Source organism: Peptoanaerobacter stomatis, from assembly GCF_000238115.1.
Classification (GTDB): Bacteria; Bacillota; Clostridia; order Peptostreptococcales; family Filifactoraceae; genus Peptoanaerobacter; species Peptoanaerobacter stomatis.
The window spans coordinates 57,672-115,342 of the sequence record NZ_JH414551.1; the positions used below are offsets into that span (position 1 = coordinate 57,672).

Consider the following 57,671-nt stretch of genomic DNA (forward strand, 5'->3'; position numbering starts at 1 on the left):
CGCTATTGTTCCATGCTTCAGTTCTCCTGCGGCAAATGATTCAGTATATATATATGATATTTCTTTAAGTTTTAAAGCGCCTTCCTTGCCTACGCTGTCATCTAAACCTCTGCCTATATAAAAAGCCGATTTTGAATTTTTTATCTTTTCAGCTATCTCGATACATTTTTTCTCTACGAACAGAGTTTCTTTCACTTTTTGAGGTAATTTTTTCAGCTTTTCCACTATATTATGATATTCGTCTATATTTATTTCTTGTTTCAATTTAGCTAATTCAACACCTATCATATAAAATGCGACGAGCATTGTAGTATAGGCTTTTGTAGATGCTACTGCTATTTCAGGTCCTGCAAGCGTATAAAAAACATCATCCGAATTTCTTGCTACTGATGAACCGACTACATTTGTTATGGATAATATTCTGCAACCTTTTGTTTTTGCCAATTTTTGTGCGGCAAGTGTATCCGCTGTTTCTCCTGATTGGCTTACAAGTATAACAAGTGTGTTTTCATTTATAAATTGCTTATTATATCTGAATTCTGACGCAATATCCACTCTAACTCTTAAATTAGCAAGGTTTTCAATTATATATTTGCCTATAAGTCCGGCGTTATAGGCTGTCCCGCAAGCAACTACATATATATCTTTTATTTTTTGTATTTCATCCTCATCAAGTCTTATATCATCCAATATTAAATTATTATTTTTATCTATTCTTCTTAATAAAGTGTCTGACACTGCTTGAGGTTGCTCATTTATCTCTTTAAGCATAAAATGCGGATAACCGGCTTTTGTTGCAGACTCCATATCCCAAGTGATTACAGATTTTTCTTTTTCTATTTTTTCACCTTTAGAATTATATATAGTTATATTGTCTTTTGTAAGTACAACCATCTCTCCGTTATCTATATAATACACTTCTTTTGTATAACTTAATATTGCAGGTATATCAGATGCAAAAAAAATTCTCTCCTTTTCCTATACCTACTACGAGAGGTGATTCATTTCTTACAGCTATTATCTTATCAGGCTCGTTTTTATATATTATTCCGAGTGCATATGCTCCTCTTAATCTTTTTACTGTTAAATTCACAGCTTTCATTATGTCTTTTGAATCTTTCAAATAATGATCTATTAAATGCACTATTACTTCTGTATCTGTTTGAGACTTAAATTTATATCCTTCTTTTATAAGTTCAGCTTTCAAAGATCTGTAATTTTCTATTATTCCATTGTGTATTACAGCTACCGATTCACTTTCATTGATATGAGGATGCGAATTTACATCAGACGGCTCTCCGTGAGTTGCCCATCTTGTATGACCTATGCCTATAAATCCGGTATGGGGTTGTTTTTTCAGGTGTTCTTTAAGCACCGATAATCTTCCCTTAAATTTTGAAAGTTCCAATTTTCCATTTGATATTGTAGCTATACCTGATGAATCATATCCCCTATATTCCAATTTTTCAAGACCGTTTACAACTATGTCTTGAGCATTTTGATTTCCTATATATCCTACTATTCCACACATATTTTCTCCCTGTAATAATTTTTCAAATTTTTACTATATTCGGAGAAGTGACTCAATACATTTTTTGTTAAAATTTATAAAGATAAATTTCTTTTTGTTGTGTATTTTTAGACTGTCACAAGCCTTTGGAATACCCGCCGAATCTTTCGATAATTCCAATCCTCGTCAATAATCAACTCTACATTAAAAAAAGTAAAATTTTTTATATTTTTAATAATATACAGAGTTTAATTATCCTGGCGCTTGACTTAATACAAACTCTATTTTTACAGTAAATTAACTTATTATAATAAACTGACAGGTTTCATATCAGAATTTTACGTTCATAAAACTCATTTGAGGTTTAGTATATATTATTTCTCCAAATATTAAAACAGTTAAAAAGCCTATCAAATATATAATTTCATCAAAAAATTGAGATAGTATATATCGATAGACTTTATATAGCTGACTATTCAGCTGTAACAACTTCTCTTCCATTATAATATCCACATTCCGGACAAACTCTATGTGACAATTTTAATGAATGGCATTGAGGACATTCAACTAAATTTTTAGCTGTCATATTCATATTCGCTGAGCGTCTTGAACGAGTAGCTGATTTTCCGGTTTTTCTTTTTGGTACTGCCATATTCTCTCCTCCTTCCATATTTTTTCGCAAATATATTTATTATATCTACAAAAAGTTTTTCAGTTCTGCCAATCTCGGATCGATATTTGGATTTTCCTCTTCACAATTGCAAGTAACATTATTTAAATTAGCTCCACATATATGACAAAGTCCTTTACAATCTTCTTTGCAATAAAGATTATTATTAAGATGTTCAAAAACAGCATCATAAAATATCTTATCAAAATCCAAATAATCATCATCTATTATAATTATATCGTAATCGACATCTTTATCTTCTTTTGATAATATTCCTGAGATTTTAACATCTTCAACTGCTCTCATATAATCCAAACATCTTACACAGTTAAGCGTAGTATCAAGGTGTATATTTATATCGGCATATAAGTCATCATTGTTCTTTCTTGTAATTTCACATAAAATTTCAGACCTATCGTTAAACTTAACATCTCTGCCTTCCATATTACAGCAATCAATATCCGGCTCATAATTATAATTGAATTTACTCTTTTGAGATAAGAGCATATCTTTTATAAATATCTTCATAAAAAACACCCCGATTTTTAAATAACAATTGATATTATACTAAAAATCAGGTATATGTGTCAAGTAATTTTACTTTATTTTACATATAATTTTTAATTTTATAGTAATATTTACTTTATTTTATCAATGCTAATGTATCTCTTGCTATAACCAACTCTTCATTAGTAGGTATAACCATTATTTTTATTTTTGAAGATTCTTTTGACACTATTTTTTCTTTTCCTCTTACTTTGTTTTCCTCAGTATCAAGCTCTATTCCTAAAGCTTCCATTCCCTTACATATTTCTTCTCTTGATTCTACTGAATTTTCTCCAAGACCTGCTGTAAATACTATTGCATCTACATGTCCCAATTCAGCCATGTAGGCACCTATATATTTTTTAACTCTGTTATGGAAACAATCAAGTGCTATTTGTGCTCTTTCATTTCCTTTTTCAGCTTCTTGTTCTATATCTCTGAAATCTGAGCTTACTCCCGATAAACCTAATACACCTGATTTTTTATTCATTATACTGTCAACATCTTTTGCAGAAAGTTTTTCTTTCTCCATCAAAAATGTAACTATTGCAGGATCCATATCCCCTGTTCTTGTTCCCATTATAAGACCTTCAAGCGGAGTAAAACCCATAGATGTATCTATCGATTTGCCTTTTTCTACAGCTGTTATACTTGCACCATTTCCTAAATGGCAAGTTATAATATTTACATCTTCAGGTTTTTTACCAAGCATATCAGCTGCTCTTCTGCTCACATAAAGATGTGATGTTCCATGGAATCCGTATCTTCTTATTTTATGTTTTGTATAATATTCATAAGGTAATGCGTATAAATATGATGATGAAGGCATAGTTTGATGGAATGCCGTATCAAAGACTGCAACCATAGGTACATTTGGAAGTATTTTTTCACACGCATTTATTCCAACAAGATTAGGCGGATTATGTAGTGGTGCCAAATCTATACAATCTTCCAAACTCTTTTTAACTTTTTCGTCAATTACAACAGAGCATGCAAATGCCTCTCCACCGTGAACCACTCTATGTCCTACAGCATTTATTTCACTGAGATCTTTTATCGCTCCATATTTCTCATTCATAAGAGCATCTATTACTAATCTTAGGGCAACATTATGATCAGGTATGCTTTGTTTTATAGTTTCTTTATCCATACCTGTTCTTTCGTGTTTAAGTACAGAGCCTTCTATACCTATTCTTTCAACCAAACCTTTTGCCAATACGCTTTCATCTCTCATATCTATAAATTGATATTTTAAAGATGAACTTCCACAATTGATAACTAAAATATTCACTTTAACACTCTCCTTAATACAATATTTTGTCAAATAACAAAAATAAAAAACTTAACGGTTAATTGCCATATTATTTATATTTTAACTCAATTTTAAAGTTTTTTCAACCAGTTGTTTTATTAAAGTTAAAGTAGTTATTACTCCTACACCCTTCGGCACAGGAGTTATCTTTATATTGTCATAATCTATATTATCAAAATCTACATCTCCACATATCTTACCATTGTCAAAATTTATTCCTATATCTATTACAACCTGATTATCTTTCAAATGTTCTTTAGTTATGAGTTTTGCCTGACCTGTTGCACATATAACTATGTCTGCATTTCTCGTTTCCGATTTTAAATCAAGTGTTTTAGAATTACATACCGTAACAGTCGCTTTTTCTTTTATAAGCATTATTGCAAGGGCTTTTCCTACAACTTGAGATGCTCCCACAACAGCACATTTTTTAGAAACTAAATCTACTCCATAAAATTTCAGAGTTTCCATTACTGCTCTCGGTGTACAGGGATATAATAAATTACTCTTCTTCTCAAATAATTTGCCCTGATTATATGATGTGGCACAATCTATGTCTTTCCTCCAATCTATAGTTTCATTTATTTCAAACTGCTCTATCTGTGGATGTATAGGTCTAAATATCATTATTCCGTCTATCTCATCATCTCTATTCAATTTTTCTATTTGTTTTTTCAAAACCTCAGCGTCTTCATCTTGTGCATAAACATATGAATCATATGGTATTGAAAACATTTCTAAATTTCTTTTTAATGAATGCTCATATGTTATATCATCCATATTTTCCCCTATTCTTATCAGGGCAATTTTAGGAGTTTTATTTTTTCCCTTCAATTCAAACAACATTTCCTGTATCTCTTTTTTTATATTTTCAGCCACAGGTCTACCATACAATATCTGCATTATCTTTCTCCTCTTGAGCAGGATGTTAATTAAACTATATATCACAACTTTTATTCTTCTATATTAACAAAAAATTTTTATTTTACAAATTTCTCTTTTATATTTTTCAATACGAGTTTTGCTATTTCACATTTTGAAGATTTCGCAATATGTGTCTTTGTACCGTCGGAAAAATATATATCTACTATGTTTGTATCGGATAAAAAACCTGCTCCTTCCATAGATACGTTATTTGCTACTATCATATCAAGATTCTTCTTTTGTATCTTAGTTTTAGCATAGTTTTCAACATCTGTTGTTTCTGCCGCAAAGCCTACCAATATCTGATGTTTTTTATTTTCTCCCAATATTTTTAATATGTCTTTAGTTCTTGTAAGCGCTATACTCATATCCGTATCTGATTTTTTTATTTTATTATCTTCCTTTTTTTGTGGCATATAATCAGCTACAGCTGCCGCTTTTATTACTATATCCGCATCATTATATCTGTTTATAACTTCATTATACATATCTTTTGCACTTCTTATTTTTACAAACTCTTTTATACCGTACGGCACGCTCAAGTTTGTATGTCCTGATATTAATGTTACATTTGCTCCCATAAGTGCAGATTCTTTTGCTATGGCATATCCCATTTTTCCACTTGAATTATTAGTTATATATCTTACAGGATCTATATCTTCTATGGTTGCTCCGGCTGTTACGAGTATATTTTTCCCTTCAAGCTCTTGTGTTTTATTGAGTTCAAAATCTACAACATCTATTATTGTTTCGACATCTGCAAGTTTTCCTTTGCCTATGTCCTTGCAAGCTAAAACTCCGCTACAAGGTTCTATAAACAGTACACCTCTTTTTTTCAATTTTTCTATATTTTCAGTAGTTGCAGGATTATCATACATATTGGTGTTCATTGCCGGTGCAATTATTATTTTACTCTTTGTCGCAAGTGCAACACTTGAGAGCATATCATCAGCTATTCCGTTTGCAATTTTTGCTATTATATTTGCTGTTGCCGGCGCTATCAACAATATATCAGCTTTTTTTGCAAGCTCAATATGATTTACTTCCCAATATTTGATGTCTTGAAACATATCTACATTGACAACATTGCTGCTCAATGTTTGAAATGTTAACGGATTTACAAATTTTACAGCATTGTTTGTCATAATAACGTCTATATTTATATCTTTTTTTACAAGTTTTGATGTTATGTCGCAAGCTTTATATGCTGCAATACTTCCTGTCACCCCTAAAACTATATTTTTCATATCTCGTCCTCTTTTATTTTATAAAAAATTTATATCAATTATAAAATCAGCTTATACTAAAATCTATATAAATTATTTGTTTTTTTTCAAGTGATATGAGTTATATCCTATATTTTTACTCTGTATGGATATATTAATTTTCACTAAATATGCATAATTATATTAGACTTTAAGCATTATACTATCATATAATTAAATAAACGATACAACAAAATATTATATCATCATAAATGCAAAAAGGAAACCCATATTATTAGAGGTTCCCTTTTGTAATTCTATTTATTTCTTTTGTGTATCTTGAGTTTTATTTTCTTCTGTTTGTGCCTGTTGTTCGCCTTTGTTGGCGTTATTATCTTCACCTGTTTGCTCTGTAGTTTCTTCTTTTTTATTTAATTCTGCGGATTTTATATCTTTTTCTGCATTTGCTATGGCATCTTCGTGTTTTTCTATCTTAGAGTCTTTTTTCAAATTTTCTATATATTTCGAGAATTTTTGTTCTTGCAACATGCTTTTTATATATTCTTTAGCCTTTGCTTTTTCTTCTTCAGTTTCACTCTTTTTATCTGTTACTTTTACTATATGATAACCGAATTGTGTCTTGAAAGGTTTTGATATTTCTCCAATATTCATATTAAAAGCTACATCCGAAAATTCTTTAACCATTTCGCCTTTTGAAAAATAACCGAGATCTCCTCCTGAATTTTTTGAACCGTCTTGTGAATATTGTTTAGCTAACTCTTCAAAGCTTTCACCTGCTTGTATTTTTTCATAGATTTCATCTATTTTTTTCTTAGCTTCTTCTTGTTTTTCTGCTGACATATCCTTACCGTTTTCTGTTGTAAGGATTATTATATGAGAGGCTTTTACCTTTTCACTGCTATATTCCGATTTATGTTCTTCATAATATTTATCAACTTCTTCTTGTGTAACTCCGTTTTCTTTGGCATATTTATCTTGTAACGCCATTTTTATAACATCTTCTCGTATCATTGAATTTATAAAATTATCGTCTATTTTATTGTCTTCATAATATTTCTTTAATATTTCATTTTCATCTATGCTTTTCTTTGATTGCTCAAAATATTCTTTTACTTTACTCTCATCTGCCGTTATTCCCTGTTTCTTTGCTTCTTGTGATATAATTTTATCTTCTATAACCTTATTCAATATCTCGCCTTTAAAATGTTGTAATATGGTTTGATCTGTATTTGGAGCTTTTTCTTTCCAGATATTTTCTCCATACATATTATCCAATTGAAATTTAAACACTTCCAATTTTTTTAGATATTCTTCGTAAGGTATATCTTCTCCGTTAACTGTTGCCACAGACTTACCTACATTTGCAGATTTACAAGCTGTGAACAGCATCACGGATGCTATTACAGCACTGAGCAGTTTAAAATATTTTTTCATTTTCACACTCCTGATTTTGTTACGCTAATTATAAAATAAAAACCAATTTACAATAAATATATAATAAATTATTTCTTGTTATAACGCATTTTAGCTTTAATAATAAAATATTGATATGTTTCTTTATATTATATTCTATTTTTCTTTAAAAAAGTTTAAATTAACAATACAAAAAGTTTACAAAAGTGCTTTCATAAATTCTATAATTTCTTTTAACATTTGATCTTCTTTTACAGTCTTTAAATTTTGCATAAGTTTGTCATTTGCACTTTCATATACTATTGTTCTATTTTTTTGGCTTATCTTTTCAATTCCTATTTTTTCTCCAAGTGAGCGTATACTTGATATTTTAAGTAAATTTTCAACTTCTTGCGGTATATTTGAAAATCTATCTTCTATTTCTGCTTGAATATCGAAGTAATCTTCTTTACTATTTATTGATGCAATTTTCTTATATATTTCAATTTTTTGTATCTCATCTTCTATATAGTTATCGGGAATATAGGCATTCACATTTAAATATACTTCTGTTGAAACTTTTTCTTCTACTGTTTTTCCTTTCAGTCTGTTAAAACTGTCATTCAACATCTTTATATATAAATCATATCCTACTTCTTCTATATGTCCATGTTGTACTTCACCAAGTATATTCCCTGAACCTCTTATCTCCAAATCCATCATGGCAACTCTGAATCCGCTTCCGAATTCTGTAAATTCTCTTATCGCCTTTAATCTTTTTTGTGCTATTTCAGTAAGCACTTTATCTTTTTCATACATAAGATACGCATAGGCTTGCCTTGATGAACGGCCTACTCTGCCTCTTAATTGATATAATTGTGATAATCCCATCTTATCGGCATTGTATACTATTATTGTATTGGCATTTGATATATCCATGCCTGTTTCAATTATCGTTGTACACAGTAATACATCATATTTTTTTTCAAGATAGTCCATCATTATATCTTCTAATGCTATGGCGCTCATTTGACCGTGTGCTATTGCTATTCTTGCTGAAGGCACTAATTTTTGTATAAAATTATACATTTTATCAATATTTTCTACAGAATTATATACAAAAAACACCTGACCGTTTCTTGCTATTTCTCGCTCTATTGCATCTAATATTATGCCCTCTCTCGCCTCTGTAACATATGTTATAATCGGATATCTGTCATTTGGTGGTTCTTCAAGTACTGACATATCTCTTATTCCTGAAAGTGACATATTCAATGTTCTCGGTATAGGAGTTGCTGTAAGCGTAAGCACATCTATATTTGATTTAATTTGTTTTATTTTTTCTTTGTGCTTTACTCCGAATCTCTGCTCTTCATCTATCACAAGCATTCCTATATCTTTAAATTCAACATCTTTTGAAAGAAGCCTATGAGTTCCGATTATTACATCTACTTCTCCGTTTTTTACCTTTTCTATCGTTATTTCCTGCTCTTTTTTAGTCTTAAATCTGCTTAACACATCTACATTTATAGGATAATTTTCGAACCTGTCGCTCAAAGTCTTGTAATGCTGTTGTGCTAAAATAGTAGTCGGAACTAAAAACGCAACTTGTTTTTGATCCATACAGGCTTTAAATATGCCTCTTAATGCCACTTCCGTTTTTCCATATCCAACATCTCCACAGATTAATCTGTCCATAGGTTTTATATTTTCCATATCTTTTTTTATGTCTTTTATAGACTTTAGCTGATCCTGTGTTTCTTCGAAAGGAAAAAGTGCCTCAAATTCTCTTTGCCACACCGTATCTTTTGAAAAAGCATAACCTTTTTGGTTTTCTCTTTGTGCATAGAGCTCTATAAGGTATTTTGCTATCTCGTCAACCGCTTTTTTTGCTTTTTGCTTTTGCTTTTTCCACTGACTTGAGCCTAATTGTGTAAGACTTATTCTGTCGCTTGCATTTCCTATATATCTTTGAACTCTGTCCATTTGGGATATAGGTACATATATAAAATCTCCGCCTTTATATGAAACTTTTATATAATCTTTTTTTACACCGTCATTTTCTTTTTGTTCTATACCTACAAACTTGCCTATCCCATAAACTTCATGCACTACTATATCGCCTTTTTTTAAATCTGCAAAACTCTTCAATCTTTCAGATTTTATATTTTTTCTTTTTCTTGATGCACTTAGTTTTGACAATCTGAAAAATATATCATTGTTGGTTATAAATGCAAATTTAGATTTTTTTAATATAAGTCCTTGCGTTTTATTATCTTTTAAAATGAATACATCTGAAGATTCTATATCAAATTTATCGTTTTTTATATATTTTGCAGATATATTGCTTGCTTTCAACTCTGAAATTATATTTTTTATAATATTCTCTTGTGGCAAAAGTATAGCTATCTTGTATTTTCTATCTTTATAAGTGTTTATATCAGATATAAGCTGATTTATATCTCCTCTGTATTTTGATGCACTTTGTACATCAAAGTTAAATATCGCTTTTGTCTTTATATTTTTAATATTTCCTGTTATTTCAGATAACACAATCAGTTTATAGTCATAAACTTTTTGCATTATGCTGTCTTTGTCTATAAAAATATTGTCTTGACCTTTTAATGCAAATCCTTTTTCCAAAGAGCTTTTATAGTTTTCAAAAAATTCATAATATATATTGTCAACTTTTTCAAAAATCCTATTGGGTTCGCTGAATACTATATTGCAATTTTTATCTATAAACTGTAATATACTCAAATCCTTTTCTTCATACAAAAAACCTATATATTTTTCTAAACCTTTAAAATATGTCTTGGATTGCATTTTTTCTATATCAACTCTTATGTCTTCGTTTGTGTCCTCTTTTACAAGGCTTTCTATTTTTTTTAAAGACTTGTCTATATTATCAGGATATATATATTCCCTTGCAGGTATTATTCTAACCTTATCCACTTTTTCAATGGATACTTGTGAATATAGGTCAAATATTCTTATAGAGTCAACCTCATCATCAAAAAATTCCATTCTTATCGGATTGCTGAAATCAGGCGGAAATATGTCTATTATAGAACCTCTGAGAGAAAACTGTCCTTTCGACTCTATCTTTCTTACCCTGTCATATCCGGAAACTATAAGCTTTTTTGTCAATTCATATATATCTATATTGGAAGAAAGTTTTATATCTATTATATTTTTTTCATAATATTTTTTAGGCATATATTTTCTAAGAAGCGACGCTATACTTATTATCAATATATCATAGTCGTTGTCATATATCCTCTTCAAGCAATTTATCCTTTGAAACTCATTGTCTCTGTTTATCGCGTCTATTTGGTAAAATTTCAGTTCATCACTTTGAAGTATAATTATCTTAGATTTATTATATCTAAGTAATTCTCTATATATGTCTTGTGCCGCTATATCGCTTTGAGTTATGAATATTACTTTTTTTTTATGAGCACTATATATATAATCCAAAAAAACGGTATGCTTTCAGTTGATATTCCATTTAATAGAATCGGAGTGTTTCTTTCGGATATGGCTCTATCCATCTGCATAAATTCATCTGTTTCAGATAGATAATTCAAAAATTTATCCAAAATATAACCTCCTTACTTTATATTGTATTTATTCATAGACTTATCCAAACCCTTCTCTATGGCATAAAGACAAGCCTCACTGCAATTATCAAGTACATTTAAGAGAATATCTATCTCTTCTTTTGTAAAATTTGACAGCACATATGATGCTAAATCCATATATTGAGGAGGTCTCGATACACCTATTCTAAATCTCGGAAAATCATCATATCCAAGCAAATATATTATATTTTTCATTCCGTTATGAGTTCCTGAGCTACCTTTTTGCCTTATTCTCAACTTTCCTATATCAATGTCTATATCATCATAAAGCACAAACAAATTTTGATGCTCCGCTTTATAAAAGCTCATTATTTGTTGCACTGATTCGCCACTTAAGTTCATAAATGTCTGCGGTTTTACAAGTATTATTTTTTCACCTTTATACTGTCCTTCTCCTATCAATGCCTTGAATTTTATTTTGTCTACTTTTATATTTAACTTTTTAGACAATATATCTATTGCCATAAAACCTACATTATGCTTTGTATTTTGATATTTCAAACCCGGATTTCCAAGCCCTACAATAATATACATACTTCCTCTTTCTTATAAAAAAATTGCACTTATAGGCTGATTGTTAAATATTCTTGATATTGCTTGTGAAAATATAGGTGCAACTGATTCTATTTTTACTTTATCTATTTTTTTATTTTCCTGTAATTCTATAGTATCAAGTACCAATACTTCCTTTATAGGAGAATTTTGTATTCTTGTTATTGCTTCTCCCGATAGTACAGGATGTGTACAGCACGCATAAATATCCTTTGCTCCGAAACCTTCAAGTGCATTAGCACCATTTACAAGCGTACCTGCCGTATCTATCATATCATCCACTATTATTACATTTTTATCTTTAACATCACCTATTATATTAAGCACTTCGCATACATTTGCTCTCGGTCTTCTTTTATCTATTATAGCTATGCCTACTCCCAAACTGTCCGCAAATTTTCTTGCTCTTGTTACGCTTCCAAGATCCGGTGAAACTATAACCACATCATCTCTGCCGTAAAATCTGTTTTTATAAGCATTTGCAAGTATAGGTTCTCCCAATAAATGATCTACAGGTATATCAAAATATCCTTGTATCTGCGCCGCATGTAAATCCATTGTTACAACCCTGTCAGCTCCTGCAGCGGTTATCAGATTTGCTACAAGTTTGGCTGTAATAGGATCTCTTGATTTTGCTTTTCTATCTTGTCTTGCATATCCATAGTACGGAATAACGGCATTTATTCTTCCTGCCGATGCTCTTTTAAACGCATCTATCATTATCAAAAGCTCCATCAAATTAGTATCTACAGGCTCTGAAGTTGATTGAATTATATAAATATCCTTACCTCTTACAGATTCTAATATATTTACAGCTATTTCTCCGTCACTGAATTTCTTGACTTCAATTTGCCCCAACTCTACACCTACACCTTTAGCAATTTTAGATGCAAGGCTTATATTAGAATTACCTGCAAAAATTTTAATTTCACTACCACTCGTGTTCATCTAATTTTCCTCCAAGAAATAAATAAAAAAAGTCTATAAACAACAAATTTACAACACAAAGAGAATATACTCATAAAAAATATAAGTATATTCTTCTTTTATCAGTCTATAAAAATTTGTTTATAATTTTTTCATATTAAAATTATAAAGATAATTATAACAGATTTTATAAATTAAATCATTAAAATATTTAAAAATAATTTTTTTATAACTTAGTTTTTAATCCAAAAGTTTTTTCTTAGCAGTCCATCCTGCTTTTATAACTTGTCTTGCCCTTGCTATACATAAACTATTTGCCGGCACATTATCCGTAACAGTCGAACCTGTAGCTACATATCCCTTTTCTTCTATTGTAACAGGTGCTACAAGATTTGAATTCGAGCCTATAAAAGCATTGTCTTTTACTATAGAGCGATTTTTATGTTTTCCGTCATAATTGACAAATACAACTCCACAACCTATATTTACATTATCTCCTATATCTCCGTCACCCACATAAGCTAAATGTGACGCCTTACTGTTATTGCCCATAATAGAATTTTTAACTTCGACAAAGTTACCTATTTTAACCTTCTTACCTAATTTTGATTTCGGTCTTAGATGTGCATATGGTCCTATAGTTGTTTTTTCATCGACATAGCTTTCCTCTAAGAATGATGTTCTTATAGTAACATTGTCTTTTATAACTGTATCAACTATTTCATTACCTGCATACAATATACAGTTATTCCCTATGTCAGTTTTACCCCTCAATATATTGTTAGGATAAATTATAGTATCTCTTCCAATTACTACATCTTTTTCTATATATATACTCTCCGGAGATATGAGAGTAACTCCATTGTCCATATGGAAACTGTTTATTCTTTTGCTCATAACTTTTCTTGCATCTTCTAATTGAGTTCTTGAATTTACTCCCATTATTTCATCTTGCTCTATGAAAAAAGTCGATATTTTGTTTCCGTTGTTTTTTAATATCTCAAATAAATCTGTAAGATAGTATTCTTTTTGATTGTTGTTGTTAGTTATCTTATTTATATTTTCTTTTATAAGTTTGCCTGAGATATAAGACATTCCTGAGTTTATTTCTCTTATCAATTTTTCTTCATCGTTGGCGTCTTTTTGCTCTACTATTTTAACAAAATCTCCATTTATATCTTTAACTATTCTACCATAACCAAACGGATTATCCACCATACTTGTAAGTATTGTTACAGGTGTATCATCTTTTTTATCTTCTATAAGTTTTTTTATTGTAGACGCTTGTATAAGTGGAGTATCTCCATATAAAATAAGTACATCATCATTTTCATTTATCTTTTTCTCTACTAAAATTACAGCATGACCTGTACCTAACTGCTCATCTTGATGAACATATTCAACTTTATCTTTAAAATATGACTCTATTTGTTCTTTAGCATGACCTACTATAAAGATAGGTTTTTTATCGGAAACCTCTTTAGCTATCTCATATACATACTCTATCATAGGTTTACCCATAATTTCATGCATAACTTTTGACTTTTCGGATTTCATCCTTGTGCCTTTTCCTGCACAAAGCACTACTACTTGTAAACTCATTTTTATCTCCTAAAATTATGTTTATTTTTTATAAATTAAATTCTTTCAAAATATAATCTATTCCAACAATAGACTTTGCATCTATTATTCCTAACTCGTCAAATCTTTCTTTTATAAGATCAAGAGATACTTCCATGGTAGAAAACGTACTGCAAACATTGACATCTTTCACCTTTCTTACATCAGTCACATACATATACACTTTTTCATCCGAATAAGCTATACTTGGATAAAAACTGTATACATTTTTGATATTGTCTACTTCATAACCGAGTTCTTCCAACATTTCATTTTTTATAACATCCAGATGGTTTTCGTTTGAATCTATTCTTTTTGATGGTAATTCAGTTGAATATTCATCTATTGATTTTCTATATATTTTATTCAATACAAGCTTTCTATCTTCTGTTAATGCTATTAACAATATAGTTCCGGGGTGCTCAATAAGTTCTCTTTGTGAATATCCCTTCGCTTTTTCTACTGTAAGCACTTTCAATGAAATATACTTTCCTGTATATATCTCTTTTTGAGATACAATATTTTCTGCTTTTTCTATCTTGTTACTATCGCTCAACATATTCACCTTGAATTTTTGCTAAGAAGTTCTTTGGCATGCTCCAAAGATTTTATGGAATCTGTACTTGCGTCCATCATCTTAGCTATTTCAACTATCCTTTCTTTTTCTGACAAAATTTTTGCCTTTGTTAGTGTGTTATCATCTTCTTCTGTCTTAAATACTTCTATATGATTTTGTGCATACGATGCAATCTGCCCTTGATGTGTTATACAAAGCACTTGTCTCACTCTTGAAATATCTTTAAGTTTTTTTCCAACCTTTTCACTTGCAAGCCCACTTATTCCTGTATCTATCTCGTCAAATACCATAGTCTTCTCAAATTCTGAAGATATTACATTTTTAAGTGCAAGCATAAATCTTGAGATTTCTCCACCTGATGCAATTTTTGAAAAAGGTTTTGTATCTTCCCCCTTATTAAATGAAATCAAAAATATTACATTATCATTGCCCTTATTGTTATATGTGTCTAAAGGACTTATATTAATATCAAACGCTACATTTTTCATACCTAATGTAGCAAGTTCATCTACTATAAGTTTTTCAAGCTCTGTTTTTTTCTCAGTTCTTATAGATGTTATATTTGCAGAAATATTTTTTAATTTTTCATCTAACTGTGACATTTGTCTTTTTATATCTTTTATCTTATCCTCATATTTTTCATAAAATTCTACTTCATCATAAGCATTTTGTAAATATTCCTTCAGTTTGTCATAGCCTTGTGCATATTTTGAATATATTCTGTTTATTTCATCATATCTGTCTTCTAATATAGTCTTTCTGTCTTCGTCAAAGTCATATCTGCCGAGATTATCCCTAACTTCATAAGATAGTTCTTCTATATTATAATATTCGTCATTTAGCTTTTCACTTATAGATTTGAGATTATCGTCCAAATCCGAAAAATTTTCAAACTCTTGCATATAAATTCTAAGTACTTTGAGAATATTATTAGTTTTCCTGTAAAGCTCCTCATAAAGTCCATTCATACATTTTGATATTTTAACAGATTTATCCATTATTTCAAGTCTATCTTCTATATTTTTATCTTCACCTTTTTTCAGTTTCAACTCTTCTATTTCATTTATTTGATATTTAAGCAGCTCAAGCTCTCTTTTGTTTTTTTCTTTGTCATAGTTTGAATACATATCCTCATATTCTTTGCTCAGCTTTATGTATGAAGAATATAGGCTGATATATTCCTTGAACTGTTTCATTTTTCTAAGACCTATATATGAATCGAGTATATTTATATGATTAGTCTCTTCAAGCTCGTTAAACTCATTTTGTCCATGTATATTTATCAAATATGAAGATATTTTTTTCAAAAAAGAAGTATTGACATTTTTGGAGTTTATCTTGCAAAGACTTCGTCCATCTGAGTATATCTCTCGTTTCAAAATTATAATATTGTCTTCTATATCAATGTTTTCTTCTTTCAACATATTTTCAAGAAGTTTTTTCATATTGTCTTTTATGAAAAATATAAGCTCTATTATCGATTTATTTGTACCTTTTCTTACAAATGTCTTATCCGCCCGTTTACCTATAGCAAATGATATAGCATCTATCATTATGGACTTTCCTGAGCCTGTTTCTCCTGTGAAAACTGTAAAGCCGTTTTCCATTTCCAACTCCAGTTTATCAATAAGTGCAAAGTTTTCTATATACAACTGTTTTAACATTATTCTCCTCCAAAAAACAGTTCATAGTCAATTTTCTTCATTAAACATAAGCTTTTTCATTTCAAAAGTGAAATTTATAAAAATTATCAAATCTATCACAATAAGTATACATTTGGGCATTATATCTTTTACAAATACTAATGAAACCCACAATATAGCAACTATTATAAGTGCATATATTATTACTGAAATAAATATCAACAATTTTTTTACAGCTTTTTTGTCAGAAACTTTATTTAAAAAAATTTCTATTATAATATCTACAATAATTTCTAAAATCTCCATAACAAACTCCATACCATTAATACAGTAAAAAGTGATTATAATATGTTAATTCAAACAAATACAATATACTGTAAATTATAAATTAATTTAAAAACTCTCAAAAATCTTTAGACTTACAGCATTTGCATATTGATAATTTAACAATTATTAATAATTATCTTAAATCTACTTATAACTTAATCAAGTTCATTATGAGAAGCATCCACTGTCAAATCTATAAAGCCACTATCAAAACTCACGTTTTCATCTGTAAAATATGCCAAATACTCTATATTACCTTTTTGACCTTTTATAGGAGAAAATGTGAGATTTTTTATATACATTTCATTTTCTATTCCGGCATCAATTATTTCTCTTATCACTCTTTTATGCACATTTATATCTCTTACTATTCCGTTTTTACCCACTTCTTCTCTCTTGCTCTCAAACTGCGGTTTTATCAGAGATATTACACAAAATCTGTCTTTTAAAAATTCTTTCAGTTTAGGAAATATTATTCTTAGCGATATAAAAGATACATCTATTACTGCAAAATCTATATCATCAGAAACCTTATTTCTCTCCAAATATCTGAAATTTGTCCTTTCCATACAGACTACTTTTTCGTTTATGCGAAGTTTATAATCTAATTGACCATATCCTACATCAATACTATAAACTTTTTTTGCACCATTTTGCAACATACAGTCTGTAAATCCACCTGTAGATGCCCCTATGTCCATACAAATTTTATCTTTTAAATCTATATCAAAAATTTTTATAGCTTTTTCCAATTTCAATCCGCCTCTACCTACATACGGAATAGCCTCATCTTTCAGTTTTATTTTGCTGTTTTCATCTACAAGCATACCGGCTTTATCAGACAGTATATTATCAACAAAAACATTGCCTGCCATTATGTTCGCTTTTGCTTTTTCTCTCGACGGATATAGACCTTTTTCTACAAGAATTACGTCCAATCTTTTTTTCATAATAATTCATTACTCGCTTAATATTTATATATTTTTAAAATTTTTAATTTAATAGCAATCACCATTAAAAATAAATATAATAGCAATTTTTATTTTACTTATTTTTTAATCAGTTAAAAAGTATAAAAGTATTACAACATTAGTTATTATAACATAAATTCTTCATTTTTTCTATTACTTGTATAAAATTAAAAGTTATATGCAATATCAGTATTATACAAAAAAACAGCAAGCCTTTGCGATTTACTGTTTTCTAAAATTATTTTGATTAATATATGCAATGTTGATAAAATATGATTAATAATTAATAGAGTTGTTCAACAGCTCAATTTTAAAAACTGCTAAAAGTAATTGTAAAAATTAATATTGGAAAAGTTATTTTTTAAATCTGAAATTTGATATATTTACAGTCACTGACGGCAGGTAATCAAACAAGTCCGTTTAAGTTTTATACTATTATTAAAATCACTATTCTATTATTTTATTATCTCATATATTTTTTTACTTATAATTTCCGGTGTAAAGCCGTATTTCTCATATATTTTATCAACATTCCCATTGGCAATAGGCTCATCCGGGAATGAGAAAAATTTGAGTTTCGGATTTTGAGTTTTTTCTGCTACATAATCTGATATTATTGCTGAAAAACCTCCTGTTTTTATTCCATCTTCCATTGTAAATATATATTTGTCATCTAATATACTGTCCATAATTTCATTATCTACAGGGCGTATTCTCCTCGCATTTATAACTTTTATACTAATATTATAATCTTTTTTAAGTAGTTCTTGTGCCTGCAAAGCTATATTAAGCATTTTTCCTGTCGCTAATATAGTAGAATCGCCTTTATATGACAACTGCTCCCACGCTGTAACGTCTTGCTCGTTTTTATCGAAGCCCAAATTATATATTATTCCTCTTGGAAATCTTATCGCAACAGGACAGTTTTTTCCATATAATGCATCTATCATTTTTTCCATTTCAATTGCGTCTTTTGGAGAATATATTTCTATATTAGGCATACTTGATAAATAGCTTATATCATATAAACCGTTGTGCGTCTCTCCGTCTTCACCTACTATTCCGGCTCTGTCTATCAGAAAAGTAACAGGAAGATTCTGCATACAGACATCATGCAATATCTGATCATATGCTCTTTGCAAAAATGTAGAGTATATCGCTACATAAGGTCTTATTCCGGATATTGCCATACCTGCCGCCATTGTAACTGCATTTTCTTCTTCCATTCCTACATCTACAACTCTTTTGGAAAATTTTTTTTCAAGACAGTCAAGTCCTGTACCTTTTATCATTGCAGCCGCTATTGCAACAGTATCATCATATTTATTAAATATCTTTAGCAATGATTTACCTGCTATATCTGAAAATGTTTCCTTATTTGATACTTCTATCTTCTTTGTAAAATCAAACTTTCCTACTCCATGATATGTTGTTGGGTCATTTTCCGCAAATTCATATCCCTTCCCTTTTTTCGTTATTACATGAAGTATTTTAGGTCCTTTTATTTTTTTCATCTCTTTGAGTGCATTTACAACTTCAAAATAATTATGTCCATCGACAGGCCCATAGTAATTTATCCCGAATTCATTAAATAACGCTCCCGGCACTGTTATATTTTTTATATTGTCTTTTACATTTTTTATTACATTTACTGCATTTTCACCTATAAAAGGCAAAGATGATATAGTTCCTCTTACATTTTTTGACAGACGTCTATATTTTTCATTTACTCTCAACTTACTTAAATGTTTTGCTATTCCGCCTACGCTCTTATCAATAGACATTTCATTGTCATTCAAAATTATGAGCATATCAAGCTTAGAATGCCCCAAAAAATTTATTCCTTCCAATGCAAGACCACTGCATATTGAACTGTCTCCTATAAGAGATATGACATTATAGTCCTTATTCTGCAAATCTCTTGTCATAGCCATACCTATTCCGGCCGATATAGATGTAGAGCTGTGTCCTGTATTAAAAGGATCGTGTATGCTCTCAGAAGTTTTCGGAAAACCGCTCATACCGTCAAGCTGTCTTAATGTATCAAACTTTTCTTTTCGTCCTGTCAATATTTTATGAACATAACTTTGATGCCCTACATCAAATATCACCCTGTCAACAGAGGTATCATATACACTATGTATTGCCATAGTAAGTTCCACTACGCCCAAATTAGATGACAGATGCCCTCCTGTCTTTGATACTTTATTTACCAAAAACTTTCTTATATCCCTGGCAAGAAATACCATTTCATCTTCTCTTATATTTTTTATGTCCTGTGCATCTTTTATTCTATCCAGATATTTATACATTTTTCTACCTTTTCATTTTTATAGTTTATTTATTATATTATAAATCTCATAGATAATTTATATAAAAATATTTGTGATTCTGTATTTTTATTATAAGTAGTCTAAACTTAATTTCAAATTTTGATTTAATTTATTTTAAACTGATAAAACTAATGTTTTATATTTACAATTTAATATTCAGTATATAAAAAATTTATTTTTTCTGGCTTAATACCAATACATCTTTTTCCAATATAATTGTATCTCCCTTAGGTATTACCGGCTTATCATCTCTCATTATCAATATTATAAGCTGTTCTTCCAGTGATATTTCCTGTATTTTTTTACCCAAATAATCACTTTCTTTTGTTATTGTCATTTCACTCAAGTCAAATTCTATATTATTGTTAAATCTTACGGCAGTCAATGCTATACAATCATCTTTTCTAAATACCACATCGCCTTTAGGAAGTATAGAACCGTCTTTCCCCTGTATTGACACAATGAGCAAATCCGGTGGCAAGTTTATATCTTTTACGGTTTTTCCAATCCAAGGATGATTTTCTGTAATTTTTACTCTTATATAATCAACCGGTATATCTTCAGTATAATCACTGAATGTTTTTAGTATATTTTCATTTTCATCAATCATATTCAGCTTTTTTGTAACATAAGGTATCAAACTTCCCTGTAATATAATCGATAATAAAACTACTCCGAAAACTATGTGAAATATATCAAAACTTACATTAAGTCCACTGCCAAGCACCATTATTGCAAAAACTATTGATGCTGCACCTCTAAGCCCACAAAAACTTACCAAAATTTTCTTTTGCAAAGACACTTTCTCAAACGAATACAACAAAAACACCGCAACCGGTCTGGCAACAAATGTAAGTGCCAGAAATACAAAGAAAAACTCCTCTTTCACACTCCATATTGCAGACGGTAATGACAGCAAACCGAGCAAGAAAAATACAATAAGTTGCATAAGACCTGTTATTCCGTCAAAAAAATGTATCAATGAACTCTTATTTTTTATCTTCTGATTACCAAGTATTATACCTACAAAATAACTGCTCAAAAATCCGTTTCCTCCAAAAAAAGTAGGAAAAGCATAGCTAAACAGTGCCACAGATACAAAAAATATTTGGTCGAATCCTTCTGTGTCAAATTTATATCTTTTCAAAAACTCTATTGTAAACTTTGCTATTAAAAAACCACAGCATATACCTATAACAATTTGCATAACAAAAGTTTTTGCTATCTCAAACGAAGATACTCCACCTTTTAATATCATAACACATATGATCATGCACATATATGCAAACGGGTCATTACTACCGCTTTCCAATTCCAATACAGGAGCAGTATTCTCTTTTATTCCGAGTTTCTTTGAACGAAGTATGGAGAAAACTGATGCCGCATCAGTCGAACCTATTACAGAACCAAGTAATAAACTCTCCCAAAATGAAAACTTTAATACAAAATGACATATCACTCCCGTAATCAAGGCAGAACCCACAACACCTAAAGTAGATAAATGCAAAGATTCCTTCACAACTTTTTTAGCTGTATTCCAGTTTGTTCCGAAACCTCCATAAAACATTATGAATATAAGTGCAATTACACATATATTTTCCGACATTGAATAATTGTCAAAATATATTTTTCCAATACCGTCACTGCCGAACATCATACCCAAAAAAATAAAAAATACAAGCGTAGGTATACCTACCTTAGACGAAAACTTATTTATAAGTACACACAAAAAAATAATTAAAGAACCTATCAGCAAAGATGTGACCATTATAACTCCATTTTCAGCATTTTTATTTATATTAAAACTTTATTGAAATACTAATTCTTTTTTAATTTTAAAATTTTAAACCCATTTATTATTTTTCAATTTGATTATTCCTATATTAATACTAAAGGTTAATAAAATAATAGATATTTCTGCTTTTAAAAATCTATTAACTGAGTAAAATTAAGTGTATTTTAAACAAATAACTCATATAAATGTATCATTAATAAACACATATTAGAGTTAATTATCAAAAATAAAACTTGATTTAAAAATTTCTGTTGCATCAATTAGAGATTTTATAATCTATAATTACGTTTATTATAATCTACAGAAATTGTGTATTTAAAATATTATATCTTATTAACCTTAAAATAGGCATATATATTTTAGCAAAATTTATAAAAAATTGCAAAAAAATAAAACCTAAAAAGTTTAGGTTTTATTTTTTAACTTTATTTTGGACTACATAATTCCCGGCATTCCGCCACCCATTGGCATTTGAGGTTCGTCTTTTTTAATTTCTACTACTGCTGATTCTGTTGTAAGAAGTATTGCTGCTATTGATGCCGCATTTTGTAATGCTGAACGTGTAACCTTAGTAGGATCTATTATTCCTGCTGCTATCATATCTACATATTTTTCATTCAACGCATCAAAACCTTCATTAGTTGATGATTTCTTAACATTTTCTACAATTACTGCACCTTCCAAACCTGCATTTGTAGCTATTTGTTTCAACGGTTCTTGAAGTGCTTTTGCAACTATTTGCATTCCTGTTTTTTCTTCTGCTGTTTCTTTTTCTACTTCTTTTTCTACAGCTTTCATAGCTTCTATTAGAGCCGTACCTCCACCTGCAACTATTCCTTCTTCTACTGCTGCTCTTGTTGCATTAAGTGCATCTTCCATTCTTAATTTTTTCTCTTTAAGTTCTGTTTCTGTTGCTGCTCCTACTTCTATTACTGCAACACCACCTGATAATTTTGCTAATCTTTCTTGTAATTTTTCCTTATCGAATTCTGAAGTTGTATCTTCTATTTGTCTTTTTATTTGTTCAACTCTTTCAACTATTTTATCTTGAGCTCCTGCTCCATCAACTATTGTAGTATTTTCTTTTGTAACCTTTACAGTAGCAGCTTTTCCTAATTGTTCAAGCGAAGTTTCTTTTATGTCAAATCCTAACTCGTCTGATATTACTTGTCCACCTGTAAGTATTGCTATATCTTGTAGCATTTCTTTTCTTCTGTCGCCAAATCCCGGTGCTTTAACCGCTACTACATCAAATGTTCCTCTCAACTTATTTACTACAAGTGTTGATAGTGCTTCTCCTTCAACATCTTCAGCTATTATTACAAGTTTTCTGCCTTGTTGTACTATTTGCTCAAGTATAGGCAGTATATCTTGTATTGAGCTTATTTTTCTATCTGTTATTAGTATATACGGATCTTGTAAAACTGCTTCCATTTTTTCAACATCTGTTGCCATATATGCTGATACATATCCTCTATCAAATTGCATACCTTCAACTACATTAAGGTTTGTACCCATAGATTTTGATTCTTCTACTGTTATTACTCCGTCTTTTCCTACTTTTTCCATAGCATCTGCTATAAGTTGGCCTATTTGTTCATCACCTGCTGATATTGCTGCTACTTGTGCTATTGATTCTTTATTTTCTACTGTTTTTGAATTTTTCTTTAAAGTTTCCACTGCAATATCTACAGCCTTATTTATACCTTTTCTAAGTAGTATAGGGTTAGAACCGGCAGCTACGTTTTTTAATCCTTCTCTTACTATTGCTTGAGCAAGAACAGTTGCAGTAGTAGTTCCGTCTCCTGCTATATCGTTAGTTTTTGTAGCAACTTCTTTTACAAGCTCGCTACCCATATTTTCGTAAGCATCTTCCAATTCTATTTCTTTGGCTATTGTAACACCGTCATTAGTTATAAGCGGTGCTCCGAAACTTTTTTGTAGTATTACATTTCTTCCTTTAGGCCCAAGTGTAACTTTTACTGTGTCAGCTAATTTATTGACACCTCTTTCCAATGATTTTCTTGCCTCTTCTGAAAATTTAATTTCTTTTGCCATTTATATTACCTCCGAATTATTCTTGTAAATTAATCTGTAAAACTTTATTATCTACATTTGAAATATATTTTTCTTTTTTATATATTTTTTTACATAAGTTTCAAAACTCATCAATCAATACTTCTGTATCTGTAATACTTTTATAAAATAAACAAACCATTGCAATAAATTATATTATTCAACTACTGCAAGTATGTCATTTTGTCTTAATATTGTATATTCTTGTCCGTCTATCTTTACTTCTGTACCTGCATATTTAGAAAATAATACTTTGTCACCTTTTTTAACTTCCATTTTTATTTCTTTTCCATCAATCACTCCGCCTGGTCCTACTTCTACTACCTCAGCCTCTTGTGGTTGCTCTTTAGCGCTTCCTGTTAATATTATTCCTCCCTTAGTCTTTTCCTCAGCCTCTAATCTTTTTATTACTACTCTGTCAGCCAATGGTCTTATTTTCATTATTAATTGCCTCCTATATAAATATAAATAATTAACCTTTTTATGTTAGCACTCAATTAATACGAGTGCTAACCACATATATTATTATATAACAAAAAAATTTTTTTGCAATAGTTTTTTATAATAAATATTAAATTTTTTATATACCTAAATTGCATTAACAAATACACAATTTTTTCTATAAGATATTCTAATTTATAATTTTTAAAATATTCTTAATAATTTTAATTATATAATCATTTTAAATATTTATACTTTTATTCTCTTTATAAATTTTGATATTTTAAATTATCATTAAACAAATAGCGGTATATGTTGTATTTACAAAATATAATTAACAGAAAAAATAAAATTATCTTTTGTAAAAATTTTATATATTTTTTGTAAAAAATATACTTAACTTTTTTAGTAAAAAATACTTGATTGTGCTTAATAAATTTAATATAATAGTAACTATAGCAATTTTTATTTTATAAAATTGTAATTTTAATGATTTTATGGAAGGTAAATAATTATATGTATGAAAATATTAAAAAAACTGAATTCAGTAATATTTCTGAAAATAACGATGATTCTCTGAATAGTTTTTTTCTTAAATACCCTGACTTTTCTTTCATTCATAATATGCTTCCTTGTGGAATATTCCGCTGCAAAAATGATAAAGATCTCACTCTTACATATATGAATGACGGTTTTTTGAGATTGACTGAATATACACGCGAAGAATTAATTAGATTATACAACAACAGTTTTGCAAGTATAATATATTCCGAAGATTTACAAAACGTTGTAACAGAATCTATGAATATTAAACCTTCAAGCATAGATATAGATATGGAATTTAGAATTATAACTAAATCAGGCAAACTTGTATGGGTACTAAGCAAAGGTATGATATGTCAATGTTCCAGTAATGAATATGAATATTGCAGTGCGCTTGTAGATATAACTTATCAAAAAAAAGCTATGCGTTTGCTTACGAAAAAAGCCGAACATGACGGACTTACAAATCTATACAACAGAGTTACTACTCAAATTCTTATATATAATTATTTAAAATATGAAGTAGATAACTCAAAAGCGGTATTTTTTATCCTTGATATTGATAATTTTAAAACAATAAATGACACATATGGTCATCCTTATGCTGATACCATATTAGTAGATATAGCCAAATCTCTACGCTCCTTATACAGAAGTACTGACATATTGTGTAGAGTCGGCGGAGATGAAATGATTGTATTTCTTAAAGATATTCAATCTAAAGATATAGCTATGGATAAAGCCAATGATTTAATAAAATCAATCGCTGAAATTTCAAAAAGGCGTTCTACAGGCTTACCGATAACTTGCAGTATAGGTGTATCACTATATCCAAATGACGGAAAAACTTTTGATGACCTATATAAAAAAGCTGACACAGCTTTATATTATGCCAAAGAAGAAGGAAAAGGACAAATATTTTTTTACGATGCTCTACCAAAAACATATCACTATTTGAATGCTGAAACTAAACATACACATATAGATTCAAAGAATATGGAGCCTGAAACTGAGGGAGATTGGCTACTTTGGTATTCGTTCAATCTTTTAAACGATTCTGATGATATACCCGGTGCCATAAATTTGATATTATCATTACTCGGTCAAAAAACCGGAGTAGACAGAGTATATATATTTGAATATGCAGAAAATCACACGAGGTTTAGAAACACGTTTGAATGGTGTAATGAAGGTATAGACTCTGAAATGGAAAATCTTCAAGCTCTTACTATTGATAGTGTAAAAGCTATATTCGATAAGTTTGATGAAACAAACGGCCTATTATATTGTAAAGATATTGAAGAATTTTATCCTGATCCTATATACTATGTATTAAAACCTCAAAATATAACCTCCGTACTCCAATGTGAGCTTAAAAACGGCGGTCAAAGATTCGGTATGCTCGGCTTCGATGAATGTCACGGCAAAAAATATTGGAGTTTAAAATTAGTGGACTTGCTGATAAAATTTTCCCATCTTATAAGTGTATATCTTTCAAATTACAGACTAAAACAATATATACAAATGGAAGGCAATTCAAGATTCCCTTCATTATAATGATAAAAGACTGCTGTCAATATTTATTGATAACAGTCTTTTATTTTGCAAAATCTTATTATCAAATTTTAAATTTACCATATTTCAATATCTTAAAAAATTTTCTCATATCATCAATTATATTATTATTTTTATGCTTGTTCATAAATTCCTCAAGTAAATATTAATCTATCTAAAAAATTTTAAAAATTTCCTAAATAATTCCTGTAATCATCATACTCATATATAATCTGCACGCTTTGTACAACTGCTCTATTTTTATACATTCATTTTCTCTATGGACTACGCTCAAATCTCCCGGTCCTATTATTACTGGTATAAGCGAGTTTTTTATAAGCACACTTGCATCTGTTGAGCCTGCAAATATGTCAAGTTCGCATTTTTCGTTTATACTATCTAATCCTTTTTTTACCAATCTTATCAAATTATTCTCTTCACTTGTATGCCAAGAATGACGCTCGTCTATTATCTCATAGCTTGCGTCAAAATCCGGCACTTCACTTTTCACCTCTTGTATGAGTTCTTCCAATTTTTGCCATACTTCACTTGTTTCGTGTCCTACAGAAAGTCTTGCGTCTACTGTAAATGTACATTTATCCGGTACTACTTGAGGCTCTACTCCTGCATTTATTGCAAGTGTTCTCCAAAATGAGCTTCCGTTTTCATCTGATGAATACTCGTCAAAATTAGTATTTTTTATTTTTTCTATAAGTCTTATAGCAAGATATATAGCATTTTCTCCAACACCTGCTTGTGAACCGTGAGCAGTTTTGCCTTTTACATATACATCTGCCCAAGTTCTCCCCTTTCCTTTGTTACATATTTTCAAATCAGTAGGCTCACAAACTACAAGATATTTCGCATCTGATATGAGCTTTGAATTTAATAGTGCTTTTGAGCCTTTCATATAGTTTTCTTCGTCTATTGTAGCTACTAAGATAATATCGTTTGGAGGAATAATATTATTTCTTTTAAGTACAATCATAGCGTATATCGCTGAAATAAGCCCGCTTTTCATATCACTGCTACCTCTTCCGTACAAAAAACCCTCTTTTATAGTAGCTGAAAAAGGCTCGTAATTCCATCTTTTCATCTCTTCATCAGATACCGGCACAACATCTATATGCCCTGTAAAAATTATGCTGTTTTCATTTGATTTGCCTCTTATTCTTGCAACTATGTCATATCTGTCCTCTTCCACAATTATTTTCTCATATTCTATATCATTTATTTTGAGTAAATTCTCCACATATTCGCACATCTTTTTCTCTTTTCCTGGTGGATTTATGCTCGGTATCTTCACAGCATTCGCAAATATATCAAGCAGTTCTTTATCATTTATTAAATCAAAATATTTTTTCATCTTCCTACTTCCTTTTATGTATTATTAATTTACGATAATAAAAAATAATTATCAGCTGAATCACAACTCTAAAATTATAAAAATCTCAATATATTTTACAGCAGAGTTAATTCCTTATAATTATTTTTTGATAACTTACTACAGTTATTATAGTTCATAAATTTTTAAAAATAAAGCAAAATGTTATAAAATGTAATTTTCATCAAAAATATTATAAATTTATGATATAATATTATAGATTTATTTTACAAAAATTTTATTAGAATTTTAAAACACTATATTTTATAAATATTTTAACAATATACTTTATTATATATTTATGAAATTTTCATATACACTGACTCGAAAGGAAATAAAATGTACGAAAAATATATAAAAACACTCGAATTTGACAATATTAAATCCATACTGCACAGCTATGCCGTATCTGATGGAGCTAAAAAAATGATTGACTCTCTTATGCCGTCAGCTAAAAAAGAAATCATAAGCTTGTATCAAAAACAGACCAGCGAGGCACAAAGTATAATCCTCACAAGAGGCTCCATACCATTTGGTGCAATATACGATATAAGATTGCTGTCAAGAAAAGCGCAAATAGGCTCTGTTTTAGACGCAAAATCATTACTTAAAATAGGCGATACTCTAAGAACCGCAAGAATTTCCAAAGCATATGTAGAACAGTTCAATGATATACCTGTCATACGTTCACTATCAGAAGAAATAAACATATTTAAACATATAGAAGATGAAATAGAAAGATCAATCTTATCCGAAACGGAAATATCGGATGATGCAAGTGCAGATTTAAGGAGAATAAGAAGACAGATAAACAGCGAAAAACAAAACATAAAAAACAAATTAAATGAGTTTGTAAGCTCATCAAAATATTCAAAAATACTACAAGACTCTGTAGTTACAATGCGTAACGAAAGATTTGTAGTGCCTGTAAAATCTGAAAACCGAGCTGATTTTCCGGGAATAGTTCACGATACCTCATCATCAGGGGCAACAATGTTTATAGAGCCTATGGCTATAGTGAATATGAACAATCGCCTATCTACTCTCAAACAGGAAGAACACAAAGAAATAGAAAGAATACTCGCATATCTTACTTCATTGGTAGGAGAATATTGTGAAGATATATCACATAACTGTGATATACTCGAACAGCTTGACTTTATTATGGCAAAAGGCAAATTATCCGTAGAGATGAATGCTATAGAACCTAAAATAAACGACAGAAAATATATCAAGCTAATAAATGCAAGACACCCACTCATAGAAAAAGACAAAGTTGTAAGCTCCACAATAATACTTGGAGGAGAATACTCCACGCTAATAATAACAGGGCCTAATACAGGTGGTAAGACTGTTACACTCAAAACTCTCGGACTTTGCTCACTTATGTTTCAAGCAGGGCTACACATACCTTGTGATTTGGAAAGTACAATTTGCATATTTGACAATGTGTTTGCAGATATAGGAGATGAACAAAGTATACAACAGAGCCTTTCAACATTTTCTGCACATATGACAAATATCGTCTATATAATGGATAATGTTGGCAACAATTCATTGGTGTTATTTGATGAACTCGGTGCAGGAACAGATCCTATAGAAGGAGCAGGACTTGCAGTATCCATACTTGAAAAACTTAAAAGCAAAAATATTTTGACTGTAGCAACCACACATTACAGTGAGCTTAAAAATTATGCACTTACACAAGAAAATGTTACAAATGCGTCAGTAGAATTTGACATAAACACATTATCACCAACATACAAACTCTTAATCGGTGTGCCCGGAAAATCAAACGCATTTGAAATATCAAAAAAATTAGGCTTATCTGAAGAAATAATAAATAGTGCAAAAGAACATATAAAAACAGACTCCATACAAATGGAAGATGTAATTTCAAAACTGGAAAAAATAAGAACGGATTATGAAAAAAAACAAGAAGAACTCCAAAAAGAATTGGAAGATGTAAAATATATACGCTTAAAACTGGAAAATAAAGAACAAAGACAAAAAGAACAAAATAAAAAATTAATTGAAGATGCAAAAGAAAAAGCGAGAAAACTAATCGAAGATGCAAAATCGGAAGCCGATATAATATCCAAAAATTTAAACAAAATAAAAAACTCCTCCGACTACAAAAATATTGACAGACAGATGAACGAGCTAAAGACAAATATCAACAAATACAAAGAAAAATACGCAAAATCAAAAGAAGAATTGATTGCAAAAAGCTCAAAACCGCTTGAAAATATAAATGTAGGTGATATAGTCTATGTAAACAGCTTTGCAAAAAATGCAAAAGTATTGTCAGTGGATGATGCAAAAGACGAGGTACTTATAGAACTTGGCGCTATAAAAATGACCGTAAAAAAAGAAAACTTATCAACTCAAGAAAAAATTAAAGAGAAAAAATCTACAAAAGCCGGAAAAATATTGACAAATAAGACAAAAACAGCACAAACCTCAGTAGATTTGAGAGGTATGGATTTGGAAACAGCCATACTTGAAGTAGATAAATACATCGACAACTCATATCTTGCCGGTCTGTCAGAAGTGACAATAATACATGGTGTAGGTACACTGGTATTAAAGAAAGGAATTCAGTCATACCTAAAAAAACATAAACATATAAAATCATTCCGTGACGGACAGTATGGAGAGGGGGGAATGGGTGTAACCGTAGCAACTTTAAAATAATTTTGCTCTACACCTAAAAGATGAACATATATGCTATAGCAGACCTTCACCTGTCATCCGACGGTTCGAAATCTATGGAAAAATTCGGTTGGACAGATCACGAAAACAAGATATGGCAAGATTGGAATAATAAAGTACAAGATGATGATATAGTCATCATAGCAGGCGATATATCTTGGGCTTTGAAGTTAGACGACGGCTTAAAAGATCTCGAAAAAATTGCAAATCAAAAAGGCAAAAAAATACTAATTAAAGGTAATCACGATTTTTGGTGGACATCAATCAAAAAATTGGAAAACTTTAACAATAATATGTTTTTTATTCAAAACAACATCTATGAAACAAATGACTATGTATTTTGCGGTACAAGAGGTTGGACTTGTCCAAATAGCGAACATTTCAGTGAACAAGACAAAAAACTCTACGAAAGAGAAGCTATAAGACTTCAAACAGCAATATCCCTTGCTAAATCCACTCAAAAAGAAATAATATTGATACTTCATTACCCGCCTACAAATGAAAAAAAAGAACGCTCAAAATTTGTAGACTTGATTGAAGAAAATAATATAAAAACTGTAATCTATGGTCATCTGCATGGAAGTCAAAGCTTTGATTTAAGTTATAAAGAAATTGTAAATAACGTACACTACCATTTGGTATCTTGCGATTATTTGAATTTCAAATTGAAAAAAATATTCTAAAATAACAGGAGATATAATGGGAAAATTAATTTTTAGATACGGTACTATGAACTCCGGAAAATCGCTCAATCTACTTGGTGTAAACTATAATTACACACAAAACAATAAAAATGTTTTTATACTAAAACCGGCAATCGACACAAGAGACATAGGAATAATAAAAACGAGATTGTCCGACGATTTGTCAGTTTTAGCCACTTTAATCCATAAAGATGATAATATTGCCGATATGGTGCTGAAAAAAGAAAAAGACGATGATAAAAAAATAGATGTTATATTGGTAGATGAATCACAGTTTTTGACAAAACATCACGCAAAACAACTGTCAATATTAGCTTATAAACACGATAAATTAGTTATGTGCTACGGTCTTAAAATAGACTTTCTCGGCAATCCGTTTGAAGGCTCTGCACATCTTATAGCACATTCAAGCAACTTGGAAGAAATAAAGACAATATGCGAAATGTGTGGAGATAGAAAAGCCATATTTCATTTACTGTACATAGACGGTAAACTCCTCACAAATGCTGAAAGCGGTACAGTTATAGAAACAGACGACACAAAATATATGCAAGTATGCGGAAAGTGCTACAACAAAGCTCTTAAAGATGCAGAAAATCAATAAATAATATTCATCATTTATTTTATATCATTATAAAAGACTGCCACTAATATATTATACTAAAATCCAATTAAACTAAGATATTCTCAAATATATCGAAAAATTTCTATTTTTAATGGATAGTAGTATTATTATATATTAATGACAGCCTTTTTTATTTTTATGCTATCGGTGTATATTCTTGCGGTATTTTTCTACTTATAGTAGGAAAAAATTTGCTTGATGCCTTTATCTTTTCTTCATTAAGCCTTATCGCTACAAATGATATTATCAAAAATACAAATGCTGAAATTACACTTGCAAGTACGTTTTCTTTAAACAATACATAATATCCGAGCATTACTCCAAAAAGCATAGAAATAAGCGGTATTCCATAAATTATAAATGCTGCAAGAAGTATATTAGGAGTTTCCATATCAAGCTCTACTATATCTTTTTCACTTGCATTTACAGTGTTCGATACAGTAAGCTCTATAAATTTTTTATTCTCCATACCCATACTGCAAGCTGTACAAGTACCACAAGCACTTGAACGATTTACTCTCACTATTGCATTTTTTCCTTCTATTCTTATGACTTCTCCGAGCTCTTTCATGGTCTTTTCCTTTCTAAGCACTATACTCTTTATGAAAAATATATTGTAATGAGCTTTGAAACAATGGTTTTTATTACATTATACTAAACATCGTTACAAATTATAAAATCTCTAAAATTTATCTCAATTTTATTCCGAGTTCTTCCAATGCTTTCTCATCTGCCATAGCAGGCGCTGATGTTAATGGACAAATTGCATTTTGATTTTTAGGAAATGCTATTACATCTCTTATTGATTCTTCTTTTGCAAGCAACATTATAAATCTGTCAAGCCCCAATGCTATACCACCATGAGGAGGTGTACCGTATTTGAATGCCTCTAATAAAAATCCGAACTTATCCCAAGCAGATTCTGTCGAAAATCCTAAGCACTCAAACATTTTTTCCTGAACTTTGCTGTCGTGTATTCTTATACTTCCCCCACCTAATTCTATGCCGTTAAGCACTATATCATAGGCTTTTGCTCTCACATTTTCCCTGTCTGTGTCAAGCAACTGCAAATCTTCGTCCATAGGCATTGTAAACGGATGGTGCATTGCTACATATCTTTGTTCTTCTTCATCGTATTCAAATTGAGGAAACTCAGTTACAAACAACAATTTGTAATCATCAGATTTCAACATATCAAGTTGCTTTGCAACCTCTATTCTTAAATGTCCCAAAGCATCGAAAACAACTTTGTTTTTATCTGCAACAAACAATATCAAATCGCCCTCTTTAGCTTCCATTCTTGTAAGAATTTCGCCCATTTTTTCTTCACTCATGAATTTTGCAATAGGAGAATTAATACCGTCTTTTGTAAATTTTATATAAGCAAGCCCTTTAGCTCCATATGTCTTTGCTACATCTTCCAATTTTGTTATGGCTTTTCTTGAAAACTTGTCCTCAAAACCATTTACATTTATTGCTCTTACTGATGATTTTTCAGTATTTGCTGCATTTTCAAATACTGAAAATCCACAATTTTTAACTATATCTGATAAATCTTTAATCTCAAAACCAAATCTTATATCAGGCTTATCTGAACCGAATCTTTCCATAGCTTCTTTATATGTCATTCTTTGAAGTGGCAATTTCACATCTACATCAAGCACTTCTTTGAATATTTTTTGAACCATTTCTTCAGTAACGCTCATAACATCTTCCGGTTCAACAAAAGACATCTCACAGTCTATTTGTGTAAATTCAGGCTGTCTGTCCGCTCTCAAATCTTCATCTCTGAAACATCTTGCAACTTGGAAATATCTGTCGAATCCTGATACCATCAACAATTGTTTGAATAATTGAGGTGATTGAGGAAGTGCATAAAACTTTCCATTGTTAACTCTACTTGGTACCAAATAATCTCTTGCACCCTCTGGAGTCGGCTTGTTCAATATAGGTGTTTCTATCTCTATAAATCCCTTTTCTGTTAAAAAGTTTCTTATTAATTGTGTAACTTTATGTCTTAAAAATAAATTGCCTTGCATCTTAGCCTTTCTAAGATCCAAATATCTGTATTTCAATCTCAAACTTTCAGATGCGTCATCATCATCTTTGATATATATAGGTGGAGTTTGCGAAATATTTAATATCAATAAATTAGTAGCAAACACCTCAATATCTCCCGTAGGCAATTCTTTATTTTTAGAGCTTCTCTCTCTTACTGTTCCTTCAACAGCTATTACATATTCGCTTCCTAAAGTTTCAGCTTTTTTGTATATCTCTTCACTTGTGTTTTCATCAAACACTACTTGGCATAGACCGCTTCTGTCTCTTACATCTGTAAATATTAATGCTCCCAAATTTCTTGATCTTTGCACCCATCCCATAAGTACAACTTTTTCGCCGACATCGGACATTCTGAGTGTTCCACAGTATGACGTTCTTTTCAATCCGTTTAATTTATCCATTATTTTCTCCTTTATGTTATAAAAATATTTTTTGTCCTATATAAATTTTCAATTACACTTATAATTATTCCAAATAATATCAAATAATTATAAAATATAATTTTATTTGCGAATACTTTATATATATTATCAATTTTTTAAACGAAATTAGTCTTATGTTCTATATCAATACCATTATTTAATTAAAACATACTTACATTTTATATTTTTAGCTTATAAATTGCAATAGTAAATGACATTTTTCAAAAAAATAAATTTTTTCTTGACATTTTATTTTATAAATAATAAAATATGTAGCATACAACATAATTTATGTAGCAACCTACATAAATTATTGCTTATAAAACTTAGCATTATACACGGTTTCTACTTAAAGGAGATGAGGAGTTGCATAAAAAAAATGATATAGTACGACTGATAAAAATATTGAACATAAGTATAGAAAAAAGGGTAAACAATGATTTCAAAAAAATGAATCTAACCATGCAGCAGATAAAAATACTATTATATTTAAAAGAAAGAGAAAAAGATACTACTGAAATTACAACCCAAAAAGATATACAAAACTTACTTGGAGTAACTCATCCAACAACAATTTCTATAATAAAATCTTTAGAGCAGAAAAAATTTATAACAAGCAAACACTCTGAAATTGACAGGCGTCTTAAAACACTTCACCTTACAGAAAATGCATATGAAATGACCCAGTCAATAGTAAAAGGAAAAATAAATTTTGATAATGATTTATTGCGAGGAATAGAAAAAAATGAGCTGAATGCTTGTATAAAATGTATGAAAATATAAATAAATAATAATTTATAAAATTTAAAATAATATAAAAAGGAGTTAATAAGATGTTGTCATTGTTAAAATCTTTAAGAGAGTACAAAAAAGAGGCAATACTTGCACCTTTTTTTGTATCGCTCGAAGTTTTTCTTGAAATCTTCATACCATATCTTATGGCTAACATAATTGATATAGGCATAAAAAATTCCAACCTTCCTTATGTAATAAAATTAGGCATTGTATTGCTTGTTATGGCAGGATTTTCACTATTTTTCGGTATACTTGCCGGAAGATATGCTGCAATATCCGGAGCCGGACTTAGCAAAAATATAAGACACGACATATTCTATAATGTGCAAAATTTTTCTTTCAAAAACATAGATAAATTTTCCTCATCAAGTCTTGTTACAAGACTGACTACCGACATATCTAATGTGCAAATGGCTTATATGATGGGAGTTCGTACAGTTGCAAGAAGCCCTATAATGATAATAATGGCTCTTATAATGTCAATGAGAATAAACCTTAAAATATCTTTGATTTTCTTGATAAGCGTACCAATATTAGGAATCGTACTGATTTCTATTGCAAAATTGGCTCACCCGTACTTTATAAAAGTTTTTAAAAATTATGACGTTTTAAATAATACAGTTTCAGAAAATATTAATGCTCAAAGAGTTGTAAAATCATTTGTACGAGAAGATTATGAAAACCAAAAATTCAAAAATCTATCAAAAAATATATATGATTTATTCATAAAAGCCGAATTACTTGTAGCATCAGTATTACCTGCTACACAAGTTGTAATATATACTGTAATAATATTAATTTTGTTAAACGGAGGAACAAGTATCATAGTAGGAGATATGACAACAGGTCAACTGACAAGCATAATAGTCTATGCCTTACAAATACTAACATCTGTTATAACATTGTCAATAGTTTTTATATTGATGATAATAGCCGAAAGTTCAATAGAAAGAATAAATGAAGTATTGAATGAAAAAACTACCATGGAAAATCCTAAAAATGGAGAAAAATTTGTAAAAGACGGAAGTATAGAGTTTAAAGATGTATCATTCAGTTATAGCGACAATATGCAACATCTTTCACTCAAGAATATAAATTTAAAAATAGAAAGTGGACAAACAATCGGTATAATAGGTGCAACAGGCAGTTCCAAATCCACACTTGTTCATTTAATACCAAGACTATATGATGTAACACAAGGTGAAATACTTGTAGGTGGCGTAAATGTAAAAAACTATGATTTGGAAAAACTCAGAGATAGCGTATCTATGGTATTGCAAAAAAATACACTTTTCACAGGAACTATTGCCGAAAATATAAAATGGGGTAATGAAAACGCAAGTATGCAGGAAGTGGAAAATGTATGTAAAATGGCATGTGCAGATGAATTTATAAACGAATTTCCCAATAAATATGATGAGCAGATATACGAAGGCGGAAACAACGTATCAGGAGGGCAAAAGCAAAGACTGTGCATAGCAAGAGCTCTCCTTAAAAACCCTAAGATACTAATATTAGACGATTCTACAAGTGCAGTTGACACAAAAACTGATGCAAGAATAAGACAAGCCTTCACAGAGGATTTAAAAGACACTACAAAGATAATAATAGCTCAAAGAATATCATCTGTAGAAAATTCAGATAAAATAATAGTGCTTGATGACGGAAAAGTTGTAGGATATGATACACCTGAAAATTTGTTAAAAAATAATACAATATATAAAGAAACATATGAAGCACAAAAAAAAGGAGGTGTTATAGATGAAAACTAAAGACAATTCACAAAACACACTAAAAAGATTAATAAACTATATATTAAAAGATCATAAAGCAGGTTTTATAGTAGTATTCATCTGTATACTCATAAGTGCAATAGGTTCAACGGCAGTAGCCTTTTCTTTCAAAATATTGCTTGATGGCTATATAGTTCCCCTATCACAACAAATCACACCTGACTATACAAATTTTTATAAAGCATTGATGATACTTGGCACAGTTTTTTTGACAGGTATCACTGCAAGTTTCATATACAACAGACTTATGGCAAAAATAGGTCAAAATATATTAAAAAAACTTAGAGATGATATGTTCTCACATATGCAAAATTTGCCTATAAGTTATTTTGACAAAAATACAAACGGCTCTATAATGAGTTTATATACAAATGACACAGACACGCTAAGACAGATGATAAATCAAGCAATACCTCAAATATTACAATCCATATTTACAATAATAGTAACTGTGATATCAATGATTATATTAAGCCCTATTTTGACAGTTGCAGCAGGTATTATGGTGATAATAATGTTTTTTGTTGTTAGAAAAATGACAGGTATAAGCGGTAAATTTTTTGGATATCAACAAAAAAATATAGCAAGCATAACCGGATTTATAGAAGAAAGAATTACAGGTCAAAGAGTTGTAAAAATATTCAATCATGAAGAAAAATCAAAGCAAGAATTTGACGAATTAAATGAAAAGTTATTTGAAAGCGCAAAAACTGCAAATATCTATGTAAACAATATACCACCTGTTATCTCCAATATAGGCAACATAACTTTCGTTATAACGGCTGTATTCGGTGCAATATTATCTATAAACAACATAGGCAACATAACAATAGGCGTACTTGTATCATATCTCCAATTCTCTAAAAGTTTTACACAACCATTTATGCAAATAGCACAACAATTAAATTCAGTAGTGTTGGCATTAGCCGGTACACAAAGAATATTTGAACTGTTGGATGAACAAGTAGAACAGGATGAAGGTTATGTTACACTTGTAGATATAGAAAAAGACGAAAAAAACGGAATAATACCCGTTCCATACAAAACAGGTATGTGGGGCTGGAAACACCCTCACAGCGACGGACGTGTAACATATGAAGAATTAAAAGGCGATATAAAAATATTTGATATGGATTTCAGCTATGTAGAAGGCAAAAAAGTATTACAAAATATATCATTATATGCAAAACCCGGTCAAAAAATAGCCTTTGTAGGTGCAACAGGTGCAGGCAAAACTACTATAACAAACCTTATAAACAGATTTTATGACATAGATGACGGCAAAATAAGATATGATGATATAAATATCAACAAGATAAAAAAAGAAAGTCTTAGACGCTCACTCGGAGTGGTATTACAAGATACCAAACTATTTACAGGAACTATTGCAGAAAATATAAGATACGGTAAATTGGACGCAACAGACGAAGAAGTAATAAATGCTGCAAAATTAGCTCAAGCAGACGGTTTTATAAATATGCTTTCAGATGGATATAACACAGTAATATCAGGCTCAGGAGAAGAATTATCTCAAGGTCAAAAACAATTAATATCAATAGCAAGAGCAGCCATCTCCAATCCGCCTGTACTGATATTGGACGAAGCAACATCAAATATAGACACGAGAACAGAAGCAATTGTTCAAAAAGGTATGGATAATTTAATGAAAGGCAGAACGGTTTTTGTAATAGCACATAGACTTTCAACAATCAAAAACAGCGATGCAATAATGGTACTTGATTATGGAAGAATAATAGAACGTGGCGACCACGAAGAACTTATCGCTCAAAAAGGCGAATACTACAAACTATATACAGGTAAAACAGAATTAGACTAAAGGCAAAAAGTGTACTGCAAATAAATGCAAGTACACTTTTCTTGTATTCAAAGCATTATCATAAAACTTATACTGATACTGAACACTAATTAAAAATTTACTATAATTATACAACTGAAAAATTATATTTTTTTATTTCATGTTTACAATATAAGTGCAACACTAAACGAAGTAAATATATAAAATTTAGAAATTTTATATTTTGTAACAAAAGTTAATTGACTATATAAGTAAATATAACTGCAAAATCACTAAAAAATTTTATAAAATCAAAACTAATACAGCTTTAAATCAAAAAATTATGATATAATGAAAAAATATATATTTGATTTATAAACTTATATATTTTTTTACATATAAATCAAGTAATTTCATCTCGAAAAATCTGCTTAATATACTTTAAATTAAAATAAACTGCGAAATCTAATCATATAAGGAAAGAGAGGATAAATAATTGGCAAATCAAAACATTCAATCTGTTGAACCGAATATTGCAGACATAATAAACACACAGCTTAAAAGCTATAATTTAGACTACAAGTTGGAGCAGGAAAGTTTAAACGATGAAATAGATAAAGCACTAAGTGAATATCTCTCCAAAAGTGGAGGAAAAGGCGGTAACAGACCGGATGCAAAACTACTTCTTCAAGACAAAAACTTGAATTATTATCCTATACTTATCGAATACAAAGGCTATAAGGATAAACTCGTCAAATTCGATATAAACGGACAAGTAGAAAATAACACATCAAAAAACGAACCGCATTACAAAAATATATCCTCCTATGCAGTAAACGGCGCAATACATTATGCAAACGCAATTTTGCATTATACGAGTTACACAGATGTTATCGCAATAGGAGTTACAGGATATAAAGAAGATACATCAGGCGAAATTAAATACTCTATCGGTGTATATTACGTATCAAAAAGCAACTTCGGCTTAGGACAGGAAGTAGATAAGTTCACAGATTTATCATTTTTAAAGAAAAATAACTTTGACGATTTTATAAAAACTGTAAAAGAGCTTTCACTTACCCAAGATGAAATCGAAAAATTAAAAGAAAAAAAGAAAAAGAAATCAATGCAAGTCTTGTTGCACTTAATAACGACATATACAAAAACGAAAAAGGTTTAGGAGAAAATGACAGAGTTTATCTCGTTGCAGCCTCTATCATAGCAACACTCGGCATACCCGGAAAAGTAAGCCCCCTTGAAAAATCAGACTTAAAATCCAAACAGGAGCAAGAAGAAAAAGACGGAGATATAATCATAAGAAAAATAAAGTCATTTTTAAATTATAAAAACTTACCCGAAACAAAAAAAGATTTGATTGTAAGAACACTTCAAAACACATTATTAACGGATAATATAAACAAAGCCGTAAACGGAGAAAGCCAATTAAAAAGAGTATTTTCAAAAATAGTAGATGACCTCGGAATATATTATAAAATAGGACTTACAACAGACTTTACAGGCAAGTTGTTCAATGAAATGTACTCTTGGCTCGGCTTTACACAAGACAAATTAAACGACGTGGTATTAACCCCCTCTTACGTTGCAACCCTGCTTGTAAAACTCGCAAGAGTAAATAAAGACTCCTATGTATGGGACTTTGCCACAGGCTCGGCGGGACTGCTCGTTGCGGCAATGAATGAAATGTTGATAGATGCAAAAGAAAAAATAAAATCACCGCAGGAATTGGGACAAAAGACGATAAAAATAAAAGCCGAACAGCTGCTCGGACTTGAAGTGTTATCAAGCATATATATGCTTGCAGTACTTAATATGATTTTAATGGGCGACGGAAGCTCAAACATATTAAATAAAGACTCACTTAATGACTTTGACGGAAACTATACGGATGAAAACGAAAAATTTCCCGCAAACGCATTTATCCTAAACCCGCCCTATTCTTCAAAAGGAAACGGAATGATATTTGTAGAAAAAGCACTTTCAATGATGAGCGGAGGTTACGCCGCAATAATCATACAAAGCTCCGCAGGTTCAGGAAAAGCAGCAGATTATAACAAAAAAATATTAGAAAACAACACACTCATTGCAAGCATAAAAATGCCCATAGACTTATTTGTCGGAAAATCAAACGTGCAGACAAATATATATGTATTTAGAGTAGGAGAGCCGCATCAAAACGACGACATCGTAAAATTCATAGATTTTTCAAACGACGGCTATACAAGAACCAACAGAAAAAAATCAAGTATCAATCTCAAAGATACGGATAATGCAAAACAGAGGTATCAGGAGATAGTAGACCTCGTGCGTTTCGGAAAAAATAAGTTAAACATATTTACTGAAAAAGAATACTACGAAGGACATATAGACACACAAAACGGAGCTGACTGGAATCAGTCCTCGCCCGTTGATACGATACCAAAATTAGACAATTTTAAAAAAACGGTATCATCCTATCTGGCATTTGAAGTTGCAAACATATTAAAAAGACAAAACGAGGCGAATGACAGCTTGGGAAAATAAATGCCTCACTTGACGAAAAATTATCACAAGTTGAGTGGGGCGAATATAAAATTGAATATTTATTCGATAGTAGTAATGGAGATTTTGATATTCAAAAAACTCATATTAACGGAAAAGGTGAATATGTAATCACAGCAGGATTAAAAGAAAACGGTATATTAGGAAAAAGTGATATAGCAGCAAAAGTGTTTGATGAAAAAACTATTACTGTTGATATGTTCGGGAATGTATTTTATAGAAATTTTAAATATAAAATGGTTACACACGCAAGGGTATTTTCTTTAAAACCAAAAATTTCATTTAATGAACATATAGGAATATTTATTTCGAGTGCTTTTCATTTTCTTAGCAAAAATTTCGGATATGAAAATATGTGTTCTTGGTCAAAAATCAAAGATGATATAATAAAACTCCCTACAAAAAACGGAGATATTGATTTTGATTTTATAAGCAATTTTATTGCTGAGCTTGAGGCTCAGCGAGTAGCTGAGCTTGAGGCTTATCTGCTCTCTTGCGGCTTACACGACTACGAACTGAATCAAGAAGAGAAAAAAGCCCTCCAAGATTTTGATACTCTTAAATGGAAAGAATTCGACGTTATAAATATTTTCAACGTAAAAAATACAAGAAATATATTATCATCACAAATTACATCTAACAACGGCAACACACCCTACTTATGTGCAAGCGGCGAAAACAATTCTGTATCGTCATATATAACCTACGATGAAAATTATATCGATAAAGGAAATTGTATCTTCATAGGTGGAAAGACATTTGTAGTATCATATCAAAAAGACGATTTTTATTCAAACGACAGTCATAATCTTGCCCTATATCTGAAAAATGAAAAAACTGTTACAAGAAACAATCAATTATATATGACTGCCTGCATAATAAAAGGATTGAGGCACAAATATTCTTGGGGCGACAGTGTCAGCAACAAAAAAATACAATCCGATACTTTCTTTCTCCCTGTCAAAGACTGTAACGACACTATCGACTATGAATATATGGAAATTTTAATATCAGCTATACAAAAGTCGATAATAAAAGACGTTGTCCTCTACGCCGATAAAAAAATAAAAGCAACAAAAGAAGTTATATTCAAAAAATGACAATATTTAATTTATATTTTATCGTAAATGAATTTATTCCTTTAAATAAGTATTCGTAATTTGAAATTAGATTAATACTAAAAAAAGTGTACTGCAAATAAATGCAAGTACACTTTTTTAATATTTTCTATTACCTATATAAGTTGCAAGCTGAGCAAAAAAACTCATATCTTTGTCTTTTATTTCAGATATTTCATCTATAGCGCTATTTACATATCCATTAAGTTTTTCTTTAGACTTTTCTATACCGAAATACTTAGGATAAGTATTTTTTCCTTCATCTACATCTTTACCTACACTTTTTCCAAGTAATTTTTCATTACCTATAATATCCAGTATATCATCTGATATTTGAAATGCCATACCCAGATTATAAGCATATTTTCTTAAATGTTCCATATCATTTTCATCTGCATTTGCCAAATATCCTGCCGATACCATAGAGGCAATTATAAGTTTAGCGGTCTTATTTTCGTGTATATATTCGAGATTACCTGAGCTTATATCTTTATTTTCATTTATTATATCACTGACCTGTCCGCCTATCATTCCATATATACCTGCACAATTTGATATTTCTTCACACGCTTTTACAGAATTTATTTGAAAATTGTTTTTTATAAACTTAAATAACAATTCGTATGCAAAATTGAGAAGTGCATCTCCTGCAAGTATAGCTATGGCATCACCATACACCATATGATTTGTAGGTTTACCTCGCCTTAGAGTATCATTATCCATAGCCGGCAAGTCATCATGTATGAGCGAGTATGTATGTATCATCTCTATCACGCAGGCTACGTCTAAATATTTTTCAACATCTATATTATATGATTTTAAAACTTCAACAAAAATACAAGGTCTTATCCTCTTTCCACCGGCTGAAAGTGAATATCTCATAGAATCTAATATCTTAGATGAATATGTCAAATTTATATTCATAAGCTCCATTAATCTATCTTCTATAAGTTTTTTATCAGCTTTCATAACATTTTTAATGTCCATTTTATTTTTCTCCATTTTATTTTTATACTGTTATAAACATATATATTTTTTAAATATTGTTCCGTACCAAATAATATCTATATACTGTTTGGATTATCTTATAACCAAGTATAAACTATGCCTATAGCGATATATTTCATAAATATACTGAATATAGGATAAATCAATGTTTTCCTTTGTATATTCAAATATTATATCTTTGATGTATTATAACATATATTAATACTTTTGTAAAAACTTACAATTTGTTCTTATTTACTTTTCAACCTTTTTATTATATAATTGCTTTCAAATCGTAAAATATATAATCAGTTAATTTATATATCTCTCATATAATTTTTTATATTGCCTCTTTTTTAGACATTATTATTTTTAAAAATTAATTGATTATATATTCTATATCTGTAAATTACAAACTTTGACATATATTTTAACCTACAATGCTATAAAAATTTAAATACTGTATTTACTGCTTTTTAATAAAGCAAATTTTTCTAAATTTTAGGAGGAAATCAAAATGGATATAAAAAATACTAATATTTCCACTCAATGTGTACAGGCAGGTTATTTACCAAAAGGTTCTGCTGAGCCTAGAGTTATGCCTATAGTACAATCTACTACTTACAAATACGAAAATTGTGATGCTTTGGCTGCCGCTTTTGACCTGCAAGCTCCAACACCTATATATACAAGACTTGGTAATCCTACATTGTCCTTTTTGGAAGAAAAAATAACAACATTGGAAGGCGGAGTTGCTGCTGTTACGACTGCATCAGGACAGTCTGCAATACTTTTTTCTGTATTGGCTCTTACAAAATCCGGTGAAAATATAGTATCCTTAAATAATATTTATGGTGGTACTCATACTCTTTTTGCAAGTACATTGAAAAATATGGGAATAGAAGTAAGATTTGTAAGCGCATCTGCTACTGCTGATGAGATATATTCATTAATTGATGACAATACTAAGCTTGTATATGCTGAAACTATAGGAAATCCTGCTTTGGAAGTATTGGATTTCGAAAAACTCAGCTCTATTGCTAAAAAAGCCGATATTCCACTTGTAATAGACAATACTTTTGCTACTCCATATCTTTGCAGACCTTTCGAATTAGGTGCAAATATAGTAATACACTCTACTACAAAATATATGGACGGACACGCTACTTCAGTAGGCGGTGTAATAGTAGACGGAGGTAATTTTAATTGGGAGAATGGAAAATTCCCACAACTTTCAACTCCTGACGAAAGTTATCACGGCTTAATATATACAAAAGCTTTTGGAAAAGCTGCATTTGCCCTTAAAATAAGAGCAGGACTTCTTCGTGATATAGGTTCAACAATGAGTCCTTTTAATGCCTTTTTAACAACACTTGGGCTTGAAACTTTACACCTCAGAATGGAAAAACATTGTGAAAATGCACTTAAAGTTGCTAAATATCTTGAAGGACACGAAAAAATAGAGTTTGTAAACTACCCTTTGCTTGAAAGTTCTCCTTCTTATGAACTTGCAAAAAAATATCTGACAAAAGGAGCAAGCGGTGTAGTAGCATTCGGTGTAAAAGGCGGAAGCGACAATGCAAAAGCATTCATAGACAATATGAAATTAGCTACATTGGTAACACACGTTGCTGATGTTAGAACTCACGCACTTCATCCTGCAAGCACTACACATAGACAATTATCCGAAGCTGAACAAATAGCAGGCGGTATCCTACCTAATCTTGTAAGATATTCTGTAGGCATAGAAGATGCTGATGATATAATTGCCGATATAAAACAAGCATTAGAGAAAATAAAATAGCTCCCTATAAAAAACACTTGACTTTTTTTGTTAAGTGTTTTTTCCATAATTTTACAAATTTATTTATATGTTTTTAGTTATTATAATATTAAAATGGTATGGATATTAAGTAATAAAAAATATGATAGGAGTTTTGATATGCCGATAATAATACCAAAAGATTTACCAGCTTATGATATATTGGAAAAAGAATCCGTATTTATAATGAATGAAGCAAGAGCTACAAGCCAGGACATACGTCCGCTAAAAATAGCACTGCTCAACCTTATGCCAAAAAAGATAGTTACTGAAACGCAAATACTTAGAATGCTCGCAAACAGTCCTTTGCAGATAGATGTGGACCTTGTTACGTTGGAATCCCACGAAAGTAAAAATACAAAAAAAGAACACCTGCTTAAATTTTATAAGACATTCTCTCAGATAAAAAATAACAAGTATGACGGTATGATAATAACAGGAGCTCCAGTTGAGCATATAGATTTTGAAGAAGTTGACTACTGGGATGAACTTACAGAGGTTTTTGAATTTTGTAAGACAAATGTCCACTCAACCATGTTTATATGCTGGGCATTTCAAGCAGGGCTTTACTATTATTACAAAATCCCGAAATATACTTTGTCGGAAAAACTGTTTGGAGTTTTTGAACATCAAATAATAAAAAGAAAAACTATTGTAAGAGGATTTGATGATGAATTTTTTATTCCACATTCAAGACACACTACTACAAAAATAGAAGATATAGAAAAAATTGATGAGCTTGACATAATAGCAGCTTCTAAAGATGCAGGAGTGTATATGTGTATGTGCGAGGAAAAAAGATTTATATTCGTATCAGGTCATGCAGAATATGATAGATATACTCTTGATGAAGAATACAAAAGAGATTTGGCACTTAACAAAGATATAAAAATACCGCAAAACTATTATCCTAACGATGATATTTCTAAAAAACCGTATATGAACTGGAAAGCTCATTCCAATTTATTGTTTTCCAATTGGCTCAACTACCATCTATATCAAACAACACCATATGATATAGATAAAATATAAAAGCAATGCCATTATCTGATAGACATAGATATTTTTTATATATTTGAGCATATATTTAATTTAAACAGTTTTTCTGATAATCCTCAATAGAGTAACAGATAATTCATATAAACAATCCATCAATAACACCGTATTTTGTCATACCAACTGTCATTTATAATAATGTCCTGTATTTTATATTTGATGAAATTATATATTTTACGAATTATAAATAATTTTGTTGTAATGCAATTACATGTTTATTTAATATGCTTTTAGTATTAAATTTCTATCTTTCTATGAAATTTTTGACATAGCATTTTCTTTATACAAAAATGGAGTGCAGACAGCAGTTAGTTCTATCTACACTCCGCAATTAGTAAAAAAAATATTAATATTGTTTACTTTATAATACTACAGTAAACAACATTAATATTTTATCTTTAGTTAAAAATAAACTTATTGCAGTATATACCATATATTTTTTCAAAAAGAAGTAAATTATGTCGTTCACTACAATATTCGTTAACCAATCTATAAAATATATATTCACTTTACTATGAGCATGAATAATCTTATCTAACAATAAATTTTTTAAAACAAAAATATCCATCATTTCATTAACTTTTAATATTAAGATAATATTGTAGTGTAAAAAGTTATAGTAATAATTATATACCTTGTTTATATGTTATCCCATAATTTTACTTATCAGTTAACTCATAAATTGCCGCTACAATTCTATCTAATCCTTCTTTGAGAAAACTTCTTGGGCAAGCAACCGTCATTCTAAAATACCCGGCTCCAGACTCACCGAATGTACGACCATTTTCGATCAATACATCATATTTTGTAATTAATAATTCAAACAATTCTTCATAGTCAACATAAACACCGAAATTAATCCATGCCAAGAATGTCCCTTCAGGTTTTTTGTATTTTGTTTTAGGTAGATACTTTTGAAGATACTCAACTAAAAAATTATAATTATCTTCAACGTATTCCATTACTTCATCAACCCAATATTCGCATTTATTGTAAGCTGTTTCTGTCAAAACCATGTCTAAAGGCGGAGCAAAACTAATATAATGTTTAAGTCTGGTTTCTCTGTGCCATATTTCTTTTAATTCTTCATCATCAATAATAATTTGTGAAATTGGAACTCCGCCGACATTAAAAGTTTTCCCTAATGCGACTGCTGTAATAATTTTATTGTAATCTGTTATTGTCATAGTAGGAGTATGCGTTACACCTGAGCGTGTTGCATCACAATGCAGCTCATCAGAAAAAATCAAAACATCGTTTTCACGACACAGATTTACAACTTTTATTAATTCTTCTTTGGTCCACACTCTACCAACAGGGTTATGAGGAGAACATAAAATCATCATTGTGTTGTTTGGATCTTTCACTTTGCATTCCAAATCTGAAAAATCTATACTGTAATCTCCATTGTCATTAATTAACTGATTATTTACAATTTTTCTGTTTGTCCCGTTAATTAATTCAGCAAATGGATAAAATACAGGTTCCTGAATAATAATACCGTCATTTTCTTTAGTAAAACCTCTTAATACAAAACCAAGAGCAGGGAGAACCCCCGGAGAATAGAAAATAGAATCTTTTTTTATATTCCAATTAAAGCGTCGTTTATACCAACCTTGCACAGCTTGAAAATAATTATCTCCCGGCATTGAATGTCCAAGGAATCCATGCTCAATTCGTTTAATCAAAGCGTCAGTTATTTCATCAGCAACTTTGAACTCCATATCCGAAAGCCATAACGGTAAAGCATTATCTGATACTCTACTATCTACAAAATCTTTATGATCCCATTTTACAGAGTCAGTTCCTCTTCTATTATAGAGAATATCTAAATTCATTTTCCCCATAGTATACCCTCCTTTATTATGTTTACTGATAACCCATTAAATTATATAATTAAGCAATCTCTTTTTATAATTCTTTTAGCATATATGTTGCCAATGAATCTATCTATAACATAATATATTCGCTCAATGGTTTAACGCTTATATATGATTTTAAGATAATTTTCTATTTATTATCCTTGTTATTTTTTTTATAATTGGCTATTTGCATAAATTTTTCAGGTCCATAACCACATATCGGACATTTCTCCGGTGGAGTTTCTCCATCATGAATATAGCCACATATTGTACATTTCCAGCTTTTAATGATAAACACCCTCTTATAGTTTTTAGTATAGTTATTTCATTATAAAAATACCATAATTACAATTTATATTGTTATCCATTTAAAAATACCATACAATCATATTTTTGTATGACTTATATTGTACTGTTTCATAGATTGTACGACTTTTTAAAAGATTTTTAGTATCAAAAACTTCATTTATCTAAAATTTTAAATAACCTATAATAATCAAAAATCTACGCTTTTCTCAATTTTTGTGAACATTCTCTACAATATCCGTTAAATTTTACATCATGGTTTTCCACATCAAAACCGTATTTTTCTTTTATAACATCTTCCAACTGATCAAGCAAATCTTCTTCTACTTCTATTATCTTAGAACAGTTTTTACATACCAAGTGGTGATGATTATGTGCATTTTTATCCAATGTCAACTCATATCTCACACATCCGTCATCTAAATTAAGTTTGTTTGTATATCCTAACTTGTCCAGCACCTGCAATGTTCTGTACACTGTGGCTAAACCTATCTCAGGACATCCTCTTTTTACCACGTCATAGATTTCTTCACTGCTCATATGTTTGCCATGTGCATTTAAAAGCACTTCCACTATGTTTCTTCTTTGATGAGTTAATTTAAATCCTTCTTCTTTCAATCTGAATTTCAATTCTTCCAAGTAAGCATTTTCATCTGTAATTTTAAGCATATTCGCCTCCATTTTCTCATTAAAAAATTCCATCTATAACTACAATAATCAATATTTAAAAAATAATTTTTAATCCGTCATTTTTATAACATTGCTTTTATATCAATAAATGTTCTATTGAATACAGCAATTAATTATCATTTTAGGTAAATATATATAATTATACATATTTACCTAAAATATATATCTCATTTTCTATTATATATAATCAATTGAAAATAGTCAATAGCTATTTTTCAATTTTGAAAAATATTGTATATATATTGTTAAAATGCCGATTTTATATGATTTATACTTTTGCTGTAAAAAAAGATTTCAATTATATCAAATGATATTCCATCGTAACTTACGTCGGTTGTACTTAAAAATATTTCCGCATTTTTCCTAATTTTTTTTATTTTTGATTCGCTAACAGCCTCATACGGTCTGCCAAAACTGTCGCTATTCCTTGATTTTACTTCTATAAAACTCAAAATATTGTCTTTTTTTGCTATTATATCTATCTCTGCAAATTTCGTTCTATAATTCTTTTGAATTATCTTGTATCCGTTTTTTTCGAGATATTCCTGTGCCAAATTTTCTCCTTGTCTTCCTTTTATAAAATTGAATATCTTCATAACGTTTCACTATCTATCTTTGTTATAAACAATAATACTTGAGCTACAGCCTCGTATAATTCTTGCGGAATATTGTCATCTATTTCTAAATTGCTTAGCTGAGATGCAAGTTTTTTATCTTTATAAACCGGTATATTATGCTCTTTTGCTTTTTCCAATATGTTTTCAGCTACTTTTCTTTCCCCTTTTGCAATAACTTTCGGAGCTATATCTTCGCCTTCGTCATATTTAAGTGCTACGGCTTTTTTTTCTTCCCTCATAATTTCTCCTAATTTTTTTACGGCTATATCCACATTTCAAAACTTTTTAAATTTTTATCATCGAATAACACATCGTTTATTAACTTATGCGATTTATTTTCATTTACACGAACATTTATATTTATATTAGAAAATCCTATAGTTTTCAATATATCTTTTAACTTTGATATATTATTGTCAAATAAATTTTTTACATTTCTATCTTGTGTATAAAAATCAAGCTTTAAACTGTCTTTTTTATCGTAGTTTACCATAGCTTTCACATTGCCGTAATTCATTGTATCTATTGATAAGCCTACATTTATTTCATCTTGTTTTTTTAGGCTTTTCTTTCCTTTCTTCATATAATATTGCAATACATTTTCGTAGTTTTCTCCTACTTTGAACGGTATTACATTATAATTATATTTTTCTGCCATATTCATTAATAGATCCAATTTAGGTAATACCTGTTTTTCTATTGCTTTTGCTGTATCACTTTGAGCCGAAAATATACTTATTATATCTTTTATTTCTTCTTTTGCTTTTTCATATTCTACTTGCAAATCAGACTTGTTATATTTACCGTTTTGCTGTATCTTTTTTATGAGTCCTTTTTCTATATTTTTAAGCATTTCTGTTATTTCATCCGATTTTATTTCTTTTTGTAATTTCGGATTTTTTACTGATTCTTTTATCTCATTTATCGCCATATTTTCTGAAAAATCTTTAAATTCTATATTTTTAAAATCTTTATCCGAGACCTTTGTTTCTTTGAAAGACAGTTTTTCAGCATTTTCTAAAAGCACATTTGCCGTTTTTGTAAAATTATTTTCATCTTTTTGTTCAACTTGTATATTTGTAATATTTTCCAATTCTGATCTGAGATTTCTACTAAATTCTTTGTCATTTATAAGGTTATTCATTCCGATTATATCATCTTGTTTGACATTAGCCTTATTTAAAACATCATAAAGTGATTTTAAATTGCTCACATTTACTTTTAAACCGAGGTTCTTAAGAAGCAATATGTCTTTTAAATCAGTTTCTTTATTTAATACCGGTGTTTCTGATTTATTTGTTAAACCGAAATCTTTTCTTGTTTGTAATTCTTTTAACAATTCATTTAAGTTTTTTTCGTTATCTCCAGTTTCCAAGTTTACTGCAAATTCATCGCTTTTCAATAAATTCATTGCAAAATTAAGTTCTTTAATCTCTTCAAACTGTTCTTTATTTATAGGCATAGATGCTTTCATCATCTGTTTTATAAGTTCTTTGTTATCAGGAGTTATCTGTTTTCCAAGTTTGTTTAGCATATCTTCTATTTTTAAGTCTACTAATGTCTTTTGATTTTTTTCATCTATTTCAGGCTTTAACAACAATTCTCCATCTAAACCTATCATTAATGCAAACGACATTTCCTGCCCTACAAAATTCTCCATTGGAACAGTAGTTGTTGCTGAAAATTGCTTGCCTGTAGATGTCTGTATCAAAACTATATTTTGGTTGACATCTATTATTCTCCCTCTTACATTTTCGCCTCTATTGTTAAGCTCATTTACTTCACCGCTTGGTTTTTGCGGTATAAACTCGGGTCTGTATCCTATGGAATCTATGTCTATTCTCACTGAAAAAGTCACCTCCTTCAAATAATCCTATCTCAATTAAATCTTATATAATACTGAAAGTTAATTGCTTACTTTTAAAAATTTATTAACTAAGTAAAATTAAGTATACTCAAGATAAAAAGTTTATATATATTTTATCCGTTAATTAAGAAAATATCCGTATAAAATTATTAAAAATGCTATAGTTTAATATTATTAAGTATTCCTTTTAAAATTATAAGTTCTTCTTTATCCAAAGTTATTCCTTTACCCATGCTTTCATGTTCTTCATCCCAAGTTCTTATATCATATTTTGCTTCTCTATTATTCCAAGATACAAGATTCAGCTCTTTTGTCCAACCGTTTGCAGCCTTGCTTAGCTCTCCGAAATTTTCTTTTATATCAAACGTTATTTTTGCCATATGATTATCTCCTATTTTTATATTTTGCTTTATATAATATATTTTTCTAAAATATTTTTTATTAATTTCAAACAAAAAATTTATAGTAAACGACAAAATTATTTTTATTTAAAATTATGAAATAAATTTAATTCAGCATTGAAAAGCAATTAAAATAATTATATCAAAGAAAGTTTATTTATGCCTTTTACTATAATTTATCAACTACATACTGATATTATCAAATCATTTATTTTAAATGTTTCTATGTCTTCTTTTAAGCTATCTATTTTTTTTATATATGAAATATTTAAATCATATTTTTTTATATATGCTTCTTTTTTTGTCCATATTTCAAAAAATCTCTTATTTTTCTCTAATTCTGATGTAGGTGTTAATATATATTTCCTCTCATCTTCAAAAAAATATCTATTTACTATTCCACTATAGTCTTTATCAGTTAATATCTCTATATCTATACCTATTTCATCGTGAGAAAACACTGCAACGATATAATCCTTCTTATGTGATACACTATATTTTATATCAGAATTTTTAATATATGGTTTACCGTTTTGCCCCCGTATTATTTCTATATCACCAAAGTCCATAAAATAATACTTGCTCAATATATATTTTACATAGTCATCTGTTTTAATTTTTTTATTTAAGCTGCTCAAAAAAATATATGTTTTCATAATATCACTCAAAAATCATTTTTGTTATATTATAACATAGTTTATATTGAATTTACAAATATTTAGAATACATTTAAAAAAACTTTTTTAATTTTTTAAAAAAATATATTGACTTAATTAAATTTATAAAGTATAATTTGTACCATTAAAGTATAAAAACATTGAAAAAGGAAAGTAGTTTAGATATGTATCTTCAGAGAGGGAATGGCAGGTGAGAATTCTCGTTACAATTTATACGAAGTGCCCTTTGGAGTTTTGCACCGAAGTTTTTGAGGCTGCAACGTGTTTCTCACGTTATAGGGATTGGATATGTCAGTATCTGAAAAGGTGGATTATTGTATAATCAATTGGAGTGGAACCGCGGAGTTTATTCGTCTCTATCATATTTATGTGTGATAGAGACTTTTTTATTGTAAAAAATCATCAAAATATATTTTCACTCTAATTTTTTAAATTACTGTTTAATAAATGTAAATATGCTTTAAAAATTTATATATTATTTTAAATTTTTATAGATGTGTGCAAAATATAGTTTTTATAGTTATTCACAACTGTATATAATGCAATAACATATTTCTATATATTTTCTTATTTTGTACATCTCTAAATTTTTATTAAAAGGAGAAAAGACTATGATTTATAACAACATAACACAAACTATCGGAAATACACCCGTAATAAAACTTAACAAGCTTAATCTTGGAGATAATGCAGCTGATATATATGTAAAATTGGAATATTTTAATCCTGCCGGTTCTATCAAAGACAGAGCCGCTTATTATATGATAAAAGGTCTGGAGGAAGAAGGGTTAATAAAAAAAGGTAATACGATAGTAGAAGCTACAAGCGGCAATACGGGAATAGGTCTTGCACTTGTTGCAAAAGCTCTTGGATACAATGCTCTATTTACTATGCCTGAATCAATGAGTATTGAAAGAAGAAAATTATTGATTGCTCATGGAGCAAAACTTGTTTTAACTCCTGCAAAAGAAGGTATGAAAGGAGCAATTCAAAAAGCTGAAGAACTTTCAACTCAAGACGGTTATATAATGGCAAAGCAATTTGAAAATAATAATAATGTAAAAGCTCATATAAATACAACAGCAAAAGAGATATTGGCAGATTTTGATACTCTTGACGCATTTGTAGCAGGTGTTGGAACAGGAGGAACTATAACAGGTGTTGCAAAAGGACTCAAAGAACACAACTATCCTACAAAAATTGTTGCAGTCGAACCTAAAAATTCTCCTATATTATCCGGAGGGCAACATTCTCCACATAAGATTCAAGGAATAGGTGCAGGATTCATAGCCGATATAACTGACACTTCTCTTATAGATGAAATCATACAGGTAAGCGACGAAGACGCATTTAAAAATGTTAAATTTGTCTCTGAAAATGAAGGAATATTATTTGGAATATCATCAGGTGCAGCTTTGCAAGGAGCTATTGAAATAGCAAAAAAATTGGGTAAAGGAAAAAAAGTCTTGTTTATTGCACCGGATGGAGGTAACAGATATTTAAGTGTAGAAGGATTGTTTGATATAAATTAAAAAAGGAAGATATACTATGGGCGAACATATAAAAAATAATATACAAATTGAGGATTTCGTCATGCTTAATAATAAAAATTATAATATATTTAAAGATATGATTGAAAATATAAAAACCGTAAAGCAAAAAGATCCGTCATCTACTGATTATTTTAGCATTTTTGTAAATACTCCATCTGTTCATGCCGTATTTTGGCATAGAATTTCCCATTTTTTACACATAAATAAGTTTAAATTTATAGCAAGATTTATATCACAAATTACAAGATTTTTTACCGGTATAGAAATTCATCCGGGAGCAAAAATAGGAAAAAGACTCTTTATAGATCATGGAATGGGTGTAGTAATAGGAGAAACAGCCGAAGTAGGAGATGATGTGCTTATGTTCCATGGTGTTACACTCGGAGGAACCGGCAATCATACCGGAAAAAGACATCCTACTGTTAAAAACAATGTTATGCTTTCCTCAGGTGCAAAAATACTCGGGCCTGTTACAATCGGTGAAAATTCAAAAATAGGTGCCAATGCAGTAGTGTTAAATGATATTCCTGATAATGCAACAGCAGTCGGTATACCTGCAAAAGTAATAAAATTTAATGGTATAAAAGTAAGAAAATAGATTGCAAAAAAGCTTTAAGCCAAATGAAATAATTTGACTTAAAGCTTTTATTTCTAAGCATACTCTTCTTTTGATAATTCTTCCAAAACTTCTTTACTGTCATCCAATGATTTCACATACAAATCACTTATATGGCTGTAGTTTAAGTTCAATTCATCACATATATTTTTTACCTCATCCCAATCGCCTGATTCATACGACTTAACAAGATGAAGTATCTTAGCCAAATCTCCTTTATCGTACATCAAAGCTTCCATTATTTCTTTAGATAAATCTAATGAACTTACTATATCTTCCATAGGCATCTCAAAAAGTATATCGAATAAATCAACCATCGCAACAAGCACTGCTTCTCCTAAAATATCTTTAAGTCTCGGATTTTTCGATAATACATTTTCTACAAAAGCGGTTCTTACTATTATGCTCTTTATTACTTCTTTATTTACATTTTCTTTATTATTGCCCTTACTTCTTGTGCTTGCTTCTTGGAACAGTAATATCTTTAACCACTTATGCAAGCTGGCATATCCGAGTAAAGTTACAGCTCTTAAAACAGAGTCTATTTTAACATACAAATTTGCTCTGACCCCGTTAGTTATCTGTATTATCTTAAATGAAAGCACAGGATCTCTTTCGATATGTTTAGCTATTTTATACAAATCCACAAACTTTTCTCCATTTGCGGCAACCTCAGGTTTGTTTAGCATCAGCAATATATCTAAACAGGTTTTTACATTTATTGATATATGGTTTCCTTTATGAACTATCGGCTTTGCATAATGATAGCCTTGAAATAATTTATAATTAAGTCTTACTGCCAAATTGTGCATATTTTCATTTTCCACTTTTTCAGCCAATAAGATTTTTTTCTTGAATTTTTCTCTTCTTGACAGTTCTATTATTTCTTTTACACTGTTTTCTATAAAATCCACTTTTATATAATCCGCCACATCTACAAATTCTTCATATGGATAATTTATAGTATAATCATCAAGTGCTATCCTAAATCCCAATCTTTTCAATTGCTGTATTCTGTTTATTATTATTTTATCAGGCACGACACTTTCCAATATCTCTATAACATGCTCTCTTGGAGATAATATATCTATTATGTTATCCAATAAGAGCTTTCTGTCAAAATTAAGAAATATTCTCTTCGAAGCCATTTCAACATCAAAGTTCGAAAATAAAGTATTTGCATTTATGAGTACATCTATTGTCTTTTCAAAATTTGTACTCTGATCATCTTGTTTTGTATTCCTGTATAAAAGTTCATAAGCTACAACCTTGTTATCTACTGTAAATATAGGTTGTCTTGCAAAAAGTGTATCCATTTATTTAAGCTCCTTTTGATATTTCTTAAGCATCAGTTATAATCAACTAATTAAAATATCACATACTTCTCTAAGAGAAGAATTTTTATTGAATTGTTTCTGTCCATATTTAATCCTGTTATTTATATCAAACAGATATAGCAACTTCATAAAAGAATTTTTATCTTTTACTAAACCGCTCGAATATAAAGCATCTGTAACGCCGTACTGACTATTTTCTATTTGTTTTAATGCTTGGTTTAATTCATAAGAACCTGATATATACCCATATTTTTCTAAAACTTCTGAATATCTGTATCTGTCAAAATTTAATATTTCCATAATGAGCAGTATGTCATTTTTATGTGTATAAATTTCATTTTCTACAAGCAAATCCGCTATTTGAGAATTGGACATATCTTGTCTTATATCCAGTACTATTTTCTCAGCATCAGTTTTATCAGTTTCACTTTTTTCTTTTTTTTCCGTATTTTTCATTTTTAAGTCATTTATACTGATGTTCAACTCTTCTATTTTCGTATCTTTTTCAATGAGCTGTGATTTTAAATCAGCATTTTCATTAATCAGTTTTGCTCTTTCTTTAGAGGCAGTTTTATCAAAAGAAAAAAATATAATCACTATTAATATAGATATGCAAATCCCCATAGACATACCCAAAAAATAAGATTGTTTAAAAATATTTTTCTTCATATTAAATCAAACCTCTCATTTTTAACATAAGTTCCACTTCTTTTATGCTCTTATTGGTCTTTTTAGCTATTTCTTGTATATTCATTCCACTTTTTACATAACTTGCCGTCTCGTCAAGTTCCATAACAGGTAAATTCTCTAATCCTTCTACTCTCGTTGTTATATCTTTAATATCTGATTTTATATCTGATAACTTTCTATCTATAAGTATAAGTTGTGCTTCTATCTTAGAGTTATCTGAAATTACTGAAAAATCAGAATTTTTAAATCTAAGATATGTAAATATGTTCAGGATTATTGAAAACGCCAAGAATACACAGATAAAAATTATTTGAATATTGCCCATATCATTATCCTTCTATGACTACTTCATTTCCTTTTAAATAGATCTTGCTCGGTCCTAAAAAGTCATTTATGTGTTTTGAAAATTTTAAAATTGTTATACTCACTCCCGGATAAATAGTATCCTTTGCCACTATATAGCTAAACCTATGGTGTGATATCTCTTCTTCCAAGTTGCTTATATCTTCTTTTATTTTAGCTATATTAGCTAATATCGAGTTATATTCCTGTACGGACTTTGCAAATTGGATTTTCTTCATATCATCCATAGATCCTCTTCCCATAATCTGCTTTCCCGTTTCTATAGCCGGAATC

Annotated in this window: 49 protein-coding genes, 1 pseudogene and 1 other annotated feature (2 of these 51 cut by a window edge); of the genes and pseudogenes, 14 read left to right on the forward strand and 36 right to left on the reverse strand. The window is 29.7% G+C overall.

Going from position 1 to position 57,671, the window contains the following annotated elements; genetic code table 11:
* From glmS to groES, 20 genes and pseudogenes are all read right to left on the reverse strand, one after another.
* Nucleotides 1-1,531: pseudogene (glmS, locus tag HMPREF9629_RS05230) on the reverse strand (glutamine--fructose-6-phosphate transaminase (isomerizing)) (it extends 303 nt beyond the left edge of the window).
* A gap of 451 nt (nt 1,532-1,982) precedes the next feature.
* Entirely contained in the window at nt 1,983-2,162 is a 180-nt protein-coding gene (gene rpmF / locus HMPREF9629_RS05235; RefSeq protein WP_009525326.1) for a 50S ribosomal protein L32, read from the reverse strand.
* A gap of 45 nt (nt 2,163-2,207) precedes the next feature.
* Nucleotides 2,208-2,708 (reverse strand): YceD family protein, encoded by a 501-nt coding sequence (locus tag HMPREF9629_RS05240; RefSeq protein ID WP_009525327.1) that lies wholly within the window; start codon nt 2,706-2,708, stop codon nt 2,208-2,210.
* Nucleotides 2,709-2,823: 115 nt separating this feature from the next.
* Nucleotides 2,824-4,017, reverse strand: coding sequence for an acetate kinase (locus tag HMPREF9629_RS05245; protein ID WP_009525328.1), 1,194 nt, complete (start codon nt 4,015-4,017; stop codon nt 2,824-2,826).
* Between the two features lie 81 nt (nt 4,018-4,098).
* A complete protein-coding gene (locus HMPREF9629_RS05250; protein ID WP_009525329.1) occupies nt 4,099-4,941 on the reverse strand; it encodes a bifunctional 5,10-methylenetetrahydrofolate dehydrogenase/5,10-methenyltetrahydrofolate cyclohydrolase in 843 nt (280 codons plus the stop codon).
* A 77-nt stretch (nt 4,942-5,018) separates the two neighbouring features.
* Entirely contained in the window at nt 5,019-6,209 is a 1,191-nt protein-coding gene (coaBC, locus tag HMPREF9629_RS05255; protein ID WP_009525330.1) for a bifunctional phosphopantothenoylcysteine decarboxylase/phosphopantothenate--cysteine ligase CoaBC, read from the reverse strand.
* A gap of 279 nt (nt 6,210-6,488) precedes the next feature.
* Entirely contained in the window at nt 6,489-7,628 is a 1,140-nt protein-coding gene (locus HMPREF9629_RS05260) for a peptidylprolyl isomerase (protein ID WP_278224215.1), read from the reverse strand.
* A gap of 171 nt (nt 7,629-7,799) precedes the next feature.
* Nucleotides 7,800-11,060 (reverse strand): transcription-repair coupling factor, encoded by a 3,261-nt coding sequence (gene mfd / locus HMPREF9629_RS05265; RefSeq protein WP_009525332.1) that lies wholly within the window; start codon nt 11,058-11,060, stop codon nt 7,800-7,802.
* Entirely contained in the window at nt 11,024-11,182 is a 159-nt protein-coding gene (locus tag HMPREF9629_RS12165) for a hypothetical protein (protein ID WP_009525333.1), read from the reverse strand. Before HMPREF9629_RS12165 ends, mfd begins: the two co-directional genes overlap by 37 nt.
* 12 nt (nt 11,183-11,194) lie before the next feature.
* Nucleotides 11,195-11,758, reverse strand: a complete 564-nt coding sequence (pth, locus tag HMPREF9629_RS05270) for an aminoacyl-tRNA hydrolase (RefSeq protein WP_009525334.1) — start codon at nt 11,756-11,758, stop codon at nt 11,195-11,197.
* 12 nt (nt 11,759-11,770) lie between these two features.
* A complete protein-coding gene (locus tag HMPREF9629_RS05275; protein ID WP_009525335.1) occupies nt 11,771-12,724 on the reverse strand; it encodes a ribose-phosphate diphosphokinase in 954 nt (317 codons plus the stop codon).
* Between the two features lie 219 nt (nt 12,725-12,943).
* Complete coding sequence (glmU, locus tag HMPREF9629_RS05280) at nt 12,944-14,305, reverse strand: bifunctional UDP-N-acetylglucosamine diphosphorylase/glucosamine-1-phosphate N-acetyltransferase GlmU (RefSeq protein WP_009525336.1); 1,362 nt, start codon at nt 14,303-14,305, stop codon at nt 12,944-12,946.
* Between the two features lie 28 nt (nt 14,306-14,333).
* A complete protein-coding gene (locus HMPREF9629_RS05285; protein WP_009525337.1) occupies nt 14,334-14,882 on the reverse strand; it encodes an NUDIX hydrolase in 549 nt (182 codons plus the stop codon).
* Between the two features lie 2 nt (nt 14,883-14,884).
* The gene (gene recN / locus HMPREF9629_RS05290; RefSeq protein WP_009525338.1) at nt 14,885-16,564 is read right to left on the reverse strand and encodes a DNA repair protein RecN; all 1,680 of its coding nucleotides are present in this window, start codon (nt 16,562-16,564) and stop codon (nt 14,885-14,887) included.
* Nucleotides 16,565-16,591: 27 nt separating this feature from the next.
* Nucleotides 16,592-16,849 carry a hypothetical protein gene (locus HMPREF9629_RS05295; protein WP_009525339.1) on the reverse strand — a complete coding sequence of 86 codons (258 nt, stop codon included), beginning with the start codon at nt 16,847-16,849 and terminating at the stop codon, nt 16,592-16,594.
* 176 nt (nt 16,850-17,025) lie between these two features.
* Nucleotides 17,026-17,820: a TlyA family RNA methyltransferase gene (locus HMPREF9629_RS05300; RefSeq protein WP_009525340.1), complete on the reverse strand. Its 795-nt coding sequence runs from the start codon at nt 17,818-17,820 to the stop codon at nt 17,026-17,028.
* Between the two features lie 476 nt (nt 17,821-18,296).
* Nucleotides 18,297-20,153 carry a 1-deoxy-D-xylulose-5-phosphate synthase gene (dxs, locus tag HMPREF9629_RS05305; protein ID WP_009525341.1) on the reverse strand — a complete coding sequence of 619 codons (1,857 nt, stop codon included), beginning with the start codon at nt 20,151-20,153 and terminating at the stop codon, nt 18,297-18,299.
* A 193-nt stretch (nt 20,154-20,346) separates the two neighbouring features.
* Nucleotides 20,347-21,942, reverse strand: a complete 1,596-nt coding sequence (locus tag HMPREF9629_RS05310; protein ID WP_009525342.1) for a potassium/proton antiporter — start codon at nt 21,940-21,942, stop codon at nt 20,347-20,349.
* Between the two features lie 462 nt (nt 21,943-22,404).
* Entirely contained in the window at nt 22,405-24,027 is a 1,623-nt protein-coding gene (gene groL / locus HMPREF9629_RS05315) for a chaperonin GroEL (RefSeq protein ID WP_009525343.1), read from the reverse strand.
* A gap of 174 nt (nt 24,028-24,201) precedes the next feature.
* Nucleotides 24,202-24,486, reverse strand: a complete 285-nt coding sequence (gene groES, locus HMPREF9629_RS05320; protein WP_009525344.1) for a co-chaperone GroES — start codon at nt 24,484-24,486, stop codon at nt 24,202-24,204.
* A gap of 516 nt (nt 24,487-25,002) precedes the next feature.
* Between groES and HMPREF9629_RS05325 the strand changes: the two genes are divergently transcribed.
* Nucleotides 25,003-26,586 (forward strand): diguanylate cyclase domain-containing protein, encoded by a 1,584-nt coding sequence (locus tag HMPREF9629_RS05325; protein WP_009525345.1) that lies wholly within the window; start codon nt 25,003-25,005, stop codon nt 26,584-26,586.
* Between the two features lie 193 nt (nt 26,587-26,779).
* Here HMPREF9629_RS05325 and HMPREF9629_RS05330 read toward each other — a convergent pair whose 3' ends face one another.
* Nucleotides 26,780-27,949: a M20 family metallopeptidase gene (locus HMPREF9629_RS05330; RefSeq protein WP_009525346.1), complete on the reverse strand. Its 1,170-nt coding sequence runs from the start codon at nt 27,947-27,949 to the stop codon at nt 26,780-26,782.
* A 357-nt stretch (nt 27,950-28,306) separates the two neighbouring features.
* Between HMPREF9629_RS05330 and HMPREF9629_RS05335 the strand changes: the two genes are divergently transcribed.
* The 3 genes from HMPREF9629_RS05335 to HMPREF9629_RS05345 are packed head-to-tail and all read left to right on the forward strand — an operon-like array spanning nt 28,307 to nt 31,990.
* Complete coding sequence (locus tag HMPREF9629_RS05335) at nt 28,307-30,664, forward strand: endonuclease MutS2 (protein ID WP_009525347.1); 2,358 nt, start codon at nt 28,307-28,309, stop codon at nt 30,662-30,664.
* A gap of 20 nt (nt 30,665-30,684) precedes the next feature.
* On the forward strand, nt 30,685-31,365 hold the full coding sequence (locus HMPREF9629_RS05340; RefSeq protein ID WP_009525348.1) for a metallophosphoesterase: 681 nt from the start codon (nt 30,685-30,687) through the stop codon (nt 31,363-31,365).
* Nucleotides 31,366-31,381: 16 nt separating this feature from the next.
* Nucleotides 31,382-31,990, forward strand: coding sequence for a thymidine kinase (locus HMPREF9629_RS05345; protein ID WP_009525349.1), 609 nt, complete (start codon nt 31,382-31,384; stop codon nt 31,988-31,990).
* Between the two features lie 157 nt (nt 31,991-32,147).
* Here the strand turns inward: HMPREF9629_RS05345 and HMPREF9629_RS05350 are convergent, their stop codons facing one another.
* On the reverse strand, nt 32,148-32,582 hold the full coding sequence (locus HMPREF9629_RS05350; protein WP_009525350.1) for a SoxR reducing system RseC family protein: 435 nt from the start codon (nt 32,580-32,582) through the stop codon (nt 32,148-32,150).
* A 118-nt stretch (nt 32,583-32,700) separates the two neighbouring features.
* On the reverse strand, nt 32,701-34,473 hold the full coding sequence (aspS, locus tag HMPREF9629_RS05355) for an aspartate--tRNA ligase (protein ID WP_009525351.1): 1,773 nt from the start codon (nt 34,471-34,473) through the stop codon (nt 32,701-32,703).
* Between the two features lie 387 nt (nt 34,474-34,860).
* On the opposite strand from aspS, the gene HMPREF9629_RS05360 reads away from it, so the two are divergent.
* The 6 genes from HMPREF9629_RS05360 to HMPREF9629_RS05380 all read left to right on the forward strand — a co-directional run bounded on the left by HMPREF9629_RS05360 (nt 34,861) and on the right by HMPREF9629_RS05380 (nt 42,536).
* Nucleotides 34,861-35,277: a MarR family winged helix-turn-helix transcriptional regulator gene (locus tag HMPREF9629_RS05360; RefSeq protein ID WP_009525352.1), complete on the forward strand. Its 417-nt coding sequence runs from the start codon at nt 34,861-34,863 to the stop codon at nt 35,275-35,277.
* Nucleotides 35,278-35,327: 50 nt separating this feature from the next.
* Nucleotides 35,328-37,061, forward strand: a complete 1,734-nt coding sequence (locus HMPREF9629_RS05365) for an ABC transporter ATP-binding protein (protein ID WP_009525353.1) — start codon at nt 35,328-35,330, stop codon at nt 37,059-37,061.
* Nucleotides 37,051-38,919, forward strand: a complete 1,869-nt coding sequence (locus tag HMPREF9629_RS05370) for an ABC transporter ATP-binding protein (protein WP_009525354.1) — start codon at nt 37,051-37,053, stop codon at nt 38,917-38,919. The genes HMPREF9629_RS05365 and HMPREF9629_RS05370 overlap by 11 nt, the downstream gene beginning before the upstream one ends.
* Nucleotides 38,920-39,373: 454 nt before the next feature.
* The gene (locus tag HMPREF9629_RS12170; RefSeq protein WP_009525355.1) at nt 39,374-40,057 is read left to right on the forward strand and encodes a VRR-NUC domain-containing protein; all 684 of its coding nucleotides are present in this window, start codon (nt 39,374-39,376) and stop codon (nt 40,055-40,057) included.
* A 191-nt stretch (nt 40,058-40,248) separates the two neighbouring features.
* On the forward strand, nt 40,249-41,418 hold the full coding sequence (locus HMPREF9629_RS12175) for an HsdM family class I SAM-dependent methyltransferase (RefSeq protein WP_009525356.1): 1,170 nt from the start codon (nt 40,249-40,251) through the stop codon (nt 41,416-41,418).
* On the forward strand, nt 41,415-42,536 hold the full coding sequence (locus tag HMPREF9629_RS05380; RefSeq protein ID WP_040012682.1) for a restriction endonuclease subunit S: 1,122 nt from the start codon (nt 41,415-41,417) through the stop codon (nt 42,534-42,536). The genes HMPREF9629_RS12175 and HMPREF9629_RS05380 overlap by 4 nt, the downstream gene beginning before the upstream one ends.
* Before the next feature lie 117 nt (nt 42,537-42,653).
* Here the strand turns inward: HMPREF9629_RS05380 and HMPREF9629_RS05385 are convergent, their stop codons facing one another.
* Nucleotides 42,654-43,541 carry a polyprenyl synthetase family protein gene (locus HMPREF9629_RS05385; protein WP_009525358.1) on the reverse strand — a complete coding sequence of 296 codons (888 nt, stop codon included), beginning with the start codon at nt 43,539-43,541 and terminating at the stop codon, nt 42,654-42,656.
* A gap of 517 nt (nt 43,542-44,058) precedes the next feature.
* On the opposite strand from HMPREF9629_RS05385, the gene HMPREF9629_RS05390 reads away from it, so the two are divergent.
* Together HMPREF9629_RS05390 and metA are read left to right on the forward strand one after the other, a co-directional pair.
* On the forward strand, nt 44,059-45,345 hold the full coding sequence (locus tag HMPREF9629_RS05390; protein ID WP_009525359.1) for an O-acetylhomoserine aminocarboxypropyltransferase/cysteine synthase family protein: 1,287 nt from the start codon (nt 44,059-44,061) through the stop codon (nt 45,343-45,345).
* 138 nt (nt 45,346-45,483) lie between these two features.
* Complete coding sequence (gene metA / locus HMPREF9629_RS05395) at nt 45,484-46,395, forward strand: homoserine O-acetyltransferase MetA (RefSeq protein ID WP_009525360.1); 912 nt, start codon at nt 45,484-45,486, stop codon at nt 46,393-46,395.
* A gap of 683 nt (nt 46,396-47,078) precedes the next feature.
* Here metA and HMPREF9629_RS05400 read toward each other — a convergent pair.
* The 8 genes from HMPREF9629_RS05400 to HMPREF9629_RS05435 all read right to left on the reverse strand — a co-directional run bounded on the left by HMPREF9629_RS05400 (nt 47,079) and on the right by HMPREF9629_RS05435 (nt 52,818).
* A complete protein-coding gene (locus tag HMPREF9629_RS05400; protein WP_009525361.1) occupies nt 47,079-48,266 on the reverse strand; it encodes a MalY/PatB family protein in 1,188 nt (395 codons plus the stop codon).
* A 163-nt stretch (nt 48,267-48,429) separates the two neighbouring features.
* Nucleotides 48,430-48,579, reverse strand: a complete 150-nt coding sequence (locus tag HMPREF9629_RS05405; protein WP_207635493.1) for a rubredoxin-like domain-containing protein — start codon at nt 48,577-48,579, stop codon at nt 48,430-48,432.
* Between the two features lie 206 nt (nt 48,580-48,785).
* On the reverse strand, nt 48,786-49,256 hold the full coding sequence (locus HMPREF9629_RS05410) for a Fur family transcriptional regulator (RefSeq protein ID WP_009525362.1): 471 nt from the start codon (nt 49,254-49,256) through the stop codon (nt 48,786-48,788).
* A gap of 266 nt (nt 49,257-49,522) precedes the next feature.
* Nucleotides 49,523-49,873: a YraN family protein gene (locus tag HMPREF9629_RS05415; RefSeq protein WP_009525363.1), complete on the reverse strand. Its 351-nt coding sequence runs from the start codon at nt 49,871-49,873 to the stop codon at nt 49,523-49,525.
* Complete coding sequence (locus tag HMPREF9629_RS05420) at nt 49,870-50,133, reverse strand: EscU/YscU/HrcU family type III secretion system export apparatus switch protein (protein ID WP_009525364.1); 264 nt, start codon at nt 50,131-50,133, stop codon at nt 49,870-49,872. Before HMPREF9629_RS05420 ends, HMPREF9629_RS05415 begins: the two co-directional genes overlap by 4 nt.
* A 23-nt stretch (nt 50,134-50,156) precedes the next feature.
* Complete coding sequence (locus tag HMPREF9629_RS05425) at nt 50,157-51,740, reverse strand: hypothetical protein (protein ID WP_009525365.1); 1,584 nt, start codon at nt 51,738-51,740, stop codon at nt 50,157-50,159.
* Nucleotides 51,741-51,919: 179 nt separating this feature from the next.
* Entirely contained in the window at nt 51,920-52,141 is a 222-nt protein-coding gene (locus HMPREF9629_RS05430) for a YdbC family protein (RefSeq protein WP_009525366.1), read from the reverse strand.
* A gap of 200 nt (nt 52,142-52,341) precedes the next feature.
* Entirely contained in the window at nt 52,342-52,818 is a 477-nt protein-coding gene (locus HMPREF9629_RS05435) for a 4'-phosphopantetheinyl transferase family protein (RefSeq protein WP_009525367.1), read from the reverse strand.
* A 152-nt stretch (nt 52,819-52,970) separates the two neighbouring features.
* Nucleotides 52,971-53,200 (forward strand) — a binding site (T-box leader).
* 250 nt (nt 53,201-53,450) lie between these two features.
* Here HMPREF9629_RS05435 and cysK point away from each other — a divergent pair.
* Both cysK and epsC read left to right on the forward strand, forming a co-directional pair.
* A complete protein-coding gene (cysK, locus tag HMPREF9629_RS05440) occupies nt 53,451-54,371 on the forward strand; it encodes a cysteine synthase A (RefSeq protein ID WP_009525368.1) in 921 nt (306 codons plus the stop codon).
* 16 nt (nt 54,372-54,387) lie between these two features.
* Nucleotides 54,388-54,990: a serine O-acetyltransferase EpsC gene (epsC, locus tag HMPREF9629_RS05445; protein WP_009525369.1), complete on the forward strand. Its 603-nt coding sequence runs from the start codon at nt 54,388-54,390 to the stop codon at nt 54,988-54,990.
* A 53-nt stretch (nt 54,991-55,043) separates the two neighbouring features.
* Here the strand turns inward: epsC and HMPREF9629_RS05450 are convergent, their stop codons facing one another.
* The 4 genes in view from HMPREF9629_RS05450 to HMPREF9629_RS05465 are tightly spaced (at most 42 nt apart) and all read right to left on the reverse strand, a layout consistent with a single transcriptional unit that may run on beyond the window.
* A complete protein-coding gene (locus HMPREF9629_RS05450; RefSeq protein ID WP_009525370.1) occupies nt 55,044-56,324 on the reverse strand; it encodes an EAL and HDOD domain-containing protein in 1,281 nt (426 codons plus the stop codon).
* A 42-nt stretch (nt 56,325-56,366) separates the two neighbouring features.
* A complete protein-coding gene (locus HMPREF9629_RS05455) occupies nt 56,367-57,014 on the reverse strand; it encodes a hypothetical protein (RefSeq protein WP_009525371.1) in 648 nt (215 codons plus the stop codon).
* Nucleotide 57,015: 1 nt separating this feature from the next.
* Entirely contained in the window at nt 57,016-57,360 is a 345-nt protein-coding gene (locus tag HMPREF9629_RS05460) for a hypothetical protein (RefSeq protein WP_009525372.1), read from the reverse strand.
* A gap of 4 nt (nt 57,361-57,364) precedes the next feature.
* Nucleotides 57,365-57,671, reverse strand: the 3' portion of a protein-coding gene (locus HMPREF9629_RS05465) for a DUF342 domain-containing protein (protein WP_009525373.1). It continues 1,100 nt past the right edge of the window; 307 of the gene's 1,407 nt are visible here — the last part of the coding sequence; its start codon lies beyond the right edge, outside the window — the gene reads right to left on this strand; the stop codon is at nt 57,365-57,367.

Bases quoted from the DNA above. Each gene is read 5' to 3' on its own strand.
- rpmF (WP_009525326.1), bottom strand. From the start codon at position 2,162: ATGGCAGTACCAAAAAGAAAAACCGGAAAATCAGCTACTCGTTCAAGA.
- HMPREF9629_RS05240 (WP_009525327.1), bottom strand. From the start codon at position 2,708: ATGAAGATATTTATAAAAGATATGCTCTTATCTCAAAAGAGTAAATTC.
- HMPREF9629_RS05250 (WP_009525329.1), bottom strand. From the start codon at position 4,941: ATGCAGATATTGTATGGTAGACCTGTGGCTGAAAATATAAAAAAAGAG.
- coaBC (WP_009525330.1), bottom strand. From the start codon at position 6,209: ATGAAAAATATAGTTTTAGGGGTGACAGGAAGTATTGCAGCATATAAA.
- pth (WP_009525334.1), bottom strand. From the start codon at position 11,758: ATGTATATTATTGTAGGGCTTGGAAATCCGGGTTTGAAATATCAAAAT.
- HMPREF9629_RS05275 (WP_009525335.1), bottom strand. From the start codon at position 12,724: ATGAACACGAGTGGTAGTGAAATTAAAATTTTTGCAGGTAATTCTAAT.
- glmU (WP_009525336.1), bottom strand. From the start codon at position 14,305: ATGAGTTTACAAGTAGTAGTGCTTTGTGCAGGAAAAGGCACAAGGATG.
- HMPREF9629_RS05285 (WP_009525337.1), bottom strand. From the start codon at position 14,882: ATGTTGAGCGATAGTAACAAGATAGAAAAAGCAGAAAATATTGTATCT.
- recN (WP_009525338.1), bottom strand. From the start codon at position 16,564: ATGTTAAAACAGTTGTATATAGAAAACTTTGCACTTATTGATAAACTG.
- HMPREF9629_RS05295 (WP_009525339.1), bottom strand. From the start codon at position 16,849: ATGGAGATTTTAGAAATTATTGTAGATATTATAATAGAAATTTTTTTA.
- HMPREF9629_RS05300 (WP_009525340.1), bottom strand. From the start codon at position 17,820: ATGAAAAAAAGATTGGACGTAATTCTTGTAGAAAAAGGTCTATATCCG.
- dxs (WP_009525341.1), bottom strand. From the start codon at position 20,153: ATGTATAAATATCTGGATAGAATAAAAGATGCACAGGACATAAAAAAT.
- HMPREF9629_RS05310 (WP_009525342.1), bottom strand. From the start codon at position 21,942: ATGGTCACATCTTTGCTGATAGGTTCTTTAATTATTTTTTTGTGTGTA.
- groL (WP_009525343.1), bottom strand. From the start codon at position 24,027: ATGGCAAAAGAAATTAAATTTTCAGAAGAGGCAAGAAAATCATTGGAA.
- groES (WP_009525344.1), bottom strand. From the start codon at position 24,486: ATGAAAATAAGACCATTGGCTGACAGAGTAGTAATAAAAAGATTAGAG.
- HMPREF9629_RS05325 (WP_009525345.1), top strand. From the start codon at position 25,003: ATGTATGAAAATATTAAAAAAACTGAATTCAGTAATATTTCTGAAAAT.
- HMPREF9629_RS05330 (WP_009525346.1), bottom strand. From the start codon at position 27,949: ATGAAAAAATATTTTGATTTAATAAATGATAAAGAACTGCTTGATATA.
- HMPREF9629_RS05335 (WP_009525347.1), top strand. From the start codon at position 28,307: ATGTACGAAAAATATATAAAAACACTCGAATTTGACAATATTAAATCC.
- HMPREF9629_RS05340 (WP_009525348.1), top strand. From the start codon at position 30,685: ATGAACATATATGCTATAGCAGACCTTCACCTGTCATCCGACGGTTCG.
- HMPREF9629_RS05345 (WP_009525349.1), top strand. From the start codon at position 31,382: ATGGGAAAATTAATTTTTAGATACGGTACTATGAACTCCGGAAAATCG.
- HMPREF9629_RS05350 (WP_009525350.1), bottom strand. From the start codon at position 32,582: ATGAAAGAGCTCGGAGAAGTCATAAGAATAGAAGGAAAAAATGCAATA.
- aspS (WP_009525351.1), bottom strand. From the start codon at position 34,473: ATGGATAAATTAAACGGATTGAAAAGAACGTCATACTGTGGAACACTC.
- HMPREF9629_RS05365 (WP_009525353.1), top strand. From the start codon at position 35,328: ATGTTGTCATTGTTAAAATCTTTAAGAGAGTACAAAAAAGAGGCAATA.
- HMPREF9629_RS05370 (WP_009525354.1), top strand. From the start codon at position 37,051: ATGAAAACTAAAGACAATTCACAAAACACACTAAAAAGATTAATAAAC.
- HMPREF9629_RS05385 (WP_009525358.1), bottom strand. From the start codon at position 43,541: ATGGACATTAAAAATGTTATGAAAGCTGATAAAAAACTTATAGAAGAT.
- HMPREF9629_RS05390 (WP_009525359.1), top strand. From the start codon at position 44,059: ATGGATATAAAAAATACTAATATTTCCACTCAATGTGTACAGGCAGGT.
- metA (WP_009525360.1), top strand. From the start codon at position 45,484: ATGCCGATAATAATACCAAAAGATTTACCAGCTTATGATATATTGGAA.
- HMPREF9629_RS05400 (WP_009525361.1), bottom strand. From the start codon at position 48,266: ATGGGGAAAATGAATTTAGATATTCTCTATAATAGAAGAGGAACTGAC.
- HMPREF9629_RS05410 (WP_009525362.1), bottom strand. From the start codon at position 49,256: ATGCTTAAAATTACAGATGAAAATGCTTACTTGGAAGAATTGAAATTC.
- HMPREF9629_RS05415 (WP_009525363.1), bottom strand. From the start codon at position 49,873: ATGAAGATATTCAATTTTATAAAAGGAAGACAAGGAGAAAATTTGGCA.
- HMPREF9629_RS05420 (WP_009525364.1), bottom strand. From the start codon at position 50,133: ATGAGGGAAGAAAAAAAAGCCGTAGCACTTAAATATGACGAAGGCGAA.
- HMPREF9629_RS05430 (WP_009525366.1), bottom strand. From the start codon at position 52,141: ATGGCAAAAATAACGTTTGATATAAAAGAAAATTTCGGAGAGCTAAGC.
- HMPREF9629_RS05435 (WP_009525367.1), bottom strand. From the start codon at position 52,818: ATGAAAACATATATTTTTTTGAGCAGCTTAAATAAAAAAATTAAAACA.
- cysK (WP_009525368.1), top strand. From the start codon at position 53,451: ATGATTTATAACAACATAACACAAACTATCGGAAATACACCCGTAATA.
- epsC (WP_009525369.1), top strand. From the start codon at position 54,388: ATGGGCGAACATATAAAAAATAATATACAAATTGAGGATTTCGTCATG.
- HMPREF9629_RS05450 (WP_009525370.1), bottom strand. From the start codon at position 56,324: ATGGATACACTTTTTGCAAGACAACCTATATTTACAGTAGATAACAAG.
- HMPREF9629_RS05455 (WP_009525371.1), bottom strand. From the start codon at position 57,014: ATGAAGAAAAATATTTTTAAACAATCTTATTTTTTGGGTATGTCTATG.
- HMPREF9629_RS05460 (WP_009525372.1), bottom strand. From the start codon at position 57,360: ATGGGCAATATTCAAATAATTTTTATCTGTGTATTCTTGGCGTTTTCA.